The sequence below is a fragment of the Pseudomonas sp. GW821-FHT01E10 genome (genome assembly GCF_059422365.1).
Genome location: NZ_JBWKWT010000026.1, coordinates 1 through 56968, shown reverse-complemented (window position 1 = coordinate 56968; position 56968 = coordinate 1). Strand labels below are relative to the sequence as shown.

The 56968-nt window shown below is 58.4% G+C and carries 50 protein-coding genes, 3 tRNA genes and 1 riboswitch; of the genes, 21 read left to right on the top strand and 32 right to left on the bottom strand.

Annotated elements, in window-relative coordinates; all coding sequences use genetic code 11:
• From AC07V0_RS27445 to ltaE, 7 genes are all read right to left on the bottom strand, one after another.
• A tRNA-Arg gene (locus tag AC07V0_RS27445) sits at positions 1 to 72 on the bottom strand.
• Between the two features lie 71 nt (positions 73 to 143).
• A tRNA-Arg gene (locus AC07V0_RS27440) sits at positions 144 to 220 on the bottom strand.
• A gap of 107 nt (positions 221 to 327) precedes the next feature.
• Positions 328 to 418: transfer RNA gene (locus tag AC07V0_RS27435), tRNA-Ser, on the bottom strand.
• Positions 419 to 480: 62 nt separating this feature from the next.
• Entirely contained in the window at positions 481 to 669 is a 189-nt protein-coding gene (csrA, locus tag AC07V0_RS27430) for a carbon storage regulator CsrA (RefSeq protein WP_002554426.1), read from the bottom strand.
• Between the two features lie 188 nt (positions 670 to 857).
• Entirely contained in the window at positions 858 to 2099 is a 1242-nt protein-coding gene (locus AC07V0_RS27425) for an aspartate kinase (RefSeq protein ID WP_007934911.1), read from the bottom strand.
• A 91-nt stretch (positions 2100 to 2190) separates the two neighbouring features.
• Positions 2191 to 4812 (bottom strand): alanine--tRNA ligase, encoded by a 2622-nt coding sequence (alaS, locus tag AC07V0_RS27420; protein ID WP_192350829.1) that lies wholly within the window; start codon positions 4810 to 4812, stop codon positions 2191 to 2193.
• A gap of 146 nt (positions 4813 to 4958) precedes the next feature.
• The gene (ltaE, locus tag AC07V0_RS27415) at positions 4959 to 5963 is read right to left on the bottom strand and encodes a low-specificity L-threonine aldolase (protein ID WP_138866954.1); all 1005 of its coding nucleotides are present in this window, start codon (positions 5961 to 5963) and stop codon (positions 4959 to 4961) included.
• Positions 5964 to 6161: 198 nt separating this feature from the next.
• Positions 6162 to 6332, top strand: a riboswitch (FMN riboswitch).
• 115 nt (positions 6333 to 6447) lie between these two features.
• Here ltaE and AC07V0_RS27410 point away from each other — a divergent pair.
• Entirely contained in the window at positions 6448 to 6957 is a 510-nt protein-coding gene (locus AC07V0_RS27410; protein ID WP_019582888.1) for a 6,7-dimethyl-8-ribityllumazine synthase, read from the top strand.
• A gap of 49 nt (positions 6958 to 7006) precedes the next feature.
• On the opposite strand, the gene astE is transcribed toward AC07V0_RS27410, so the two are convergent.
• The 7 genes from astE to AC07V0_RS27375 form a co-directional block, all read right to left on the bottom strand.
• A complete protein-coding gene (gene astE, locus AC07V0_RS27405; RefSeq protein WP_192350827.1) occupies positions 7007 to 8017 on the bottom strand; it encodes a succinylglutamate desuccinylase in 1011 nt (336 codons plus the stop codon).
• A 12-nt stretch (positions 8018 to 8029) separates the two neighbouring features.
• Positions 8030 to 8320: a hypothetical protein gene (locus AC07V0_RS27400; RefSeq protein WP_018926388.1), complete on the bottom strand. Its 291-nt coding sequence runs from the start codon at positions 8318 to 8320 to the stop codon at positions 8030 to 8032.
• A 72-nt stretch (positions 8321 to 8392) separates the two neighbouring features.
• Positions 8393 to 9739, bottom strand: a complete 1347-nt coding sequence (gene astB / locus AC07V0_RS27395; protein ID WP_064616458.1) for an N-succinylarginine dihydrolase — start codon at positions 9737 to 9739, stop codon at positions 8393 to 8395.
• A gap of 51 nt (positions 9740 to 9790) precedes the next feature.
• Positions 9791 to 11260 carry a succinylglutamate-semialdehyde dehydrogenase gene (astD, locus tag AC07V0_RS27390; protein ID WP_167331184.1) on the bottom strand — a complete coding sequence of 490 codons (1470 nt, stop codon included), beginning with the start codon at positions 11258 to 11260 and terminating at the stop codon, positions 9791 to 9793.
• A complete protein-coding gene (gene astA, locus AC07V0_RS27385; protein WP_018926391.1) occupies positions 11257 to 12282 on the bottom strand; it encodes an arginine N-succinyltransferase in 1026 nt (341 codons plus the stop codon). The genes astD and astA overlap by 4 nt, the downstream gene beginning before the upstream one ends.
• Positions 12283 to 12361: 79 nt before the next feature.
• Complete coding sequence (aruF, locus tag AC07V0_RS27380) at positions 12362 to 13381, bottom strand: arginine/ornithine succinyltransferase subunit alpha (protein ID WP_007934901.1); 1020 nt, start codon at positions 13379 to 13381, stop codon at positions 12362 to 12364.
• A gap of 132 nt (positions 13382 to 13513) precedes the next feature.
• Positions 13514 to 14734: an aspartate aminotransferase family protein gene (locus AC07V0_RS27375; RefSeq protein ID WP_064616456.1), complete on the bottom strand. Its 1221-nt coding sequence runs from the start codon at positions 14732 to 14734 to the stop codon at positions 13514 to 13516.
• A gap of 286 nt (positions 14735 to 15020) precedes the next feature.
• Between AC07V0_RS27375 and AC07V0_RS27370 the strand changes: the two genes are divergently transcribed.
• On the top strand, positions 15021 to 19877 hold the full coding sequence (locus tag AC07V0_RS27370; protein WP_192350825.1) for a leucine-rich repeat domain-containing protein: 4857 nt from the start codon (positions 15021 to 15023) through the stop codon (positions 19875 to 19877).
• A gap of 31 nt (positions 19878 to 19908) precedes the next feature.
• On the opposite strand, the gene AC07V0_RS27365 is transcribed toward AC07V0_RS27370, so the two are convergent.
• The 7 genes from AC07V0_RS27365 to acs form a co-directional block, all read right to left on the bottom strand.
• Positions 19909 to 20889, bottom strand: coding sequence for a GlxA family transcriptional regulator (locus tag AC07V0_RS27365; protein ID WP_007934898.1), 981 nt, complete (start codon positions 20887 to 20889; stop codon positions 19909 to 19911).
• Between the two features lie 112 nt (positions 20890 to 21001).
• Positions 21002 to 21766 (bottom strand): ABC transporter ATP-binding protein, encoded by a 765-nt coding sequence (locus AC07V0_RS27360; RefSeq protein WP_007971015.1) that lies wholly within the window; start codon positions 21764 to 21766, stop codon positions 21002 to 21004.
• Between the two features lie 27 nt (positions 21767 to 21793).
• Positions 21794 to 22906 carry a succinylglutamate desuccinylase/aspartoacylase family protein gene (locus AC07V0_RS27355; protein ID WP_192350823.1) on the bottom strand — a complete coding sequence of 371 codons (1113 nt, stop codon included), beginning with the start codon at positions 22904 to 22906 and terminating at the stop codon, positions 21794 to 21796.
• 1 nt (position 22907) lies between these two features.
• On the bottom strand, positions 22908 to 23606 hold the full coding sequence (locus AC07V0_RS27350) for an ABC transporter permease (RefSeq protein WP_018926395.1): 699 nt from the start codon (positions 23604 to 23606) through the stop codon (positions 22908 to 22910).
• Positions 23603 to 24292, bottom strand: a complete 690-nt coding sequence (locus AC07V0_RS27345; RefSeq protein ID WP_007934894.1) for an ABC transporter permease — start codon at positions 24290 to 24292, stop codon at positions 23603 to 23605. The genes AC07V0_RS27350 and AC07V0_RS27345 overlap by 4 nt, the downstream gene beginning before the upstream one ends.
• Before the next feature lie 90 nt (positions 24293 to 24382).
• Positions 24383 to 25156 (bottom strand): ABC transporter substrate-binding protein, encoded by a 774-nt coding sequence (locus tag AC07V0_RS27340; RefSeq protein ID WP_096480937.1) that lies wholly within the window; start codon positions 25154 to 25156, stop codon positions 24383 to 24385.
• A 552-nt stretch (positions 25157 to 25708) separates the two neighbouring features.
• On the bottom strand, positions 25709 to 27664 hold the full coding sequence (acs, locus tag AC07V0_RS27335; RefSeq protein ID WP_111454806.1) for an acetate--CoA ligase: 1956 nt from the start codon (positions 27662 to 27664) through the stop codon (positions 25709 to 25711).
• 396 nt (positions 27665 to 28060) lie between these two features.
• Between acs and AC07V0_RS27330 the strand changes: the two genes are divergently transcribed.
• The 5 genes from AC07V0_RS27330 to AC07V0_RS27310 all read left to right on the top strand — a co-directional run bounded on the left by AC07V0_RS27330 (position 28061) and on the right by AC07V0_RS27310 (position 32308).
• A complete protein-coding gene (locus AC07V0_RS27330) occupies positions 28061 to 28324 on the top strand; it encodes a DUF2790 domain-containing protein (protein ID WP_018926398.1) in 264 nt (87 codons plus the stop codon).
• A gap of 180 nt (positions 28325 to 28504) precedes the next feature.
• On the top strand, positions 28505 to 28777 hold the full coding sequence (locus AC07V0_RS27325) for a hypothetical protein (RefSeq protein WP_064616452.1): 273 nt from the start codon (positions 28505 to 28507) through the stop codon (positions 28775 to 28777).
• Between the two features lie 656 nt (positions 28778 to 29433).
• Positions 29434 to 30684, top strand: a complete 1251-nt coding sequence (locus AC07V0_RS27320; protein WP_007934889.1) for a ribonucleotide-diphosphate reductase subunit beta — start codon at positions 29434 to 29436, stop codon at positions 30682 to 30684.
• 751 nt (positions 30685 to 31435) lie between these two features.
• Entirely contained in the window at positions 31436 to 31897 is a 462-nt protein-coding gene (locus AC07V0_RS27315) for a hypothetical protein (RefSeq protein ID WP_192350821.1), read from the top strand.
• A 129-nt stretch (positions 31898 to 32026) separates the two neighbouring features.
• Positions 32027 to 32308: a helix-turn-helix domain-containing protein gene (locus AC07V0_RS27310; protein ID WP_192350819.1), complete on the top strand. Its 282-nt coding sequence runs from the start codon at positions 32027 to 32029 to the stop codon at positions 32306 to 32308.
• 148 nt (positions 32309 to 32456) lie between these two features.
• Here the strand turns inward: AC07V0_RS27310 and AC07V0_RS27305 are convergent, their stop codons facing one another.
• From AC07V0_RS27305 to istA, 3 genes are all read right to left on the bottom strand, one after another.
• Positions 32457 to 32636 (bottom strand): hypothetical protein, encoded by a 180-nt coding sequence (locus AC07V0_RS27305; protein WP_192350817.1) that lies wholly within the window; start codon positions 32634 to 32636, stop codon positions 32457 to 32459.
• 445 nt (positions 32637 to 33081) lie between these two features.
• Positions 33082 to 33885 (bottom strand): IS21-like element helper ATPase IstB, encoded by an 804-nt coding sequence (gene istB / locus AC07V0_RS27300; protein WP_086944292.1) that lies wholly within the window; start codon positions 33883 to 33885, stop codon positions 33082 to 33084.
• Positions 33878 to 35377: an IS21 family transposase gene (gene istA / locus AC07V0_RS27295; protein WP_102667158.1), complete on the bottom strand. Its 1500-nt coding sequence runs from the start codon at positions 35375 to 35377 to the stop codon at positions 33878 to 33880. The genes istB and istA overlap by 8 nt, the downstream gene beginning before the upstream one ends.
• A gap of 45 nt (positions 35378 to 35422) precedes the next feature.
• Here istA and AC07V0_RS27290 point away from each other — a divergent pair, with 45 nt between their 5' ends.
• Entirely contained in the window at positions 35423 to 35842 is a 420-nt protein-coding gene (locus AC07V0_RS27290; protein ID WP_495020077.1) for an HNH endonuclease, read from the top strand.
• A 199-nt stretch (positions 35843 to 36041) separates the two neighbouring features.
• Positions 36042 to 37031 (top strand): hypothetical protein, encoded by a 990-nt coding sequence (locus tag AC07V0_RS27285; protein ID WP_192351753.1) that lies wholly within the window; start codon positions 36042 to 36044, stop codon positions 37029 to 37031.
• A gap of 3 nt (positions 37032 to 37034) precedes the next feature.
• On the opposite strand, the gene AC07V0_RS27280 is transcribed toward AC07V0_RS27285, so the two are convergent.
• Positions 37035 to 38225 carry a hypothetical protein gene (locus AC07V0_RS27280; protein ID WP_192351752.1) on the bottom strand — a complete coding sequence of 397 codons (1191 nt, stop codon included), beginning with the start codon at positions 38223 to 38225 and terminating at the stop codon, positions 37035 to 37037.
• Between the two features lie 103 nt (positions 38226 to 38328).
• A complete protein-coding gene (locus tag AC07V0_RS27275; protein ID WP_192351750.1) occupies positions 38329 to 39156 on the bottom strand; it encodes a sulfite exporter TauE/SafE family protein in 828 nt (275 codons plus the stop codon).
• A 112-nt stretch (positions 39157 to 39268) separates the two neighbouring features.
• On the opposite strand from AC07V0_RS27275, the gene AC07V0_RS27270 reads away from it, so the two are divergent.
• Positions 39269 to 40036 (top strand): AraC family transcriptional regulator, encoded by a 768-nt coding sequence (locus AC07V0_RS27270; protein ID WP_192351748.1) that lies wholly within the window; start codon positions 39269 to 39271, stop codon positions 40034 to 40036.
• 51 nt (positions 40037 to 40087) lie between these two features.
• Here the strand turns inward: AC07V0_RS27270 and bglX are convergent, their stop codons facing one another.
• Positions 40088 to 42451 (bottom strand): beta-glucosidase BglX, encoded by a 2364-nt coding sequence (bglX, locus tag AC07V0_RS27265; RefSeq protein WP_192351746.1) that lies wholly within the window; start codon positions 42449 to 42451, stop codon positions 40088 to 40090.
• Between the two features lie 254 nt (positions 42452 to 42705).
• Here bglX and AC07V0_RS27260 point away from each other — a divergent pair, with 254 nt between their 5' ends.
• Both AC07V0_RS27260 and AC07V0_RS27255 read left to right on the top strand, forming a co-directional pair.
• Complete coding sequence (locus AC07V0_RS27260) at positions 42706 to 43023, top strand: helix-turn-helix domain-containing protein (protein ID WP_018926408.1); 318 nt, start codon at positions 42706 to 42708, stop codon at positions 43021 to 43023.
• Positions 43024 to 43034: 11 nt separating this feature from the next.
• Positions 43035 to 43229: an XRE family transcriptional regulator gene (locus tag AC07V0_RS27255; RefSeq protein WP_064621204.1), complete on the top strand. Its 195-nt coding sequence runs from the start codon at positions 43035 to 43037 to the stop codon at positions 43227 to 43229.
• Positions 43230 to 43273: 44 nt separating this feature from the next.
• On the opposite strand, the gene AC07V0_RS27250 is transcribed toward AC07V0_RS27255, so the two are convergent.
• Positions 43274 to 44332 carry an MBL fold metallo-hydrolase gene (locus tag AC07V0_RS27250; protein WP_086944535.1) on the bottom strand — a complete coding sequence of 353 codons (1059 nt, stop codon included), beginning with the start codon at positions 44330 to 44332 and terminating at the stop codon, positions 43274 to 43276.
• A gap of 215 nt (positions 44333 to 44547) precedes the next feature.
• Here AC07V0_RS27250 and AC07V0_RS27245 point away from each other — a divergent pair, with 215 nt between their 5' ends.
• Both AC07V0_RS27245 and AC07V0_RS27240 read left to right on the top strand, forming a co-directional pair.
• Positions 44548 to 45156 (top strand): TetR/AcrR family transcriptional regulator, encoded by a 609-nt coding sequence (locus AC07V0_RS27245; RefSeq protein ID WP_192351744.1) that lies wholly within the window; start codon positions 44548 to 44550, stop codon positions 45154 to 45156.
• 141 nt (positions 45157 to 45297) lie between these two features.
• Positions 45298 to 45843: a DUF1003 domain-containing protein gene (locus AC07V0_RS27240; protein WP_018926412.1), complete on the top strand. Its 546-nt coding sequence runs from the start codon at positions 45298 to 45300 to the stop codon at positions 45841 to 45843.
• On the opposite strand, the gene AC07V0_RS27235 is transcribed toward AC07V0_RS27240, so the two are convergent.
• Positions 45818 to 46777, bottom strand: coding sequence for a LysR family transcriptional regulator (locus AC07V0_RS27235; RefSeq protein ID WP_192351743.1), 960 nt, complete (start codon positions 46775 to 46777; stop codon positions 45818 to 45820). The two genes, AC07V0_RS27240 and AC07V0_RS27235, sit on opposite strands and share 26 nt — an antisense overlap.
• A gap of 15 nt (positions 46778 to 46792) precedes the next feature.
• Here AC07V0_RS27235 and AC07V0_RS27230 point away from each other — a divergent pair, with 15 nt between their 5' ends.
• A complete protein-coding gene (locus AC07V0_RS27230; RefSeq protein WP_192351741.1) occupies positions 46793 to 47500 on the top strand; it encodes a CTP synthase C-terminal region-related (seleno)protein in 708 nt (235 codons plus the stop codon).
• On the top strand, positions 47497 to 47820 hold the full coding sequence (locus tag AC07V0_RS27225) for an antibiotic biosynthesis monooxygenase family protein (RefSeq protein ID WP_019651741.1): 324 nt from the start codon (positions 47497 to 47499) through the stop codon (positions 47818 to 47820). The genes AC07V0_RS27230 and AC07V0_RS27225 overlap by 4 nt, the downstream gene beginning before the upstream one ends.
• Positions 47821 to 47888: 68 nt before the next feature.
• Here the strand turns inward: AC07V0_RS27225 and AC07V0_RS27220 are convergent, their stop codons facing one another.
• Positions 47889 to 48215, bottom strand: a complete 327-nt coding sequence (locus AC07V0_RS27220) for a DUF2025 family protein (protein WP_019581430.1) — start codon at positions 48213 to 48215, stop codon at positions 47889 to 47891.
• 236 nt (positions 48216 to 48451) lie between these two features.
• On the opposite strand from AC07V0_RS27220, the gene AC07V0_RS27215 reads away from it, so the two are divergent.
• The 3 genes from AC07V0_RS27215 to AC07V0_RS27205 all read left to right on the top strand — a co-directional run bounded on the left by AC07V0_RS27215 (position 48452) and on the right by AC07V0_RS27205 (position 51394).
• Complete coding sequence (locus AC07V0_RS27215) at positions 48452 to 49579, top strand: glycerophosphodiester phosphodiesterase (protein ID WP_192351739.1); 1128 nt, start codon at positions 48452 to 48454, stop codon at positions 49577 to 49579.
• Positions 49580 to 49751: 172 nt separating this feature from the next.
• Complete coding sequence (locus tag AC07V0_RS27210; protein WP_018926418.1) at positions 49752 to 50057, top strand: PepSY domain-containing protein; 306 nt, start codon at positions 49752 to 49754, stop codon at positions 50055 to 50057.
• Positions 50058 to 50215: 158 nt separating this feature from the next.
• Entirely contained in the window at positions 50216 to 51394 is a 1179-nt protein-coding gene (locus AC07V0_RS27205; RefSeq protein WP_192351737.1) for a GAF domain-containing sensor histidine kinase, read from the top strand.
• A 16-nt stretch (positions 51395 to 51410) separates the two neighbouring features.
• On the opposite strand, the gene AC07V0_RS27200 is transcribed toward AC07V0_RS27205, so the two are convergent.
• Together AC07V0_RS27200 and AC07V0_RS27195 are read right to left on the bottom strand one after the other, a co-directional pair.
• Positions 51411 to 51773 (bottom strand): hypothetical protein, encoded by a 363-nt coding sequence (locus tag AC07V0_RS27200; RefSeq protein WP_111454785.1) that lies wholly within the window; start codon positions 51771 to 51773, stop codon positions 51411 to 51413.
• Between the two features lie 294 nt (positions 51774 to 52067).
• Complete coding sequence (locus AC07V0_RS27195) at positions 52068 to 53693, bottom strand: methyl-accepting chemotaxis protein (protein WP_018926422.1); 1626 nt, start codon at positions 53691 to 53693, stop codon at positions 52068 to 52070.
• A gap of 275 nt (positions 53694 to 53968) precedes the next feature.
• Here AC07V0_RS27195 and AC07V0_RS27190 point away from each other — a divergent pair, with 275 nt between their 5' ends.
• Positions 53969 to 54991 carry a transporter gene (locus AC07V0_RS27190; protein WP_018926423.1) on the top strand — a complete coding sequence of 341 codons (1023 nt, stop codon included), beginning with the start codon at positions 53969 to 53971 and terminating at the stop codon, positions 54989 to 54991.
• A gap of 269 nt (positions 54992 to 55260) precedes the next feature.
• Entirely contained in the window at positions 55261 to 56877 is a 1617-nt protein-coding gene (locus AC07V0_RS27185; protein ID WP_192351735.1) for an inorganic phosphate transporter, read from the top strand.
• The last annotated feature ends 91 nt before the right edge of the window (positions 56878 to 56968 follow it).

Genomic DNA, 56968 nt, shown 5'->3' with positions numbered 1-56968 from the left:
CACTCGACAGGATTCGAACCTGTGACCGCTCGGTTCGTAGCCGAGTACTCTATCCAGCTGAGCTACGAGTGCATTTGTGTTTTTATACCAGATCACAACTGGTTGAAGCCAAGTTACTCACATTGCTGCAAACAACTCTTAAATGGTGCACTCGACAGGATTCGAACCTGTGACCGCTCGGTTCGTAGCCGAGTACTCTATCCAGCTGAGCTACGAGTGCATTTGTTGCCGCGCATTATAGGCCGTTAAATCTTTTTGTAAAGCACTTTTTCTAGTAATTTCAACAACTTACCGAAGAAGCCAGATTACAACGTACTAAACAAATAATGGCGGAGAACGGGGGATTCGAACCCCCGACACCCTTTTGAGGTGTACTCCCTTAGCAGGGGAGCGCCTTCGGCCACTCGGCCAGCTCTCCGCAACACGGGGCGTATATTAACCAGCTTTATCCCCGTTTGCAAACATAAAAAACGATAAAAATTAATGGCTTGGTTCTTCGTCCTTCTCTTTCTTGATACGCAGGTAAATTTCCTCACGGTGCACAGCCACCTCTTTCGGGGCGTTGACACCAATACGCACTTGATTTCCTTTAACGCCGAGCACGGTCACGGTGATTTCGCCATCACCAATAATCAGGCTTTCTGCGCACCGACGAGTCAGAATCAGCATACCTTTCTCCTCACGCATTTCATTTCAGGGACAACAGTCTGCAAAAAAAAGGCATTCGACCTACAACCGAAAAGGTCGCAGCCCTACATGCCTGAGTATTGACTAGCGCGAGCAAAAGAACAGTTTTGGTACGCACCATTCAAAAAAACGAAGGGCGCGGTCAGACCGCGCCCTTCGGGGGGAACGCATTACTCGCCCTGTCGGGCCGGCGCGTCCAGTTCGAAAGCTGTGTGCAGGGCGCGCACAGCCAGTTCCAGGTACTTCTCTTCGATCACCACGGACACCTTGATTTCCGAAGTCGAGATCATCTGGATGTTGATGCTTTCTTTGGCCAGGGATTCGAACATGCGGCTGGCCACGCCTGCGTGGGAGCGCATGCCGACACCAACGATCGAGACCTTGGCAATCTTGGTGTCGCCAACGACTTCACGGGCACCGATCTCGCGAGCGGTGTTTTCCAGCACGGATTGCGCCGCCTGGTAGTCGTTACGGTGTACGGTGAAGGTGAAGTCGGTGGTGTTATCGTGCGCAACGTTCTGCACGATCATGTCGACTTCGATGTTCGCGGCGCTGATCGGGCCGAGAATCTTGAACGCCACGCCCGGGGTGTCTGGCACGCCACGGATGGTCAGCTTGGCTTCATCGCGGTTGAAAGCGATGCCGGAAATGATCGGCTGTTCCATGGTTTCCTCTTCATCAATAGTAATGAGGGTGCCCGGACCCTCCTTGAAGCTGTGCAGTACGCGCAGCGGAACGTTGTACTTGCCGGCGAACTCGACCGCACGGATCTGCAACACCTTGGAACCGAGGCTGGCCATTTCCAGCATCTCTTCGAAGGTGATCTTGTCCAGACGCTGAGCCACGGACACCACACGCGGGTCGGTGGTGTAGACGCCGTCGACGTCGGTGTAGATCTGGCATTCGTCAGCCTTCAGGGCTGCCGCCAGCGCCACGCCAGTGGTGTCGGAACCGCCACGACCGAGCGTGGTGATATTGCCGTGCTCGTCGACGCCCTGGAAACCGGCGACAACCACCACACGACCGGCCTTCAGGTCACCGCGAATCTTCTGGTCATCAATCTGCAAGATACGCGCTTTATTGTGCGCGCTATCCGTCAGAATCCGTACCTGGTTGCCGGTGTACGACACCGCTGGCACGCCACGCTTGATCAGCGCCATGGCCAACAGTGCAATCGTCACCTGCTCACCGGTGGAAACGATCACATCCAGTTCGCGTGGAACCGGTTGGCCGTCGCCACTGATTTGCTTGGCCAGATCGATCAGACGGTTGGTTTCGCCGCTCATTGCAGACAGCACAACCACCAGGTCATCGCCCGCATCGCGGAATTTCTTAACCTTGTCGGCGACCTGCTCGATTCTCTCGACAGTGCCGACTGAGGTGCCTCCAAATTTCTGTACGATCAAAGCCATTTCAAAGCCGCCTCTGCCCATGAAGGGCGCCCAATAAATCACTCAAACAGCGTTCTGGCCCGCTACTAGACCGCGGGCCAGGCACACTGCCTTATAAACCCTGCTCTACAAATGGAACAGTCAGGGCCAATGCGGCATCCAGTGCGCCAGCGTCAGTACCACCGCCCTGCGCCATGTCTGGACGACCACCGCCCTTCCCGCCCACTGCCGCAGCAGCCTGCTTCATCAAATCACCGGCTTTGAGTTGGCCAGTCAGGTCTTTGGTCACGCCTGCAACCAGAACGACCTTTTCCTCATGGACACTGCCGAGCAGGATCACTGCGCGGCCGAGTTTGTTTTTCAGTTGATCGACCAGCGCCAGCAGCGCCTTGCCGTCCTGACCGTCCAGACGCACGGCCAGCACTTTCACGCCTTTGACGTCCAGGGCAGAAGCCGACAGATCGTCGCCCGCCGCGCTGGCCGCCTTGGCCTGCAACTGCTCGAGTTGCTTCTCCAGCAGACGGTTGCGCTCCAGCACAGCCGACAGCTTGTCGATCAGGTTATCGCGGCTGCCCTTGACCAGGTTGGCCGCTTCCTTGAGTTGTTCTTCTGCGGCATTCAAGTAGGCCAGTGCCGCGGCACCGGTGACTGCCTCGATACGACGCACACCCGAAGCCACACCGCCTTCGCTGATGATTTTCAGCAGACCGATGTCGCCGGTACGGGTGGCGTGAATACCGCCGCACAGCTCGACGGAGAAATCGCCCATGCTCAGCACACGAACGCTGTCGCCGTACTTCTCGCCGAACAGCGCCATGGCGCCTTTCTGCTTGGCGGTTTCGATGTCGGTTTCTTCGGTTTCAACTTCGGAGTTCTTGCGAATCTCGGCGTTGACGACGTCTTCCAGCGCCTTCAACTGCTCAGGCTTGATCGCTTCGAAGTGGCTGAAGTCAAAGCGTAGACGCTGACTGTCGACCAACGAGCCTTTCTGCTGAACGTGCTCGCCCAGCACCTGACGCAATGCAGCGTGCAACAAGTGAGTTGCCGAGTGGTTCAGCGACGTCGCATGGCGCACTTCGGCATCGACGTGAGTCTCCACCGGAGCACCTACGATCAGGCTGCCCGAATCCAGCACACCGTGGTGCAGGAACGCACCGCCGGTCTTGGTGGTGTCGCGCACGTCGAAACGCGCAGCGCCAGCCTGGAGGAAGCCGCAATCACCAATCTGACCACCGGATTCGGCATAGAACGGCGTCTGATCGAGAACGACGACGCCCTCTTCGCCTTCGCTCAGTACGTCAACCGATTGCCCTTCTTTATAGAGAGCAACGATTTTGGCGGAACCGCTGTGAGCGGTGTAACCGGTGAACTCGGTGGCCACATCAACCTTGACCAGGCTGTTGTAGTCCATGCCGAAGGAGCTGGCGGAGCGGGCACGCACGCGCTGGGCTTCCATCTCGCGCTCGAAGCCTGCTTCGTCGATGGTCAGGCTGCGCTCACGGGCGATGTCGCCGGTCAGGTCCATCGGGAAACCGTAGGTGTCGTAAAGCTTGAACACCACGTCGCCCGGCACCACGTCGCCTTTGAGTTCGGCCAGATCCTGCTCGAGGATCTTCAGGCCCTGCTCCAGAGTCTTGGCGAATTGCTCTTCTTCGGCCTTCAGCACGCGCTCGATGTGCGCCTGCTGGGATTTCAGTTCAGGGAACGCTTCGCCCATCTCGGCGACCAGGGCTGCAACGATCTGGTAGAAGAAGCTGCCCTTGGCGCCCAGTTTGTTGCCGTGACGGCAAGCGCGACGAATGATCCGGCGCAGTACATAACCGCGACCTTCGTTGGACGGCAGCACGCCGTCGGCAATCAGGAAGCCGCAGGAACGGATGTGGTCAGCCACGACTTTCAGGGAAGCCTGATTGTCGTTGGTGCAACCGATGGCCTTGGCCGATGCGCTCAGCAGGCTCTGGAACAGGTCGATTTCATAGTTCGAGTGAACGTGCTGCAGCACGGCACTGATCCGCTCAAGACCCATGCCGGTGTCCACCGACGGGGCTGGCAACGGGTGCAACACGCCATCGGCGGTGCGGTTGAACTGCATGAACACGTTGTTCCAGATTTCGATGTAACGGTCGCCGTCTTCTTCCGGCGAGCCCGGTGGGCCACCCCAGATGTCGGCGCCGTGATCGTAGAAGATCTCGGTGCAAGGACCGCACGGGCCGGTATCGCCCATGGTCCAGAAGTTGTCGGAAGCGTACGGCGCGCCCTTGTTGTCGCCGATGCGAACCATGCGCTCGGCCGGTACACCGACTTCTTTGGTCCAGATGTCGTAGGCCTCGTCATCGCTGGCGTAGACGGTCACCCAGAGCTTTTCTTTCGGCAGGTTCAGCCATTTGTCGGAGGTCAGGAACGTCCAGGCAAAGGTAATGGCGTCACGCTTGAAATAATCACCGAAGCTGAAGTTACCCAGCATTTCGAAGAAGGTGTGGTGACGGGCGGTATAACCGACGTTTTCCAGGTCGTTGTGCTTGCCGCCGGCACGCACGCATTTCTGGCTGCTGACGGCGCGGGTGTACGCGCGCTTTTCCTGGCCCAGGAAGCAGTCCTTGAACTGGTTCATCCCCGCGTTAGTGAACAGCAGGGTTGGGTCGTTGCCCGGAATCAAAGAGCTGGAGGCTACACGGGTGTGGCCTTGCTCTTCGAAGAAGCGAAGGAAGGCTTCACGGATTTCTGCGCTTTTCATTAGGTTCTTCCACGGAGGCTGCGGCCAAAGGCCTGTGCGAAACGTCAACAGACGAAGCGACGGCAAAGGGCCGCATTATATCGGCCCTGCGCGCGGGGTACAGCGTGTTTATACGATAGAAACGGTCAATTGGACCGCTAACGCGATCAGATGCGGGAAAACTCGACGAATGTAGCGACGACCTGCTCGATTTGCGTACGGTTGACGTCCATGTGCGTGACCATTCGCAGACGAGCGGCAGCGCTGAGCTTGACCCCACGTGTCGCGGCGAAGGCCTTGATCGCTTCGGCCTTGTCGCCCATTTTCACGTAAACCATGTTGGTCTGCACTGGCTCGACCTCATACCCCGCCGCTCGCAGGCCTTCGGCCAGCCATTGTGCGTTGGCATGGTCGTCGGCCAGGCGCTGAACATTATTATCCAGCGCATACAGCCCCGCCGCCGCGAGAATCCCGGCCTGGCGCATGCCGCCACCGACCATCTTGCGCAAACGCCGAGCCTTGGCGATCAACTCGACCGAGCCGCACAGCACCGAACCGACTGGCGCACCCAGGCCTTTGGAGAGACAGACCGACACCGAATCGAAATGCTGAGTGATCTCCCGGGCATCGACACCCAGCTTGACCGCCGCGTTGTAGAGCCGCGCGCCATCCAGATGCAGCGCCAGGCCATGCTCACGAGTGAAGCGGCGAGCCTGGGCCAGGTACTCCAGCGGCAGCACCTTGCCCTGCATGGTGTTTTCCAGTGCCAGCAAACGGGTGCGCGCGAAGTGGAAGTCGTCCGGTTTGATCGCGGCGGCGACTTGCGCCAGGTCCAGCGAACCATCGGCTTGCACTTCCAGCGGCTGCGGCTGGATCGAACCGAGCACCGCCGCGCCACCACCTTCGTACTTATAGGTGTGGGCCTGCTGACCGACAATGTATTCGTCACCGCGCTCGCAGTGGGCCATCAAGCCCAGCAGGTTGCTCATGGTGCCCGTTGGAACAAACAGCGCCGCGGCAAAACCCAGTCGTGTTGCCAGCTCGGCTTCCAGACGATTGACCGTCGGATCTTCGCCATAAACGTCGTCACCGGTGGCGGCATTGGCCATCGCGTCGAGCATCCCTGCGGTCGGTTGGGTGACGGTGTCGCTGCGAAGATCGATAACACTCATGAATCTGGCCTCGGTAAACAGGGGAAAAATCCGTTTCGGAAAGGAATTACTGCGGTCATGCCGACAATTAATCAAGCCTTGAACGAGGAAAAGAGGCTGTATGCCTTCGGAAAAGCCGATAGCAATCATCAGAAAGCAGCCGTGCACGCCCCATAAATATGTGTTAAAAACGCTTCGCCGCCAAACAATCTGGCGGCAAAACGTTCTCAGGGCGGGGTGTAATTCCCCACCGGCGGTAATTGCGCGCAATGCGCATAGCCCGCGAGCGCTTGGCGACAGGCACGGCAATGGCTGTGATGGCGGCAAGGTCAGCAGACCCGGTGTGATCCCGGGGCCGACGGTCATAGTCCGGATGAAGAGAGAACGGGATTGACGCCGCCCAGGTTCCGTACCAAAGCGCCGTCCGCAGACACGTGTGCCTGCGTACCCTTAAATCCCATTCGATTCATAACGCCCTGTTTTTCACACAAACAGGAGTCAGAACATGCAACCCACCGCAATCGATAGCAAAAGCAAAAACCATCAGGGCGAGCGCGTCGCGTTCATCCAGGCCTGCTGGCACAAGGAAATCGTCGATCAGAGCCGTAAAGGCTTCGTCGCTGAAATGATTGCCCAGGGTTATCAGGAGTCGGACATCGATTTCTTCGAAGTCGGTGGCGCCTTTGAAATTCCGCTGCACGCCAAGTTGCTGGCCAAGTCCGGTCGTTATGCCGGCATCGTCGCCGCGGGCCTGGTGGTCGATGGCGGCATCTATCGCCACGAATTCGTCGCCCAGTCGGTGATCAGCGGCCTGATGCAGGTTCAGCTGGAAACCGAAGTGCCAGTGTTCTCGGTGGTTTTGACCCCGCACCACTTCCACGCCGGTGAAGAACACCAGAAGTTCTTCTTCGAGCATTTCGTGCATAAAGGTCAGGAAGCGGCGAAGACGTGTGCAGATACGCTGCACAAGACTCGCGCATTGCGCCGCAGCGAGCCTCGCGCGGTAGCCGTCTAGTTAGACGATCGTTCCCGCGCTCTGCGTGGGAACGATCACTCCACGACAGTCAGACCAGGTTTTCGTCGGTGGTCGGTACGATCAGGATGCCGGCGCGCAGGCCGTTCTTGACCCTGGGGTTCGGGAAGATGATCCGGGCGCCCTGCTCTTCGATGATCCAGCGGGTATTGGCGATATCCTCGGCCAGCACATAACCCACTTTCAATTCCGAAAAGTTTTCGATGTCCGCCGGCAGGTTCAGGCGGAAGTTATCGCTGTGCTTGATCACTTCCCGGGCCACGCTGAACAACTGCAACCCTTCCAGCCCTTCATCGGTCATTGGCGGCTCGGTGCCTTCGATGATCTGCTTCAGGCGGGTTTCCAGCAGGCTGACGTTGACCCCTTCGTTCTGCCCGAAGGGCCGGGCCTTGCCCAGCTCCAGGGTGAAGGACTCGGCATCGAGCTTGTCGTAGGTGTAGGAGCTGAAGACGATGGAGGGTTTGTTCTGCAACAGCACCGCTTCCATGCCGGCGGCGCGCAAGCGAGCCAGCTCCTGGCGTGAATGCTGACGGCCTTCTTTCCAGGGGTACAGGGCGAACTGCTCGATTTTCGAGCCACGGATCGCCGTGTGCAGGTCGTAGTGCAGACGGTCGCGGTCCGGCAGGCTGAAGAACGTCGCCGCCAGCCGCTCCAGCTCACAAGCGCGCAAGGCCTCGGAACCGCTGCTTTGTTCGTGACGGCCGTTGAACAGCCGATTGACGTCCTGCTCGATGAAACGCTCACCGCGACGGATGGCCTCGGGATTGCCGAACAGGAACAGAATACGGGCGCGCGGCTTCAAGTCACCGCGGGCGATGTCATGCAATAGGCGATCGAGCAGCTCGATCGGCGCTGTTTCGTTGCCATGGATACCGGCCGACAGCAGCAGGTCCAGGCCATTGTCGCGAGCTTCAGGTGGCCGGACTTCCAGCGCACCTTCGCTCAACCAGCGCATCCGTACGCCTTCGACAGTCAGTTGAGTCTTCTCCGCCGGTTCGCGGCCGGCGAGGGTCAGTTCAAGCAGTTTGCCGAGGGCGAGCATAGAGCGGTTTCCTTAGTGGTCGTGATTGCAATCCGGGCCGTGCACGTGGTCCTCATCATCACCGAGATCGGCCGGTTCCATCTCCAGTTGCAGACTTACCAGATTAGTCGCCAATGGGCGCAGCAGCAGGTTGGCGTATTCAGCGTCACCCTCTTCGACGTCCACGCCGATCAGCAGCTGGCCACGGCCGTCCTGCTGGATCCACAGCTCTTTGCCTTGCCACATGACCGCGACGCGGGTGCAGGAAGTTTCCAGTTGCGTGCCGTCGGTGTCTTCAAGGATCAGCTGCAGGGTATCGCTCATGTATTTACGCTCTCATCTGGAGATTAAGCGGCGCGCTTGCCATTCATATAAAAAGCCAAAGCGCGCCGACTATCAATTGATCTGGAATGGATAAACCGCGCCCAGTTTAAGGATTTGCGTCAGTTCATCCAGTGCCGTCCGGCACTCAAGCAACAATTGCGGGTCCGCCAGATCGTTTTCGGTCATGCGGTCGCGGTAGTGCTTTTCGACCCACTCGGTCAATGTGCCGTACAACGGAGCCGTCATGATAACCCCTTGGTTGACGGCCGCCAGTTCGGTTTCGTTGAGGGCGACGCGCAACCGCAGGCAAGCCGGGCCACCGCCGTTCTGCATGCTCTGCTTGAGATCGAAGACTTTCACTTCGCGGATCAGGCCGCCAGAGCTGGTCAGGCCTTGCAGGTACTGCCAGACGCGTTCGTTGCCATGGCATTCTTCCGGCACGATCAACAACATGGAGCCGTCAGGACGCGACAGCAGTTGGCTATTGAACAGGTAGGAACGAACGGCGTCTTCCACAGTGACCGCGGAACGCGGTACGCAGATCGACTGAAATTTCCCACCGACTTTTGCCAGTTTACCTTGCAGCTCAGCGAGCATCTGGTCGGTGTCGAGGAAGGCGTCCTCGTGATAGAACAGCACCTCGCCGTTGCCCACGGCGATCACGTCGTTATGGAACACGCCCTGATCGATCACCGAAGGGTTCTGCTGGGCGTAGACCACGCCGTCATCGCTCAAGCCATGCAGGCGAGCGACGGCCTGGGAGGCTTCGAGGGTCTGGCGCGCCGGGTACTTCTGCGGGGACGGATAACGGGTGTCGAACGCGCTACGACCGAACACGAAAAACTCGACGCCGGCTTCACCGTAGTCACGGCAGAAACGGGTGTGGTTGGCCGCGCCTTCGTCACCGAACTGCGCCACGGCCGGCAACGCGGCGTGGTGAGCAAAGTGTTTCTGGTCAGCGAACATCGCGCCCAGCACGCGACTGGTGGTCGGGTGCTCGATGCTGCGGTGGTATTTGCAGTTCAGGTTAGCGGCGGTGAAATGCACACGACCGTCGGCGGTGTCGGCACTCGGGCTGACCGTGGCGGCGTTGGCCACCCACATGCTCGACGCCGAGCAACTGGCAACCAGCAGCGGCATCGCGTCTTTGGCGGCTTGCTCGATCACTTGCGCGTCGGTGCCACTGAAACCCAAGCGACGCAGGGCGGCTACGTCAGGGCGTTCCTGTGGTGCGAGCACGCCTTGCTGAAAGCCCATATCCATCAGCGCTTTCATTTTCGCCAGACCTTGCAGCGCCGCTTCCTTCGGGTTCGAGGATTGCTGGCTGTTGCTCTGGGAGGCGACGTTGCCGTAGGACAGGCCACCGTAGTTATGGGTCGGCCCCACTAGACCGTCAAAATTGACTTCAAAGGATTTCATCAGCGAGGCTCCACAAGAATCTGTTGTTATAGGCTGCTACAAGGGTCTGTCTTACGACATGCGCACGCCGGGCGTAAGGGCCGCTGGCAAGGTCAGGCTCGGGGTTTCCAGCGAGGCCACCGGGTACGCGCAGTAATCCGCCGCGTAGTAGGCGCTGGCGCGATGGTTGCCCGAGGCGCCGACGCCGCCGAATGGCGCGCTGCTCGCCGCACCGGTCAGCTGCTTGTTCCAGTTGACGATACCGGCGCGGCTTTCCAGCCAGAATTGCTGATAACGCGCTTCGGAATCCGACAACAGGCCGGCCGCCAGGCCATATGCGGTGTCGTTGGCTTCAGCGATCGCCGCTTCAAAATCAGCGTAGCGGATCACTTGCAGCAGCGGGCCGAACAGCTCTTCGTCTGGGCGATCGGCAACCGCTGTCACGTCCAGAATGCCCGGGGTCAGCAACGCAGCCTGAGCCTGGGGCTGAGTCATTTCCAGCAGCGCCACGGCGCCGTTGGCCAGCAGATGCTCTTGCGCTTCCATCAGGGCTTTCGCAGCACCGAGGGAAATCACCGAGCCCATGAACGGTGCTGGTTGCTGATCGAACGCACCGACTGAAAGGGTCGAGCTGACCGCCACCAGACGCGCCAACAGCGTATCGCCCCAGGCGCCTTGCGGCACCAGCAAGCGACGGGCGCAGGTGCAACGCTGGCCGGCAGAAATGAACGCCGACTGAATGATGGTGTAAACGGCCGCATCGAGATCAGCGACCTGATCCACCACCAGCGGGTTATTACCGCCCATTTCCAGCGCGAGAATTTTGTCTGGACGACCGGAAAACTGCTTGTGCAGATGATTGCCGGTACGGCTGGAACCGGTGAAGAACAGACCGTCGATGCCTGGGTTCGCCGCCAGGGCGATACCGGTTTCGCGAGCACCTTGCAGCAGGTTCAGCACGCCGGCCGGCAGACCGGCTTCGATCCAGCACTTGACCGTCAGTTCGGCGACTTTCGGTGTCAGTTCGCTGGGCTTGAACAGCACACTGTTACCGGCCAGCAGCGCCGGCACGATGTGACCGTTCGGCAAGTGACCAGGGAAGTTGTAAGGACCGAACACCGCCACTACACCGTGCGGCTTGTGACGCAATACAGCGGTGGCGTCGCCCAACGGGCTGCTCTTCTCGCCGGTGCGTTCGCGGTAGCTCTGTACCGAGATGGCAATCTTGTTGACCATGCTGGTGACTTCAGTCGCCGCTTCCCACAAGGGTTTGCCGGTTTCTTCACCGATGGTGCGAGCCAGTTCGTCGGCGTGATTCTTCAGCGCGGCGGCAAAGGCTTCCAGCACACTGATGCGCTCTTCCAGGGTACGACGGGCCCAGCCCGGGAATGCCTGACGCGCGGCTTGCACGGCCGACTCGACCTGAGCAGCAGTGGCGCCTTCGCCGGCCCACAGCACTTGCTGGGTCACCGGGTTGACCGATTGAAAGCTTTCACCCTGGCCGGCCAGCCATTCACCAGCGATGTATAGCGAATTCATTATTTCGACTCCCGAGCTGCAGACAACGGAACGGCGCGTACTTGATCGCCAGCGTTGAGTTGAAGACGTTTGGCGGTCAGCGGATCAACCACCAACGTGCCAGCGGCGAAGCGTGCTGGCGCGGCAGTGATCCGGCAGTCTTCGCGCTTGCGGTTATGGATCAGGAACGGCGTGGCGTCATCACCCGGGGTGCCGATGGCCAGCACCAGCGCCTGGCTGTCGCGCACTGCGCGGATCTTGGCGGTTTCGCACTCCACCGCAGGGCCTGCGTCGAAAATGTCGACGTAGCCTTGGTAACTGAAACCTTCACTTTTGAGCATCGCCAGGGCCGGCTCGGTGTCCGGGTGAACCTGGCCAATCACGTTGCGCGCGTCTGGCGACAGGAAGCAGGTGTACAGCGGGAATTTCGGCATCAGTTCGGCGATGAACGCCTTGTTGCCCACGCCAGTGAGGTAGTCGGCCTGGCTGAATTCCATCTTGAAGAAATGCCGGCCCAGGCTTTCCCAGAACGGTGAACGCCCGGCTTCGTCGGACATGCCGCGCATCTCGGCGATGATCTTGTTGCCGAACAGTTGCGGGAACTCGGCGATGAACAGCAGCCGCGCCTTGGCCAGCATGCGGCCGTTGAGGCCACTGCGGTAATCGGCGTGCAGGAACAGCGAGCACAGTTCAGAGTTGCCGGTCAGGTCGTTGGCCAGGAACAGCGTCGGAATTTCGCGGTAGATATTCAGCTCTTGCGAGGCACTGACCGTCAGGCCCACCCGGAAGTTGTACCAAGGCTCACGCAGGCCGACGGCGCCGGCAATCGCGGAAATACCCACCACGCGGCCATTGTCGTCTTCGAGTACGAACAGGTAGTCCGCATCGCCCCGCCCGGCTTCGCCGCGGAAGGTTTTCTCGGCCCAGCCAACCCGATGGGCCAGACGCTCTTCGTTGGCCGGCAAAGTGGTCAGGCCGGTGCCGGTGCTGCGGGCCAGGTCGATCAGAGCGGGTAAATCGCTGCTGCGTACGGGACGAACGATCATGCTATCTCCTCAAACGGGCCGCTTGCGCCACCCGCGAAATTTCGCTGCTTTCCAGACATTTCTCTCCAGGAAGCAGGCGTCAAACCGCCACCAGGCGCACGCTGGCACCTTCACCGACGCCCAAGGCTTCGGCCGCTTCAAGATCCAGGGTCACCGGTTTGCCCGGCGCGTAATCGAGCTCGAGCAACACGGCGCGGTAATCCTGCAACTGGGCATTGGCCACCAGATACTGACGACCGGCGCCTTTGACCGGCTCACCGATTTTCACCGGGACCACACGGCTCTGGGCGATCGAACGGATCCCCGAGACGCGGGCATGCAGAGTCGGGCCACCATCGAAAATATCGATGTAGTGATCGGTCTCGAAGCCTTCGCGCATCAGGATGTCGAAGGTGATTTGCGCCCGCGGGTGCACCTGGCCCATCGCCTCTTGAGCGGAGTCCGGCAGCAACGGCACGTAGATCGGGTAATGCGGCATCAGCTCGGCGAGGAACGTGCGGCTCTTCAAACCGCACAGACGCTCGGCTTCGGCGTAGTTGAGGTCGAAGAAGTTGCGACCGATGGCATCCCAGAACGGCGAGTCGCCATTTTCATCGCTGTAACCGACGATCTCGGTCACCACGGAATCAGCAAAGCGCTCCGGATGGCTGGCCACGAACAACAGACGGCCTCGGGAGTTGAGCTCCGCCCAAGGCGTGCCCACCAACTCCCTCTGCACGTAGAAACTGGTCAGCAAGCTGTTGCCGGTCAGGTCGTGGCACTGGGAGAGCACGTGGATCTTGTTGTGAATCTTCAGCTCGCGGGAGGCGTGCACGAACGTTTCGTTTCGAAAGCTGTAGAACGGCTCGGAATAACCGGCCGAGGCAACGATGGCCGAACAACCGACCAACTTGCCAGTGGCGGTGTCTTCGAGCACGAAGAAATAGCTCTCTTCACCGTTGAAGCTCACTTCGGCGGCGAACGAGGCTTCGCTTGCGGCGATCTTGTCGCTCAGGCGTTCAACGTCATCCGGCAAGGAAGTGACACCAATCGGGCTGTCCGCAGCCAGACGCTGTACCTCGCCCAGATCAGCCATTTGCGCGGGGCGCATCACCAGCATGGTGTCACTCCTTTCTTAACATCAGGTTGGCGAATTGCGCCAACTCAGGGAAAAAAATGCCGGGCAGGCCCGGCACAGGAAATAATCTCAACGCCTATCTATTACGATAGGCGCTGAGGAGCACTGTATGAATCAGGCTTGCGTCAGCTTGGCCACGGCGCGTTCGAAGCGGTCCAGACCGGCATCGATATCGGCGTCTTCAACCACCAGGCTTGGCGCGAAACGAATCACGTCCGGGCCGGCTTGCAGAATCATCAAGCCTTCACGCTCGGCGGCGTTGAAGATGTCCTTGGCCTTGCCTTTCCAGGCATCGGCCAGCACGCAACCGAGCAGCAGGCCCAGGCCACGGACCTGAGTGAAGAGGCCGTATTTCTCGCCGATCTGCTCAAGACGGGTCTTGAACTTGTCGTGCTTGGTTTTGACACCGTTCAGCACTTCGGGCGTGTTGATCACGTCGATCACTGCTTCAGCGACCGCGCATGCCAGCGGGTTACCGCCGTAGGTGGTGCCATGGGTGCCGACGACCAGGTGTTTGGCCAGGTCTTCGGTGGTCAGCATCGCTGCGATCGGGAAACCACCGCCCAGGCTCTTGGCGCTGGTCAGGATGTCCGGGGTCACGCCGTAATGCATGTAGGCGAACAGCTCACCGCTGCGGCCCATGCCAGTCTGGACTTCGTCGAAGACCAGCAGCGCGTTGTGCGCATCGCACAGTTCACGGGCGCCTTGCAGGTAAGACAGCTCGGCCGGCAGTACGCCGCCTTCGCCCTGGATCGGCTCCAGCACCACCGCGCAGGTCTTGTCGGAAACAGCGGCTTTCAGCGCGGCCAGATCGTTGTAAGGCACGTGGGTGATGCCGGTGATCTTCGGACCGAAGCCGTCGGAATACTTCGACTGGCCACCGACGTTCACGGTGAACAGGGTACGGCCGTGGAAGCTGTTGAGCGCGGCAACGATTTCGTACTTCTCGGTACCGAAACGGTCATGGGCCACGCGACGGGCCAGCTTGAAAGCGGCCTCGTTGGCTTCGGCGCCGGAGTTGCAGAAGAACACACGATCGGCAAACGTAGCGTCGACCAGCTTATGGGCCAGGCGCAAGGCCGGCTCATTGGTGAACACGTTGGACACGTGCCACAGCTTGTTCGCCTGTTCGGTCAAGGCAGCGACCAGCGCCGGGTGCGCATGGCCCAGTACGTTAACGGCAATCCCGCCGGCGAAGTCGATCAGCTCGCGGCCAGTCTGGTCCCAGACACGGGAACCGGCGCCACGCACAGGAATGAAAGCGGCAGGCGCATAGTTGGGAACCATTACCTGGTCAAAATCGGCGCGTTCTACCGCAGCGTGCTCAACGGACATCGGAGTCTCCTGATGAGGAACACTCGCCTGAAACTGGCGAGCGATGAGGGGATTGTAAGGACAGTTTTCAGCCCGGCCTTGCCGCCAAGCGACAACTTCTTATAGCGCAAACACCGGTTTTGCCCGGGTTTACGGCAATGCGACATATAGGGTCGCAAAGGCGCAGTTTAAACCGCCGGCACAGGTTATAGGCAGGCTTGTCGACCGATGCGGTAAATATGTACCGCACGCAGTGCTTCATCGTCTGTTTTGCTGGCGACTCATCCAAACGCTAAGGGAATAGCGCATGAGCCAACTCGAAAACGATCACCCTTCTGCCGCAGGCGACGATCACTTCGTCACGCAGCCGGATGATCATTACCATCACCTGTTCAACAATCTGCCCGCCTGGGCACTAGAGACATCGCTTGAAACCCGCAGCGCTCTCAAGAACACCACGCTTGCGACTCCCCAATGGCATAGCACCGCGACACCTTCACAGCATGCCTCGCTGAAAAAGCTCAGCCAGGAACACTGGCACCATCGAAATCGTCTGGATTCAAAGCTGTCCACGCTGAAAAACCCACGGGCATTTGCCGAACCCCTTCTCATCGCGGCCCTGAAAACCCGGTTTGGTCTGGAACTGGACGTCAAGACCACCTTCCTGCGCCTGTACATCCCACAAACCGTGACCCTGTTCAAAATCAACACCGGGGCCGCCCGCACCTGGACGGTATCGCTGCTCGATGCCGCGCTGCATAACTTCCAGGAATCGGAAACAGCCGCAGATGCCTTCGAATCCGCTTCGACCTTCATTACCGAGCCGTCGTCCACAGGGCAGTTCGAAACGTTGCCGGCGATCAAGCACAAAATCACGGTCCAGGCCTTCGCCCGGCTATGCCGTGAACTCGATATCGGTGGCCAGTACACCGCGTATCTCAAGGAATTTGTGGGGCTGACCAACCCGTTGGCCGGTGCCGCGTTGAAATCCAGCACGATCAGCCTGAACAAGGCCGCACTCAGGTCGGCGCTGCAGATGGCACACATCCGCAAGGATATTCCAGATGATGCGCACCTCGCGCTCCTGCGCATGGTTGAAGGAGGTTCGAGGGCGCGACTCAATGGCCAGCCGCTCTATGGCCACGACCTGACCCTGATGTCATCCTCGCTGACCGGCATTGTCATTTTCGCGCCGAGCCTTGAGCGGGCACGCAAGAGTACGCGGCTCATTGCCTATATTCCCGATGACCCAGAACATCCGCTCAAGCAATACCCCGACACGCTGGCGTTCATGACCGATCTGACCCGCAAGCTGCGGACAGCCGCTTATCAAGCGTTCTTCAGCCGGTTCGTCGAGCACAAGGAACGCGGACACTTTTTCGCCGATCTCAACAGCCGCCTCCAGACCGTGACCTGGCATCAGCACCAGCCCGGCGATCCATTGCCGAGCTGGCGCGAAACGCCGGTCGAGCGTCCCAATCTGCGTTTCTCCGTGCTCCCGATCAAAGCGGACCTGTGGAACCATGGCTATCAGCGGCAGCTGAACAAAATCCTCAACGACGCCAGCACTGTCGCCGTCTCCACCGCCAGCGCCGATCGAGACGCCCGCTGGGCATTGTGGGATGCCTTCAGCAAAGTGGCCTCCAGGATCCTTGAAGCTGCGTCGTTCGTGGCGGCGCCCTTGGTGCCGTTGCTTGGTGAATTGATGCTGGGATACATGGCCTACCAGTTACTGGACGAGAGCTTCGAAGGCATCGTGGATATGGCTGAAGGGCTGAAAACAGAGGCCTTCGGACACCTGATGACGTTCGTCGAAACCGTCGTTCAAGTCGGGACATTCGCGGTGGGCGGTGCAATCGCCGCCGGCGCCTTCAGCCGGCTTCTGCCCCGTGAAGCCGTCGCGCTCATCGACCCACTCAAACCTGTCGCCGCAGCCGAAGGCAAAACCCGCTACTGGATGCCGGATCTCACACCTTACGAACAAACACTCAGTTTGCCCGAAGGGGTAAAGCCCAATCATCTGGGCTTGTACCAACACGCGGGCAAAACGATGCTGCGCCTTGAGGGAAAACTGTATTCAGTGAAACCCGACTCCATGTCGGACAGGTTCCAGATTGAGCATCCGCGCCGCAACAATGCTTATCAGCCGTCGCTGCGGCATAACCACCACGGCGCCTGGCAAACCGAACTGGAGCAACCGTTGTACTGGGAGCGGGAAAAGGTCATGCGTCGTCTTGGCCATAGTGTCGAGTCGTTCACCAGTGCCGAGCGCGAACAGATCCTGCGGATCAGCGGCTACCACGACAACGTATTGCGCCAGGCGCATGTCGAAAACTATCGCCCGCCGTCGCTGCTGACTGACACGATCAAGCGTTGGCGGATCAACCGTGACATCGAAACGTTTATCGAACAGATCGGCAGCGATCAACCCGAGCACTATCAAAAAGCCGATACCGCCCTGCAGCATGCACTGCTGACACGCCATGACTCATGGCCGGTCGATACGCCACTGCCGACACCGGCAACTCAAACGCCAGCCTTCAGACAGCAAACGGCAACACTGGCCCGCCAATATCGCAAGTCGTTGTTCGAGCAGCTCTACAGCACTCAGGAACACACCGATGATGTGCAGGTTCAGCAACTGCTCGCCGATGTGCAGGGCCTGCCGACCGATGTGGCGCAAGAGCTGGTGAGCAATGCCACCGGCACCGAGTTACGCCAGCTGCACGGTGGGCGCGTGCCTCAGCGGCTAAAGGACGCGGCGAACAAAGCCATGGAGGCAGTCCGCGCAACCCGCGCCTATGAAGGCCTTTATACCGACGCGCTGGAAAACGTCGACACCCACAGAGTGGCCCTGCACAGCCTGAACGCACTGCCCGGCTGGCCGGACGGACTACGCATCGAAGTGCGGGATTACTCCAGCGAGGGCACCGTGCGCGACAGCATTGGCCCGACCGATGCAGCCATCGTGAAAACACTGGTGGCCAACGAGGATGGCTCCTATCACGTTGATCAGGAGACACCCGGTGATTTCTACCAGGCACTCTTTCAAACGTTGCCCCAGGCCCATCGCAATGCGTTCAGCCCCGCCATCGCTGACGCCCAGGCCCTCAGACAGCGCATTACCGAAAACGCGCTGGACCAGCCGACGCTACGCACTCTGTTTGCCAGGCATCCCCATCGAAAACCCTACTACGACCCGACCACCATGCGCCTTCCCGGTGGTGCGGAGGGCTATGATCGCGGCAATCGTATGACACCCACCCTCAACGACAGGGTCCGGGAGGTTTATCCCGATCTGTCCCAGGATCAATTGCAGTCCGTGGTCCAGGCGTTGCAAAGCCACCCTGATGGCGCTCGGGTAGCACTCTCACGCGTACACCACGAGCTGAACCGATTGCATCTGGATCTGGGTCGATGGATCAGCGAAGCCCCGACGGCGCACCCCGACACCGGGGTTGCGCTGAGCGCCCTGGAGCGCCAGGCCGAACAACAGATTCGCAAGTTGCTGGCGCAGGAAATCCAGCGCGCCTGGCGGCGCCAAACCGATCGGGATTTTGACACCGCGGACGACATGGAGCGGTACGTGCTCAGGTTCGACGAACCGATGCTGGGTGATCTGCCATCGTTGACCGCAGATTTCAGTCATGTGTCGCTGCTGTCCCTGGAAGGCAGCCATGCAGCGCAAGGTGTTGCTGGTTTTCTACAGGGCTTCAGCGGACTTCGCCGACTGGAACTGCGCCGTTTCTCCCTGACCACCCTCCCCGATGCCATCACCCGGATGCCGCAGCTTGAAGCGCTGGTGTTAAGCGATTGCGGCATCAGGGTAGACGCCCCCACCTGGTTGAAGCTGACGTCATTAAACAAACTGACCATGCTGGATCTTTACCGCAACCCGTTTGAAACGGTGCCCCGCATCGACTCGATGACTGAACTGACCCATCTGGACCTGAGCAGCACCAACCTGACCGAAATCCCGCCCGGCACTCTGCAACACCCGCGCCTGGACACCCTTCTGCTGATGAACAATGGAATCAGCGAACTGCCGGCAGCCTTGTTCGACAGTCCGCTGTATGAAAAGCGTGGCATACACCTCACGCACAATCCGGTTTCCGACAGCTCGCGACAACTCATCAAAAACCATCACGTCGACAGCGCTTTCGACATGGGCGTTTTCGCACCCGAGGCAGACATTGATCGTGTCAGGGCGCTCTACCCTGGCATGGAAGTCGAGCAAGCCAGCGAGTTCGTCTACGAATTGCCCGGCACGCTGGAGGAAGGTCGGGTAGCGTTGACGCGCCTGGAAGAAGAGCTGAGCCAATTGAGGAACGATCTGTCTGCCTGGACCGCCGCTCTTCCGGACCTGCATCCACTGACAGACGAACCCTTCAGCGCAGCTCAACTGCTTGTCGAGCACGCCAACCGCGACGAATTCAAGCAAGCCCTTGAGAACTGCTGGCAACGGGATGCGGAGCTGGATAACTTCAGCGATACGCTTGAACTCACCTACGATCTGACACTTTCCACGGTCATCAATGGAGAACTGCCTGCCCTGAGCGCTGATTTCAGCCATGTGTCGTCACTGGAGTTTCGCAGTGCGGAGGGGGTGACGCGCATCGGACGTTTCCTGGAGTCCTTTCCCAACCTGAAAAGCCTCAGGCTGCGCAGCTGTGACCTTGGCGACATACCGGAGGCGGTGTTCAAAATGGGTCAACTCAGGGCTATGTCACTCCCCGAGTGTCGCGTCAGTCTGTCATCAGAATCGGTCGCCGCCCTGGCGGGGATGGAACAGCTCGACTATCTCGACCTGGGCTCGAACCCGCTAGGACAGACGCCTGATGTGAGTCAGATGCCGGCACTGGCGACCGTGCTGCTGAACGACACCGGCATCAACCGGATACCGGATGGACTGTTACAGCTGGCCGAGCTGGACTGGGCAGACTTGAGCGGCAACGCCATCACCGAGGTGCCCAGTGACTTGTCGGAACTGCCGGTGGACGTCGCAGATAATATTTCGTTGAGGGGCAATCCATTTTCCGAGGAAAGCCTGTTACGGCTGATCGCTTACTTCGAGCGCACGGGCGCGGATTTTGGGGTGGAAGCCGTGATCAATCGGGGTGAAATAGAAATCTCCGACTCTGAAGGTTCGGAGATCGACGAGTAGTACAGCGCTCGATCATGGCGCGGTTGATCGATCAACCGCGCTCCGACGGCACCGACGACAACTCGAACGGGCTGCTGCTGCGCCGCTGGTTGCGATCCTCCCGCGGCGTAGCACCGAAGAAGTTGCGATAGGCACTGGAGAAATGCGGCCCCGAAGAGAAGCCACACGACAGGCCGATCTGAATGATCGACTTGCTGGTTTGCATCAACATCTGCCGGGCCTTGTTCAGGCGCAGTTCCAGGTAATACTGGCTCGGCACGCGGTTGAGGTATTGCTTGAAGATCCGCTCCAGCTGCCGACGCGATACGCACACATGCTGGGCGATTTCGTCGGTGGTCAGCGGCTCTTCGATGTTGGCTTCCATCAGCAACACCGCCTGGGTGAGCTTCGGATGACTGGAACCCAAGCGGTTCTGCAACGGAATACGCTGGCGCTCGCCGCCCTCGCGAATGCGTTCGACCACCAGTTCTTCCGACACCGCACCGGCCAGTTCGGCACCGTGATCACGGGCCAGCACCGCCAGCAACAGGTCGAGCACCGACATGCCGCCGCACGCGGTCAAGCGATCACGATCCCAGTCGAACAGGTGACTGGTGGCAATCACTTTCGGGAAACGCTCGGCGAAATCGTCCTGCCAGCGCCAATGCACGGCAGCGCGATAACCGTCGAGCAAACCCAATTGCGCCAATGGGTAAACACCGGCGGACAAACCGCCGATCACACAACCGGCGCGCACCAGCTGTTTCAGCGCACTGCTGAGCGGCGGCGCGAGAGAAGTCGGTGGTTCGTCGGCGAGCAGGAACAGTTTCTGAAAGTTTTCGAGCTTGCCGGCCCATGGCTCACCGGGCAATTGCCAGGCGCCGTCGGTCGGCGGTTCGGCCTGCAAAAACGACAATTCGTAAACAACGTCCGGGTGCACACGCTGGGCAACACGCAAGGCCTCCTCAGCCAGCGCAAGCGTCAGAGCTTTAGTGCTGGGCCAAATCAGGAAACCAATTCGATGGGCAGTCATGGCGGGCAATCCGAAACGAAAACAGTGTTAAAGCCAAAGGCGGCTGCAACCAAATTAGACCATCTGGCGCGCGGTGCGCAGCATGACCTAATTTGGTGCGTAACGGGAGCGATTACTTGAGGCTGCCCGAGAGGAATTGTTGCAAGCGTTCCGACTGCGGATTGACCAGCACTTCGCGCGGGTTGCCGCTTTCTTCGACGACGCCTTTGTGCAGGAACACCAGCTGGTTCGACACTTCACGGGCAAAGCCCATTTCGTGCGTCACCACCACCATGGTCCGGCCTTCCTGTGCCAGGGCCTGCATGACTTTCAGCACGTCACCCACCAACTCCGGGTCGAGGGCCGAGGTCGGTTCGTCGAACAACATCACTTCGGGTTCCATCGCCAGCGCACGGGCAATCGCCACACGTTGCTGCTCGCCACCAGACATGTGCCCTGGGTAGGCGTCCTTGCGATGGGCCACGCCGACCTTGTTCAGGTAGTGCTCGGCTTTCTCGCGGGCTTCCGCCTTGGACACACCGAGCACATGCACCGGCGCTTCCATGATGTTTTCCAGCGCGGTCATGTGCGACCACAGATTGAAATGCTGGAACACCATCGACAGGCGCGAACGCATGCGTTGCAGCTGTTTCGGGTCGGCGGCTTTCAGCGCGCCGTCCTTGTTGGCAACCAGTTTCAACTCTTCGTTGTTGAGCAGGATCTTGCCCGCGTGCGGCTGCTCGAGCAGGTTGATGCAACGCAGGAAAGTACTTTTGCCGGAGCCACTGGAGCCGATGATGCTGATCACATCGCCAGCCGCCGCTTTCAGGGACACGCCCTTGAGCACTTCGTGACTGCCATAGCGTTTATGCAGGTCTTGGACTTCAAGTTTGTACATGCGGTCGGTTCTCACAAAAACAGTCAGTCAGTCGTTGAGCAAGCGCCCGTGACGCAGCGCTTCGCGCCCCGCCACCTTGGCCAGCCAGAAACCGGGTTGGGCGTAACGCAGCCGTTCAATGGCAAACAGCACCCCGGACGTACCAGCACACACCGTGCTGACCCGATCCGCCAGCGGATCGATCACTTCAAAAATCGCGTCGCCTGCTTCAACCCATTCACCGGGTTTACGCAGAAAACTCAGCACGCCCGGATGCGGCGCGAACAGCAATTCGGTGCCTTCGAACGGCATGCCTTCGCACGCGTCTTGCGCAGGCTTGGGCCATTCACCGCCGATCAAGCCTTGCTCGGCGAGGAACGCCAGAATGCCTTCGGCGTGAGCTTCTGCCTCAGCGCGACCGGTATCGGCCTGACCACCCAGTTCGATGGTCGTCGCCAGGCAGGCCAGTGGAATCTGCGCATCCGGGAACAGACGCGACAAACGCAGCCACGGCAGCGAGCACGCTTCGTCAAAGGAACTGCCGCCGGAATCTTCCGCCAGCAGGCCGACCTTGACGTTCAAGTGCGCAGCCAGTGAGCGCCAGTGCGACCAGTGTTGCGGCAAGGCGTACATATGCAGCGCCGCTTCGCAATCGCAATGCAGATCCAGCACCACGTCAGCGGTGCAGGCATGGCTGAGCAAGATGCGCTGCATGCCTTGCAACTGGCTGCTCGCCTCTGGCAAAGCTGCCAGGTGATCGCTCATGGCCTGACGGATCAGTCGAATATTGGCATGCAGATCATCACCCAGATGCCCATCGAGTTCGGCGGCCACCGGCGCACTGAGTTCGACGAAATCCCGGTTGAAGTTCTTACCGCTGCCCGCTTCGAAACGCCCCTGATGATTGCCTTGCAGCAATTGCCCCAGGCCCAATGGATTGGCCACCGGCACCAGTTCGATCACACCGTTGAGCAAGCCTTGAGCTTCAAGTTCGGTCAGGCGTTTTTTCAGCTCCCAGGCCGTGCGCATCCCCGGCAGTTCATCGGCGTGCAGGCTGGCCTGGATATAGGCCTTGCGCTCGCCAGCGCCGAAGCGGAACACCGAGATCCGGCGTTCACTGCCCAGGTGGCTCCACGGCAAAGCATGATCGATACGTTCCATATCAATGCTTCCGCGGGGCCAGATAGCCCAGCCAGCGGTGTTCGGCCATTTTGAACAGGCGCACCAGAATGAACGTCAGGCACAGGTAGAACGCGCCGGCGGTGATGTAGGCTTCGAACGGCAAGTAGAACTGAGCGTTGACCGTGCGCGCGGCACCGGTGATGTCGATCAGGGTCACGATCGACGCCAGACTGGTGGTCTGCAGCATCATGATCACTTCGTTGCTGTACTGCGGCAGCGCCCGGCGCAGGGCCGATGGCAGCAGGATCCGCTTGTACATCTTGATGCGTGACATGCCCATGGCCTTGGCCGCTTCGATCTCGCCGTTCGGCGTGGCGCGCAGGCTGCCGGCGATGATTTCGGCGGTGTAGGCACTGGTGTTGATCGCGAAGGCCAGGCACGCACAGAACGAGGCACTGGACAGCCATGGCCAGAGGAAGCTTTCACGCACGGTTTCGAATTGCGCCAGACCGTAGTAGATCAAGAACAGCTGCACCAGCATCGGCGTGCCGCGGATCACGTAGGTGAACAGCCAGGCACTCATGTTGACCAGCGGCTGCTTGGAGACGCGCATCAGCCCCAGCGGCAGCGCCGCCAGCAAACCGAAGAACAGCGACAGCGCGAGCAGTTTGAGGGTGGTCACAAGTCCGCCGAAGTACAGCGGCAAAGCATCCCAAATGACGTTGTAGTCGAAGATCATAGCTCAGCCGCCCTTACGCCTACCGAGTAGCGCTTCTCAAGATGACGCAATGCCAGCAACGAGACGCTGGTAATCACCAGGTACATCGCCGCCACCGCGAGGAAGAAGGTGAAAGGCTCGCGGGTAGCGTCTGCCGCCTGCTTGGCCTTGAACATCATGTCTTGCAGACCCACCACCGAAATCAGCGCGGTGGCCTTGGTCAGTACCAGCCAGTTGTTGGTGAAACCCGGAATCGCCAGGCGAATCATCTGCGGCACCAACACCCGGAAGAACACCTGAAAACTGCTCATGCCGTACGCCATGCCGGCTTCTGCCTGACCTTTGGGGATCGCCATGAACGCACCACGGAAGGTTTCCGACAGGTACGCACCGAAGATGAAACCCAGGGTACCGATACCGGCGGCCAACGGGTTCAGGTCGATGTAGTCGTCATAGCCGAGCATCGGCGCAACGCGGTTGAGCAGGTCCTGGCCGCCGTAGAAAATCAGCAGGATCAGCACCAGATCGGGAATACCGCGGATCACCGTGGAATACAGATCGCCCAGCCAGGCCAGCCAGCGCACCGGCGACAGACGCAGCGCAACGCCGATCAGCCCCAGGACGATGGCCAGGGCCATGGACGACAAGGCGAGCTGAAGCGTCAGCCATGCGCCATCGAGGATGACAGCCCCGTAGCCTTTCAACATGATTCAGGTCCTCGAAAGTTGGGATGAAAAAATGGCGCAAACCTCAGAGATCCTGTTGCTTGCGCCATTTCGGACTTGTTGCGGGGACGATTACTTGCCGTAGATATCGAAGGCGAAGTATTTGTCCTGGATTTGCTTGTACTTGCCGTTCGCGCGAATGGCCGCGATCGCGGTGTTGATCTTGTCTTTCAGCGCGTCGCCCTTGCGAACCGCGATCCCTACGCCGTCGCCGAAGTATTTGACGTCGGTGAAGGCCGGGCCAACGAAGGCGAAGCCCTTGCCGGCGTCGGTTTTCAGGAAGCCGTCATCCAGCAGGGTAGCGTCTGCCACGGTGCCGTCGAGGCGGCCAGCGGCCACGTCGAGGTAGATTTCGTTCTGCGAACCGTAAGGCTTGATCTCGGCACCCAGCGGGGCCAGGACTTCGCGGGCGAAACGCTCGTGGATCGAACCACGTTGCACGCCGATGTTCTTGCCCTTCAGCTCAGCCAGGTTTTCGCTGACTTGAGTGCCGGCCTTCATGACCAGGCGAGCCGGGGTGTTGTAGTACTTGTTGGTGAAGTCCACGGATTTCTTGCGGTCTTCAGTGATCGACATGGACGACAGGATCGCGTCGATCTTGCGCACTTTGAGTGCCGGGATCAGGCCGTCGAACTCTTGCTCGACCCACTGGCACTTGACCTTCATCTCTTCGCACAGGGCGTTGCCGATGTCGTAGTCGAAACCCACGATGCTGCCGTCCGGTGCTTTGGAGGCGAACGGAGGGTAAGCCGCTTCGATACCGATTTTCAGAGGTTTTTCATCGGCGAATGTCGGCAGGGACAGCACGGACAGTGCCAGGGCGCCAAGCAGCACGAGTTTCTTCATCTTGGGACTCCATCGGTAAAGGGCAAAAACGGCAGAGTGAGCGACAGCCCAATATGCGAATGGTTAAACCAAAAAGCGGTGCTGCGTCCTAGGAACCGTGCGCTGATTTCAACGCAGGCAACGACGAGCGAGTGATTGGCATTCTAACGACAGGCCCGAAGCCGATATTTCTTCAATGCGACAACAAATTACAGAAGCACCGAGAATGCCGCTTGGGCACGTTGACAGCTCTGCAATTTCATGCAAGAGCAAAAGACAGTGAACCGATCTATGTTGCAAATTGCGGGCCTATTATTGGCAAACCCTTCTAATCCGGCAAGCGTAGCGTTGTGTCTTATTTTTCATGACGATTGAGAAGCCCTGAAACGGGGCTTTGCGTTTCCCATTGCCTCGTTATCGGGCGGAAGGTTACACATTCAGTTACTTGAAAGGTGATGGGTAACAATGGGAAATGGCCTACAGGGGAAGCCGATAATTATTGGTTGAAGATCAGTACGAAAAAGCCCCACCAGGCTCAACACCTGGCGGGGCTTCGATGACTCCGAATGCTACTTACGCAACATTCATCGTCTTGTGCGTATCAATCAAATGCTGCACCACACCCGGATCGGCCAGGGTGGAGATATCGCCCAACCCGTCGTATTCCGCCGTGGCGATCTTGCGCAGAATCCGGCGCATGATCTTGCCCGAACGGGTTTTCGGCAGGCCCGGCGCCCACTGAATCACATCCGGCGAGGCAATCGGACCGATCTCTTTACGCACCCAGTTCTTCAGCTCCAGGCGCAGTTGCTCGCTCGGCTCTTCGCCCGCATTCAACGTGACGTAGACATAAATGCCCTGCCCCTTGATGTCGTGCGGCACACCCACCACCGCCGCTTCGGCGACTTTCGGGTGAGCGACCATCGCGCTTTCGATCTCGGCGGTGCCCATGCGGTGGCCGGAAACGTTGAGCACGTCATCCACGCGACCAGTGATCCAGTAGTAACCGTCTGCGTCACGACGCGCACCGTCACCGGTGAAGTACATGCCACGGAAAGTCTTGAAGTAGGTGTCGACGAAACGGTCATGGTCGCCATACAGCGTACGCGCCTGGCCTGGCCACGAGTCGAGGATCACCAGGTTGCCCTCGGCAACGCCTTCGATGATGTTGCCCAGGTTGTCCACCAACGCCGGCACCACGCCGAAGAACGGCCGTGCTGCCGAGCCAGGTTTCAGCGCGTGAGCGCCCGGCAGCGGGCTCATCATGTTGCCGCCTGTTTCGGTCTGCCACCAGGTATCCACGATCGGGCAACGGGACTGGCCGACATTCTTGTAGTACCAATCCCACGCTTCCGGGTTAATCGGCTCACCGACCGAACCCAACAGACGCAGGCTGCTGCCATCGGCGCCTTCAACAGCGGCAGTGCCCGACGCCATCATCGCGCGGATCGCGGTCGGCGCGGTGTAGAGGATGTTGACCTTGTGCTTGTCGACAACCTTCGCCACCCGAGTGATATCCGGATAGTTCGGTACGCCTTCGAACAGCACCGTGGTCGCGCCATTGGCCAGCGGGCCGTAGACGATATAAGTGTGGCCGGTGACCCAACCAACGTCGGCGGTGCACCAGTAAATTTCGCCCGGGCGGTAGTCGAACACGCGCTCGTGGGTCATCGCCGCATACAGCAGGTAACCGCCGGTGGTGTGCTGCACGCCCTTCGGCTTGCCGGTGGAGCCAGAGGTATAAAGGATGAACAGCGCTTCTTCGGCACCCATCTCTTTCGGCGCGCAGACACTGCCCGCCACTTTCATCAGGTCTTCGTACCAGATGTCGCGATGCTGGTTCCACTTGATGTTGCCACCGGTGCGCTTGCACACGATGACTTTCTGGATGCTGCTGGTTTCCGGGTTGGTCAGCGCGTCGTCGACGTTAGCCTTGAGCGGGATTTTCTTGCCGGCACGAACGCCTTCGTCGGCAGTGATCACCACTTTCGAGCGGCAATCGATGATGCGACCGGCCAGGGCTTCCGGCGAGAAACCACCGAACACCACCGAGTGAATCGCGCCGATCCGGGTGCAGGCCAGCATGGCGACCACGGCTTCGGGGATCATCGGCATATAGATGGTCACCACATCGCCGCGGTGCACATCCTGGCCGCGCAAGGCGTTGGCGAACTTGCAGACTTGTTCGTGCAGTTCGCGGTAGGTGATGTTGCGGCTTTCGGCAGGGTCATCCCCTTCCCAAATAATCGCGACTTGATCGCCACGCTCGGCCAGATGACGGTCGAGGCAGTTGTAGGAAACGTTCAGCGTGCCGTCGGCGAACCATTTGATGTCGACATGGTGATCGTCGAAGGACGTCTGCTTCACCGTGGTGAAAGGCTTTATCCAGTCGAGGCGCTTGGCTTGTTCGCGCCAGAAGCCGTCCGGGTTGACGACCGATTGCTGGTACATGGCCTTGTAAGTGGCCTCGTCAGTCAGCGTATTGGCTGCTACCTCGGGACGAACGGGATACAAAGAAGCCGCACTCATCTTTCTTACCTCGGTGGAATAGTTGTTTTTGTATGGCCCCAGTTGTAGCCGGGGCGGGCCTATAGAACCATTCGACGATGGTAGTAACAAGCCCCTACAAAATGTGGCTATACCGCGACGAAGCGCTCAAACCCGGCTATTGCGGGGCCTCGCAGGAGCTTGCGATCTTTTGATCTTCGCGGAGATTGTTACCAAATCTGCCAAAAGTGTTTATCAAAAGCACAGCTATATGCCCGCCATCCCCAAGCCTAAAATCAGCCTCGCCAACACGGCAATGTGATTAACCCAGTTGCAGCCCCCACGAAGGCAGTTAATCCAAGACTCTTTACTAAAGCTCCACACGCAATCCTAAAAAGATTGCGTGACCCCATTCGACCTCAGAAAGGTAACTTTTAAATGAAAGCTTTATTGGTTCTGGCCCTCAGCAGTCTGTGCGCAACCGCCATGGCAGACGAGGCTCCGACTGATGCCGCAAAACAACAACCCGTCGTCGAGGAATACACCTACTCCACCCATCTGGACATCGCCAAAGTTGTCTCGATGAGCGAAATCCCGAATGTCTGCGAAGTGGTCCCGGCCAAAATGGTCTACGACGACTCCAAAGGCCAGCGACACATTCTGCGTTATAGCGTCATGGGTAACGGCTGCTCCAACGGCTGATCCGCCCCACTTTTATCTCCCGAGGCTCGACCCATCCTTTTAGAGACCAGATGAAGCGCCGAGCCATGCATCGATAAATACGATTGTTTTAAGCATTTATTTGCACTTTTTAATCAAATTATCTGGCGTAGTATGAATTCCACACCAAGGCAAAACGCCAACGAACCTGGAGCCACTACCATGAAAACCAAACTGATCCTCGCCCTGACCCTTTCCGTCCTGGCCGCCAACACCTTCGCCGCCGATGGCTACGACCGCACTGGCTCGGCTGCTTTCAACGATGCGGCTGTCGCTTCTGACGGTTACGACCACACCGGTTCTGCCTCCTTCGCGGCTGACGGTTTTGATCGTACGGGGGCTGCCAAAGTCGCTGCCGATGGCGCCGATCACATCGGTGCCGCCAAGGTTGCCGCTGATGGTACTGACCGCGTGGGTGCCGCTCGTTTCAGCTGAAACCCGGCGCGACATCACAGCCCGACTTCGGTCGGGCTTAGTTGTGTCTGGAGTGGTTGAAAATCGACCAAAACCACAACATGTAGTGAAAAACAGGGTATTTTGGTTGTTTTTTGAACAACGCTTTTCAAGACTCTTTGCGGCTCAGAATTGCACACAATCTCGTCCACAAGACCCCGTCTATTGCTCTGTAAGCCCCGTCCCATCTGGCTTGCGCTGCCACAGCTGCCCGTAACGACGCAAACACCCTGGCCTTGCCGTCAAAAACCAGCCGAAACAGGCGAAAAAAAAACTTCCTCCGCCAAAGCCCTGTAAACCCTCGCTCCAACCTGAAAACGCCCCTCGCCGAGCCCTCCAGGTGCCATTTCGCCGCACCACGGGGCCGAAAATTTCCTTATAATGCGGACTTAAACGGGCCTGCAATATTCCCTTACAGGGGTGAAAAGCCAGTCTGAAGCCCACGCAGAGCGGTTCGCGTTCTCTGCGCCCATCAGCGGCTTCGGAACACCCGTACAAAATTCTGTTTATTGCCTGCGTTGTACTGCTGCAACAAACGATTTCCTTTAGATCCAACGCGGCCAGAACCGGCCGTGTGAAAAACCAACCTATCAGTTTTCACACGGGCAATCTGGCCCTCACGCAGGAGACGACACGTCATGCTGAGCTGGGACGAATTCGACAAAGAAGATGACGGCGAAGTCGCTGTAAAAGGCGCCAATGCCGGCCACGCTTCTGAAGCCAACATGGACCGCCTCGACAGCGCCGGTGGTGCCGCCGCTCAAGAGGCCCGCGCCGTGACCGCGACGGACTCCGCCGCGATCGCCCGCGCCAAGGCTGCCCTGGATTCCCTCGACGTCGCCGAAGGCCTCGCCGAACTGGAAGGCGCCTCTGCCCGTGTAGCTGTCGATGAAAAGCGCATGATCAACTGCCGCGCCGACCTCAACCAGCTCGTGCCATTCAAATACGACTGGGCATGGCAGAAGTACCTGGACGGCTGCGCAAACCACTGGATGCCGCAAGAAGTCAACATGACCGCCGACATCGCCCTCTGGAAAAACCCGGAAGGCCTGACCGACGACGAGCGCCGCATCGTGATGCGCAACCTCGGCTTCTTCTCCACCGCCGACTCCCTGGTTGCCAACAACCTGGTCCTGGCCGTGTACCGCCTGATCACCAACCCGGAATGCCGCCAGTACATCCTGCGCCAGGCCTTCGAAGAGGCGATCCACACCCACGCCTACCAGTACTGCATCGAATCGTTGGCCATGGATGAAGGCGAGATCTTCAACATGTACCACGAGATCCCATCGGTCGCGAAAAAAGCCACCTGGGGCTTGAAATACACCCGTTCGATCTCCGATCCGAAGTTCGAAACCGGCACCGTCGAAACCGACAAAGAACTGCTGCGCAACCTGATCGCCTACTACTGCGTTCTGGAAGGCATCTTCTTCTACTGCGGCTTCACCCAAATCCTCTCCATGGGCCGCCGCAACAAAATGACCGGCGTCGCCGAGCAGTTCCAATACATCCTGCGCGACGAATCCATGCACCTGAACTTCGGCATCGACGTGATCAACCAGATCAAAATCGAAAACCCGCACTTGTGGGATGCCGAGATGAAGGAAGAAGCTTCGCAAATGATTCTGCAGGGCACTCAGCTGGAGATCGAATACGCGCGGGACACCATGCCACGCGGCGTACTCGGCATGAATGCGGCGATGATGGAGGACTACCTGAAGTTCATCGCTAACCGTCGTCTGTCGCAGATTGGTTTGAAGGAAGAGTACCCAGGGACGACTAACCCGTTCCCTTGGATGAGCGAGATTATGGACTTGAAGAAAGAGAAGAATTTCTTTGAGACTCGGGTTATTGAGTATCAGACTGGCGGTGCTTTGAGCTGGGATTGATTCGATGCTCCCCTTATTTTTCAGCTAGGTCTGGACTTTTTTCACTAAAGCCGGAGTGAGCGCACCAAGTCAGTGCCAAAAATGTGAAAAGCCACCTAAGGCAAAGTGCCTAGGTGGCTTTTTTGCATAAGCAGGTTGAACGCGGCTGTTGAATAAAAATACAGCTGCTGGATGGTCGCTCTTCTATGTGCCCCCTATTACAACGGGTACCTCATTGAAGGTCCAACGATCAGCGAAACGAGCAGTGGATCGTCAATTGTCACATCAATACCGACGGGAGCGGGCACGTTATCGTTGTTCTCCCACTGGACCCACCTGCAAAATTCGGTTTACAACTTGACGGGTGAGCGAACCATCGGGGCCATAGATGGCGCGATAATTCTGATCTACAAGCCCAATACGACCAACTCTGCCTGAAACCTGTGCTACTCCACAAAAACGCGATGGCTGATTCGGTCGCCTGTTTTAAGAGAACGGCGTGAACTATTCAATATTACTCAGAAAAATTATTAACATTCGCAGAAAGCCCGAACCAGTCCTTCTACTATTTAATATCACACACCACCCACTGTTTAACGCATATCGATAAACGGTGCGCAATAAATCGACAATCACCCAAGATAGATGCGCAGTTCAATCGTCAATACTGGCGACGAACGGTCAAACCAACAAAATTATCTCTATAGCATATATTGTAGAATGAGCACTCAGATTGGTTATCAGCAAGTTATGATTCCTGGAGCTATGAGTGATGCTCGTTTACGACCCTATAGAGAAAAAAGTAAGGACTTGGTCCCATGCTGAAATCGACGGCCCCTGCTTCGTTGTCACTATAACCTCGCTACAGACCGGAGAGACCAACCGGGCGGCGTTACTGAGGTGTATCTATACCTTGAATCACTACCTACTTACGGTTAAGGGAGTTGAAATTGAAAATATCCATATGATGTGTCCTCCGTCAATCAGCGGGAAAAGCCACTGGATCATGGAAGAACTTCTTAGCGTGACCAGTTACAACGGGCTGGAGACACCCGAAAGCACTATCGTCTATCGCACCAAGGGGTCGGTCTACAAAATTGGCGAATTTGATCGAAGGAAGAAAAAAAAGTCACGAGTTATCTACTCGTCGCATCACCTTCAGGAACACAAGTCCGAGCCATTTTCACATCCTACAGATCAGGTGACTACAGAACTCTTCGGCCAGACTGGTTAAGCGTTCGATCGGAAAGTCTTGCGGTGTAAGCCCCATCCCCACTCTGCCAATTCCGCACGCAAATATCTCTATAGCGTATAGAGATTTTTTCTCAAGCAAGGCCTTATAGTTCCTTTTGCGGACAAGCAAATGGAACTCAGAGAATCATTTGGCGAAACGGTCAGATCCATTCGGCGGAGCAAAGGCCTTGCTCAAGGAGAAATCGGAACGAATCAAGGCTTTATTAGTGAGCTTGAGAGCGGACTAAAGGCGCCTACGTTACCAAAAATTGCTGAAATTGCTAAAAAACTTGGACTTCACCCAATCACACTTCTTACTGCTACATACGAAACTATGGGGCCAGAGAATGCCGAGGAATTATTGGCAAAAGTAACCTCGGAGCTTGAGCATTTAAAACAGCTAAAAACATAAACATAGCCAGGAAAACAACCAACAACAATTCGACCAAAACACGATTAGAATAATTTTACCTCTCGAATATAATTGAGGCATCCGAGTCAATGACATCAGCGCTCACGATATTTCGAAATTCAATAAATAGCGATTCGGCCCACACGACTCACCTGTTCATGTCGCCCGCCAACCTACCAATCGGCTCAAGAGCGGCTCCTAACTGCAGAGCAGCATCCAAAAATCGGTGGGCCTTTTGAGATCTGTTATTCATCAACAGCTCTGCTTCATATATATAGCGGCCTTTCAATAACCACTTTGTAGTTTTAACTTTACGTTTACCTTTCATAACAGTCTCTTGGCTTGAAGGGATACTGTAGGCGAAAATTTTGGCCTGTTTTGAGGATTGATGTACTCATTACCCACCAGCGTGATGGTCACCGCTCTTCGAAAAGTGATCATTTCTTCAATTCCGGGGATTTTAGCTGGATGGACGGTGACGCCCTGGACGATGACGACGACGAATTTGATCCGGATGACTGATGAACGTCGGACGTACCAGGAATCCACTTCGCAGTGACGGACTGGATCGAGCCCGACGGTAACCTGGTCATGCGCCCTATGATTGTTGGCGCTGATTGAAAACTGACCCACCCTGCCGATTGAAAATTGACCCAGGGCGGATTGCTGATTTTGTCCCAGCAATTGTGGATAAGCTTAGCAGTAGTGTCCTGGTTGAAGACGCATCGGGCCCCACCGCATGCAGGTATGCGGCAGGGAGTTTACGATGTAGATCAAAACGGTTCATCGTCCTCTATACCATCTTCGTCCTTGCGCTTTCGTTCACGCGATTTGATCTTTGTCTGGGCGGCCAAGGTGCTGTGTTGCAGGCGGTAGGACTCGTTGCCCGTTTCGACGATGTGGCAGTGGTGTGTCAGCCGATCCAGCAACGCTGTGGTCATCTTGGCGTCGCCAAACACACTCGACCATTCCGAGAAGCTGAGGTTGGTGGTGATGACCACGCTGGTGTGCTCGTACAGTTTTGAAAGCAGGTGAAATAACAGCGCGCCACCACTCTGACTGAAGGGCAAATACCCAAGTTCATCGAGTATCACCAGGTCTGTCCGAAGCAGTCCCTGGGCGATTCGGCCTGCCTTGCCATCGTACTTTTCACGCTCCAGCAGGTTGACCAGATCGACCGTGGAGAAGAACCGTACTCGTTTGTTATGAGTGGTGATTCCGGACACGGCCAAGGCACTGGCCAGGTGTGTTTTTCCGGTTCCAGGCCCACCGATCAACACGACATTTTGCGCAGTCTCCGTAAACTCAAGGCTGGATAATTCCTTGACCAGACGGGCATCAGCGCTGGAAGCGCTGAAGTCAAAGCCAGCTAAATCACGGTGCATGGGGAGCTTTGCCATGTTCATCTGATGATTCACAGAGCGCACGGCGCGATCTGCCTGCTCCTGTTGGAGCAGATGCTCAAGCAGCCATTTCGAGGATGCCGTCGAAGCTTCTCCCTGGGCCGCCAGTTCTTCCCAAGCCTGCGCCATGCCATGCAGACGCAGTTCTTTAAGTTCTGCCATCAAGTCACGCATTGCGGCTCTCCTCATCTGTTGTACGGAGTTGGTCATATCGGGCCGTGTTGGCAACGGGAGCCACCTTGAGTTGCAGGCTGGTTTCTACGGAAGGCGGTGGTGCTGTAGCGGTGAGTCGGGCGAGAACATTTAAGATGTGATCGGCGCTCAGACTTCCCGACTCAAGCACCAGTTCTACCGCTACTAGCACCGGGTCGAGACCGGCGATGGGCACGGCAGCGAGCACCTGCGTCATGATTCGATCACCGTTGCTGTGACGTCTCAGGCTCCGTTTGAGAAGCCGCAACGGATTGGGCAGATCGGCAAACGGTGCGCCATTGCGCAGTGCACCCGGCTTGCGTTCGATGAGTGGGATGTAATGCTGCCAGTCAAAACTGACCTGATCTCGATCAAAGAGGCGCTCGTGGCTGGCAATCATTGCGTCATCGGCGATGACCACGATCCGGGATGGGTAAAGACGGCTGCTGACCCACTGGCCGACTCGTTCACAAGGCACCGAATAGCGATTTCGCGCCACGCTGATCAGGCAGGTGCTGGAGACACGTACGGTGCGCTCGACGTAGCCATCAAAGGCCGTCGGCATCGGCATCATTTCGACCCGCTCCAGCTCCAAAACTTCCGCCACCGTAAGTCCGTTGTACTGCGGATGCAGCAGCTCGCTCCAGAGCGCACGACAGCGTTGACCGAGCCAGGCATTCAGTTCCTCGAAGGTGTGGAACATGCAGTTTTGAGCGTCAAGCCAAATGCGTCGTCGACTGTCTTGAACGTTCTTCTCGACAATGCCCTTTTCCCAGCCAGAGGCTACGTTGCAGAAATCCGGATCGAACAGGTAGTGCGCACACATCACGGAAAACCGGGCATTGACCGTGCGGCCCTTGCCTTTATTGACCTTGTCGACAGCCGTTTTCATGTTGTCGTAGATGCCGCGACGCGGCACGCCACCTAACGCTGCGAACGAGCGTGTATGTGCATCGAATAGCATCTCGTGACCTTGGCTAGGGTACGCAACCAACCAGAATGCGCGACTGGCGCACAGCTTCATGTGGGAGACCTGGATGCGTCGAAACAGGCCTCCGATCAGCAGCCCTTCTTCGCTCCAGTCAAATTGAAAAGCTTCACCGAGCGCAAACGTCAGCGGTACAAAAGCGCGTAAAGACTTGCCTTGTTCACCTCGCCACGAGCGTACAAACGCCGTGAGCTGGCTGTAGCCGCCGTCATAACCCTCGGCCTTGATCTGCTCGAAAAGTGCTTTGGCGCTTCTGCGATTGTGCTTTGCCCGGAACGAATCGGCTTTCAGCGCCTGTTCCAGCGTGTCGTGGAAAGGGCTGAGTTTGTTGAAGGTCGCGCACCGCTGGTACGCCGGCTGAGTAGCTTCGGGCGCTCTGACCCATTTTCGGATGGTGTTTCTCGACAGCCCGGTACGCTTGGCTATCTGGTGCAGCGAGAGCTTGTCGCGGAAGTACATCCGCCGGATTTTTCCCAACATTTCCATGCTGATCACCCTGTGTTCTCCTGCTCGGAAAGTGAGCAGAAGCAGTTGAACACCTGGGTCAGTTTTCAGTCGGCAGAACAGCCTTTACTGGGTCAGTTTTCGGTCAGCGGCAACACGCCAGCTAAAGCACAGAATTTCGTAGACGTCCCAGAAGATGATTCAGCACCTCAACAAGGGGTCACAGTTACCCGGTATTTTGTCCGAAATTCAAAAATAAAAGGTTGGATTCTAGAAAATGCTAAAGGAATTTGTGAGGCCTGTGATCAACCAGGACCATTCGAAATGGATGGAAAACCATACCTTGAGGTTCATCACGTTAGACACCTGGCACAGCAGGGTAAGGATCGCAAAAATAATACTGTTGCGCTCTGTCCGAATTGCCATCGGCGCTGCCACCACTCGAGCGACCGAGAGGAATTCACTGATTCGCTTTATAAAAAAGTGAAGCGGTTAAAGCGACAGTAAGACCTATGCCCAGCAGAACCTGTGGTGAGGGATATAGCCCTGCGAGATGCGTTTCTGCAGTGTTAGCGCCAGATCAGAGGTTTGGTTGATTCCACCAATCGCCAGTAAGCTGGACCCGCATCATCCTAGAAACAATCAGTGCAACCCGCCCCGCCTCCCGCTATTAATACCCTTCCCCACTCAAGGACCCGAGCCTGCCATGAAATTCGACCTCGCCTACTGCCTCAGCCTCGACGACAAGCTGTCGATCTATGACGTGCGCGATTTGAATTTCGACGAAACCATGGAGTTCGATTCCGCCAAAGAGCACTTCCAGTGCCCCAACGATGCCTGTCGTTTGTCCTTCGATGCCGCCAACGTGTTGGGAACGTTCAACGCCAAGAATGTGAATTACGTGCGCACGCCGCACTTCAAGAACATGCCGAGCACGCGGCATGTCGAGGGTTGTCCTTATGTCAGTCTGAAGACGTCGGCGTCGGGTCTGGAGGTGGACGGGGCAGAGTCGGATGACGGTCGGGAGGAGCATTTTCCGTCGGAGTTGTTGCTGACTCGGCGTGAGTATGTGCGTAAGCCGTCGAGCTCGGCGGTGGCGGCGGATGTTATGCGGGATGACCCGACACCCAGCTCAGCGGCCAATAACGTCGAGCAGCCTAGCCGGGAGTCGGCGCCGGACAAGACCAGTGTCTTCGCCCATCCGGTGGAGTGTTTTGTGTCGAACTTCGCGGACAAGGAGCTGCTCAAGCGCATGCCGCTGAAGATTGGCGAGCACACGGCGCCTTATGGGTCGTTCTTCAAGAAGATCGAGTACCTGCAGGACAACAAGGGGCTGATTTACTGGGGCAAGATCAAGGAGATCAAGGATTACACGCAGAGCTTTCGCATCGATTTCGAACAGAAGGTCTGGTTCAAGCAAGCGGACGAGGCGAAGAAGAAGCCTTATTCGGTGAACGTTTATCTGAGTAAGAAGCTGATCGATAACTACCGCAAGCGCAAGGCGTTTCTGGAGGAGATCAAGCACGCCGTCGACAGTGATGCCGAGTTGTATTGCTTCTTTTATGGCGTGACGCCGGAGTTGAAGCAGGTGCCGAGCAAGAAAAACCCCGAACAGACGTTCGGGGTGTTCAGTGCCAACATCGAGAATCTGGATCACTTCATCATTCGTGAAGCGCCGGGGTTGGCAGCAGGCTAAGGATTAGTTGTGAGGCAGTTCGAGTTTGACCGCGCCGGGATGTTGCTTGACCACGGCGTATGGCAGCACTGACCAGCCCGGGTCATCGCAATTGCGTTGTACGCGGGCGAAGTACGGTCCCAGGTACAGGCCTTTTGCGGTGAAGTGCCAGTTGGAATAACCCCAAACGCTTTCGTCGGTGTAGTCGCAGCTGTCCTCGTCCGCCGGCTTCTGCATTTCCTCGGGGTACAGCGCGGTGAATTGCTTGATCAGCCATGGTACGAACACTTCGCGCTGATAGGTGAATCGTGCCTTGCTCTCTTCCTCGGTCAAGGATGTATCGCTCGCGCCGTCGCGGTCGGCGTGCAGCAGTGGCTTGCCGTTACCCACCCACAGCACGTCTTCCAGCGACAGGCTATGGCCGGTATGAACGTCGAGGTTGATCGGCGAATTGCCAAAATCCGGGTGAGCGCCGCCGCAGCTGTAGCTGGTGGAGATGTTCAGGCTGACCACATCGGGCGACAGGAATTGGGGGGCGACGCCTTGGTCGAATTCGGCATATTCCCCACCTCCCAGCAAGCAGCCGTGGTAGTTGATGACTTCGCTCCAGAGCCGCTCCAACAATTGCTGATTGATCCGCTGCTGGTCAGCTTTCGGGTAGCCGGACTCGATGCTGAACATGGAGAGACCGGACGCGGGCTCCGTCCACCATTGCAGGTCGTAGTCCATGAAGGACTCTTTCTTGCCCGGTTTGAGTTTCAAGCCTTGCAGACGCAGATATTCGTAGGGGTCGCTTTTCGGCAGCGCGGCGATGAAGGGCAAGGCGTCTGCTGCCGGTGCCGGGAGCTTGGCCTCGGTCAACAGCACTTTCAGGACTTTACCCTTGGGGCTTTTCCATTCGCCTTGCCAGCCGTTGGCCGTTTCTTGCAACTTCAGGGTTGCCAGGGGTTTGTCTTCGCTGTAGCGGCTGTCGCCTTCGGTTAGCGTCAGGGTCTCTTCTTGCAGCGAGCCGCTCAGCCCCAGGTCGCGATGGTATTTCTCATAGAAGTAGCGGCCGGTGACTTCGTCCGGCTGGTTGGTGTTGAGCTCCAGCACGATCGGCATCTTGCCCAAGGTGCCGGTGAACACTCGTCTCCCGTCCTCGGCATGAGCAGTGGAACACAGCATGAGTAACAGCGTGGCGACTGGCGCCAGGCGTAACAATCCTTTGAACATTGATCGATCCCTGAATGAGTCGGAAGCCGCGCCGGGTAGGTTGCATGCGGCGCAGGTTGAACGGGGGACGGATTATGGCGAGGTTGCAGGGGAGAATCGAGCCTCATACGCCCCACTTCTTCGCCATGCTGAGCATCACCACCACCAGCAAACCAATATAAACCCGCGCATGCACCCGGTCCGGTATCCGCCCGATCCACGGCGTGGCCAGCCGAATCCCCACCAGCGACCCAAACGTCAATACCGTAAACGCCAGCACATCCACATAACCGACAAACCACGGTCCCAGATCAAACTCGGTAAACCCCGCCATCGCCATATAGGTCAGCGTTCCGGCCACCGCAACCGGAAGACTCAATGGATTAGCCATGGATGTGGCTTGCGACATGCTGAGGCCACAGCGTCTTAGCAACGGCACGGTCATGACGCTGCCGCCCACCCCAAGAAACGTGGCGATAGCGCCAATTCCCACACCGCCGCCAGACACTTCTGCCCCGCCCAATCGCCGTGGGATTTCGATGTAGGACTGTGTAAGAAAACCGCGTCTGAACAAGCAGTCCAGAATGGTCACGCCCAGGTAAACGATGAAGGCAGAACGGATCAGCTCACCACTCGCCCACATCGCGGCCGCAGCTCCGACGATCGCGCCCAAGCCGATGAACCCGCCCAACGGCCACAGGTAATGGCGAATGAGATTGCCCGCGTGGTGATGTTTTCTGGTGGCGATTAGCGCATTGACGATCATCACGCAGGTCGAAGTCGCCACGGCAATGTGCATCGCCGATTGGCCGATGGGGTCGTCGATGCCGTGGCTGGCCGTGAGCATGCGGTACAGCAAGGGCACGACGACAAATCCGCCGCCGAAGCCGAACAGCACGGCGGTGACGCCGGTCATGCAGCCGAAGAGTGCCAGCAAGAGGTAGAAGAACATCGCGCATCGTCCGTGGGTTGAGAGTGGCCGACGATAGAGCGACGGGGCTTGGCCTGCTTCAGCAAGTCAGCCAATAATGTTTGCGTTTACGCCAACCACTGGGTGCCGCTCGATGCGCAATGTTTCGATTGATCTGCTGGACGACACGCCACGGCCGGTGGTGGCCATCGGTACGGATTATCCCGACGGTCATCGGTTGCCGCGCCATACCCATCGACGGGCGCAGTTGTTGTATGGCGCCACCGGGGTGATGCAGGTGAGCACGCTCGACGGCAATTGGGTGGTGCCGCCGCAGCGGGCGGTGTGGATTCCGCCAGGGGTGGCGCATGAGGTGTTGATGCTGGGGGTGAGCACTCGCAGTGTGTATATCGAACCGGGGGCGGTTGATCTGGGCAGCCGCTGCCAGGTGATCAGTGTTTCGCCGTTGCTGCGGCATTTATTGATGGAGGCGGTGGAGGTTGCGCAGGAGTACGACGAGGCCGGGCGCGATGGGGCGTTGATCGACTTGTTGCTGCACGAACTGGCGCGCAGTGCTCACCTGCCGTTGCATATTCCGCTGCCTGTGGATTCGCGGTTGCTCGGGTTGTGTCAGAGGTTTCTCCGGCAACCGAACGCTCACCAATCGCCGCAGCAATGGGCCGAACAGTTGCATATCAGCCTGCGTACGTTCAATCGTCTGTTCCGCCAACAAACCGGGCTGAGTTTCAGCCAATGGCGGCAGCGGGCCTGCGTGGTGCTGGCCTTGGCGCGGCTGGCGGTGGACACGCCGGTGACGCGCATTGCCCTGGATTTTGGTTATGAAAGCCCGGCGGCGTTCTCGACCATGTTCCGTCGGGTGCTGGGACAGGCCCCGTCCGTTTGGTTGGAGGGGACGAAATGACCACTAAAGCCATCCGCGAAGAATGCACCGCGGTTTCTCAGGGATTACGCATCATCGTTCTTCGTGGGCAAGTCGGATCGCCGCACCGCTCGCGTCTACAGGTTCTGCACTGGGCGGATGATTGTCTTGAGTGGCTTGTTCTGACAGCAATTCAAAGCTCTGCTCCTTCACATCCTGGGAATCCAGGCCGATTTGCACCCGGAACTCACCCGGCTCGGCGACGTATTCCAGTTGGGCATTGAAGAACTTCAAGTCGTTCTCGTTAATGCTGAAGTGGACTGCTCTCTCCTCGCCGGCCTTGAGCATGATTTTTTGAAAATTTTTCAGTTCTTTGACCGGCCGGGCGACGGAGGCAACGACATCGCGGATATACAGCTGAACCACCGTTTCGCCGTCACGCTGGCCGGTATTTTTCACCATGATGCTGGCGACGAGGTTGTCGGTCTTGTTCAGTGTGGTCGAAGACAGGGCCATGTCGGTCAGGCTGAAATCGGTATAGCTCAGCCCATAGCCGAAGGGGTAAAGCGGCCCATAGGATTGATCGAAATATTGCGACGTGTAGTTGCGAAGCGCACCCGGCAGATACGGACGGCCGGTGTTCAGGTGGCTGTAGTAATTGGGGATCTGCCCCACGGAACGTGGAAAGGTGATGGGTAATTTGCCGGACGGGTTGTAGTCACCGAACAATACATCCGCAACGGCGTTGCCTCCCTCGGTACCGCTGTACCAGGTTTCCAGAATCGCATCGGCCTGTTTCTGCTCCTTGCCGATCGACAACGGCCGACCGTTCATCAATACCAGTACCAGCGGCTTGCCGGTGGCTTTCAGGGCGGTGATCAATTCACTCTGGCGCCCCGGCAGATCGAGGCTGGTTCGACTGGCCGCTTCATGGGACATGCTGCGGGGCTCGCCCACCACGGCGATGACAACATCGGCTTGCTGTGCAACCTTGACTGCTTCGTCAATCATTTCTTCTGCCGGGCGAGGGTCGTTGGCGATTTCAGACACGCCCTGGTATTCCAGGTATTTAACAACCTCCTGATCCTCCTCGAGATTGGCGCCTCGGGCATAGATCAGCGAGCCCTGGCTCATCGCGCTTTTCAGCCCGTCGTAGATCGTCACCGATTGCGCGGGCACACCACTTGCAGACCAACTGCCCATGATGTCGACGGTACTTTTTGCCAACGGGCCGATGAGCGCGATCGTGCTCTCTTTTTTCAGCGGCAAGAGCCCGTTTTCATTCTTCAACAGCACCAGTGTCTTGCGTGCCACTTCACGGGCCTGCGCTCTGTGCAGATGGTTTTCGGCGTTGTTATCAGCAGCGCTTTCACTGGCAGCGCCGAGGCGCCGGTAAGGGTCTTCGAATAGCCCCATGTCGTACTTGGCACCCAGTACTTCCCGCACCGCGTCATCAATATCGCTCTGGGAAATGGCGCCAGACTCAAGCAGCCCTGGTAACTCCGGCCCATAGGAGGAGTCGTTCATGCTCATATCAATGCCGGCCCTGATGGCGAGCCTGGCCGCGTCGCGAGGATTCCTCGCAACACCGTGCTGAACCAGATCGGTGACCCCGTTATGGTCGCTGATGACCAGTCCCTTGAAGCCCCACGCTTTGCGGAGCAGGTCCTGCATCAACCATTTATTGGCCGCCGCCGGCACACCATTTATCGAGTTAAGCGCCGCCATGACGGCTCCCGCGCCACCCTCGATCGCCGAACGATAAGGTGGCAGGTAGTCCTGGTACATTCGGGTCAGGCCCATGTCGACGCTGTTGTAGTCGCGCCCTCCTTCGACAGCCCCATACAACGCAAAGTGCTTGGCGCTGGACATGATGCTGTCGGGCGCGTTCAGGCTTTGTCCCTGGTAGGCCTGGACCATCACTCTGGCAATGCGCGAAACCAGATAGGTGTCTTCACCGAAGCCTTCGGATGTGCGCCCCCAGCGAGGATCACGGGCGACATCGATCATCGGTGCGAAGGTCATATCGATACCGTCCTCACTGGCTTCTTTCGCCGCCGTTCGACCGCTCAACTCGATGGCGTCCATATCCCAACTGGAGGCCAGGGCCAGGCCGATGGGAAAAATGGTTCGATGACCGTGTATCACGTCCCAACCGAAAAACATCGGTATCTTCAGGCGGCTTTGTTGAGCCGCGTCCTGCATGGGGCGGTTTACATAACGGCTCACAGAGCCATACGTCCCCCCGATTCGCCCGGCAGTGATCTCCTGGCAGATTTTTTCGGGCGTCATCTTGTCATCGATAGCGATCAGCCGCAGTTGGCCGACTTTTTCGTCGAGGGTCATCTGATTGATGAGGTTGGTGACAAAGGCATCTTTGTCTGGCGATACCGTATCGGCCAGGACCGGCAGAGTTGTAAAGCTGATCAGGGCACATAGCAGACGTAGTCTTTTCATGATTCCCTTCCCCGCGTAACGCTGTGGCGCACTGCCTTTGAAACGCCACCTTTCCGGCATTGAAGATCAGAAGGCTGACGTTCAATCATTTGGAGCTTTCAGGAAACCGCCTAGAGACAGCGTAGTCGGTCCAACGCCCCTGCCTGAGCGAAAAAAGACAATCGATCAAAAAATGAGTTTGATCCGGGCGCAAAACAACTGTACAAAAACACAGTACATTTTCGAATCGCCACGCTCGATCCCCGGAGAAAACCATGGCCTCTCTTGCAATGAAAATCACCCTGGAACGCATCGCCCTCTTCCAGTTCACCCCCGCCCACTGCGCCCAGGCCCGAGCGATGCTGGGTTGGAGTGTGGAAGAGTTGTCCGAGGAATCCGGGGTTTCCGTTGACGCCATCCAGCGATTCGAAGCGCAGCGTAATGTGCTGGATGTCACGCGGCTGGCGTTGGCGTATCGGTTTGAATCGCAAGGCCTGGTGTTCTTCCCGGGGTTTGCACCGGGCCGAGGGATGAATGTGAAAGGGTCCACACCGAATCCGGTGGGGCGGGCGGATTATGCGATGGTTGAGTGAGGTTGCAGCAGATGCGGGCCAAAGCCGAACACGTTATGAAAATAGGCATGCTCCTCGAAACCGGTCAGCTGAGTCAGGCTGAGGCGGCCCATAGGCTTGGATTGTCTGAGGAGGAACTGAACGAAATACTCCGTGGAGAATTTTGCGATCTGACCGTGGCAAAAATCTCGGAATATACAAAGCCGTTACTGGACGAACGCAGCTGAAAAGTCCGGGGCGCTTGCACCGCAAGCGCCCCGGCAGCACAACATCAAGCGTTCTGCACGGTCGCCTGATCGCTTACATCTTCCACACCCAACCACCACGCGCCACCACGCTGCGGATACATCACGTTGAACGCCTCGCCCATTTGCGGCGTGGTGATCGACACGTTCCGTTCCCAGGCCAGCGCCAGAATACGGTCGAAAGGTTCGTACCAGGCGTGCATCGACAGGTCGAAGGTGCCGTTGTGGATCGGCAGCAACCAGCGCCCTTTAAGGTCGATGTGCGCTTGCAGGGTTTGCTCGGGCTGCATGTGCACGTGAGGCCACTCGACGTTGTAGGCGCCGGTTTCCATAAGGGTCAGGTCGAATGGGCCGTACTGCTCGCCGATGCGTTTGAAGCCGTCGAAGTAGCCGCTGTCGCCACTGAAGAAGATCCGCGTGTCACCGTCGATCATCACCCACGATGCCCACAGGGTGCTGTTACCGTCGAACAGCCCGCGACCGGAAAAGTGTTGCGAAGGTGTGGCTATGAATTGAAGGCCATCGACCTCGGTGCCCTGCCACCAATCCAGTTGGCGCACTTTGCTGGCGTCGATGCCCCACTTGATCAGGGTGTCCCCCACGCCCAGGGGCGTGAGGAAGTAGCGGGTCTTGTCCGCCAGTTTGAGTACGGCCTGATAATCGAGGTGGTCGTAGTGATCGTGGGACAGGATCACCGCTTCAATCGGCGGCAGGTCTTCGAGGCTGATCGGCGGCTGGTGGAAACGCTTGGGGCCGGCCCATTGCACGGGCGAGGCGCGTTCGGCGAAGACCGGGTCGGTGATCCAGAACTTGTCCTGCAGCTTGAGCAGAAGCGTGGAATGGCCCAGGCGATAGACGCTGTGGTTAGGCGCGGCAATCAACGCCGCCTGGGTCAGGGTTTGCACCGGAACGGGGGCCGACGGCCGGGTGTCGTGCGGTTTGTTGAAGATGAAGTTCCACAGGATGCGCAAGGTTTTGCGAAAGCCTTCGCGCTGCACCGGCACATGGTTTCGGTACTGCCCTTGAGCCTGTCGGGACGCTTCAGGCGTTGAAGCGTTGTTCGCTGGGGAAGTTGAAGTGTCCATGACTGAATGACTCCAGAAAAACCGCACAATCGACGATTTTCCGCTTGGGACGATAAATGGCCAAGGCATGCACGCATCAGCCGAAGATTCAATTTCTCACAGTGCAGGATTAACACAACATTACACTGCACAGTGTAGTTTCTAGGTTGCATCAAAGCCGATCACAAGTAAACTACTAAGTGTAGTTCTCCACTTCTCCCTGCCGAAGCGTACTTATGACAGCTCCACAGCGCCTCACCGACCGAAAACGCGAAGCCATCATTCAGGCGGCGATTGCCGAATTCCGTGCCAACGGTTTCGACATCACCAGCATGGACAAGATTGCCGCCACCGCCGGTGTGTCGAAGCGCACGGTGTACAACCACTTCCCGAGCAAGGAAGAGTTGTTTGCCGAAATCCTCAATCAGTTATGGACCCGAGTAACGGCCGAACAGGAAACGGCCTACCGCCACGACCTGCCCCTGCGCGATCAGCTGCGCCTGATGTTGCAGGCGAAATTGCAGATGCTGGCCGATGACAATTTTCTCGACCTGGCGCGTGTGGCGATTGCCGCCACCATCCACTCTCCCGAGCGTGCGCAGAACATGGTTGCCCGAATGGGTGAGCGCGAAGAAAGTTTGACCGTGTGGATTCGTGCCGCCCAGGCCGATGGCCGCTTGAAACAGGTCGCGCCTGAGTTCGCTGCGCAACAGATCCACGGGTTGCTCAAGTCCTTTGCCTTCTGGCCGCAGATTTCCATGGGCCAAACGGGCCTGTCGCCCGAGATGCAGCACACCGTGGTGGAATCTGCGCTGGACATGTTCCTGGCGTGCTATGAGTGCTGAACCGAGCTGCAAAAAATGACAACGTCCGCCACTTTATCGCTGTTCGATCGCTCTGAATAAAAACACCGAAATGTGTTTCTGAATGAGACTGGCGCTGGAGCTATAGTGAGCCTCAGTCCCATCCCCTCTTCAGAGAGCATCATGAGCACTCCGACCCACGAAACCGAAACCGAAATCACCGGCCCCGTCGATCACCTGCGCTTCCATCGCCCTCACGCGCACCTGGCACCTACTTTCGGTACCGACCGTTTTGCCCTGCGCGCCGAGGCTTTTGCGCGGTTCTTTGGCACGCCGACCTTCCTTGGCGCCCAGACCTTGGTGGTGGTGATCTGGATTTGCCTGAACCTGTCCGGCGTAACCCAATTCGATGTGTACCCCTTCATCCTGCTCAACCTGGCGTTCAGCCTGCAAGCGGCCTACGCCGCGCCGCTAATTCTGCTGGCCCAGACGCGTCAGGCGGCGCGGGACAAAGCCCAGTCCGAAGCCGATGCGCGACATCGTGAAGCCTTGGCCATCGCCAACAGTGAACGTCAGGCCCAAGCCGCGCGGAACACTGCGCAACTGAAGGAGTTGCTGGAGCAAAACACCCGGCTCACCGAAATCACCAAGACCCTGACTGAGCGCATCGAAAGCCTGACCTCGGAAATGCATCAACACTTCATCAGCAAGGAGCCACCGAAGGTTTGATCCGGAGCGCCCGCCCCAACTCGTCGAACAACGTCACCACCGAGCGCAATGCGCGGCAGTCCGGGCGGGTCAGCAGCCACAGCGCGGTGTCGTAACCGTGCAGGGGCTCGGTCAACGGTTGCAGTCCGTCACCGATCAAAAAGTCCGGCAACGCCGCGACGCCCAGCCCGGCCCGCACCAACTCGGTCACCGACAACATGCTGTTGCAGCGATAACCGGGTGTAACGCCAGGCAACTGCTGGCGCCGCCAGGCGACGGTGGGGTGATCGGGAAGAAAGTCGTCCGGGGCGATCCAGGTTAATGAGGCCAGGTCGTGGGATTCGACCGATTGCAGATAGGCCGCGCTGGCACAGACCCGGTAGGAAATGTCTGCCAATCGCCGGCCAACCAGATGCTCGGGCGGGGTACGGGTCAACCGCAAGGCGATGTCGGCGTCGCGGCGGCTGAGGTTGGCGAAGTCGTTGGAGGTGCAGAGTTCAATAGTCAGTGCCGGGTAAGACGGCATGAACCGCGCCAGTGCCGGTAACAGCAGACTTTGCAGGACCGAATCGGTGCAGGTCAGGCGCACGGTGCCGCTGATGATTTCTCCGCCCTGCTCCACGCCAAGGCGCGCCGCCTCCAGTGCTTGTTCGGCGCGTTCAGCCTGCTCGGCCAGGGTCTGAGCCAACGTGGTAGGCAGGTAACCGGTGCGGCTCTTTTCGAACAGTTGCTGGCCCAGCGCGGCTTCGAGTCGACGGACCGCGCGAAACACCGTCGAGACGTCGACCTTCAACAACGCCGAAGCCCGGGCCAGAGAGCCGCCGCGCACTAAAGCGAGGATCAGCGACAGGTCGGGATAGTCCAGCCGATAGTGCGTCGATGCATTGATCACTTGGGATAACGCCAATATTGATTGCGTGAACGCCAATCTATAGTCGGTGCCAGAAATCAACAAGCGTCGAGATCACTCATGGAAACCAACGCCATCCGCATTGCCCTGATCGGTGACTACGATCCACACGTCACCGCCCATCAAGCCATCCCCGTTGCCCTCGGCATGGCCGCCGAACACACCGGCCAGAACGTTCAGTTTCAATGGCTGGCCACCGACCACATCACCGCCGATACACCACTGGATGACTTCGACGGTTTCTGGTGTGTGCCCGCCAGCCCTTATCGCGACATGGATGGCGCGTTACGGGCGATCCGCTTTGCCCGGGAACTACAACGGCCGTTCCTCGGCACGTGCGGCGGTTTTCAGCACGCGGTGCTGGAATTCGCCCGCAACGTATTGGGCTGGGAAGATGCCGAACACGGCGAGACTTCGCCCGACGCGACGCGGGCGTTACTCACGCCGCTGACCTGTGCGCTGGTGGAAGCCGTCGACAGCATTCATTTGGTTGAAGGCTCGTTGATCGCCAAGGCGTACGAAAATGCGGAGATTCGTGAAGGCTATCACTGCCGTTACGGTGTGAATCCCGAGTTTGAACGGCAGCTACTGACGCGACAGTTGCACGCGGTTGGCCACGATTCGGCGGGGGATCTGCGGGCAGTGGAGCTAAAGGATCATCCATTCTTTGTCGCAACGCTGTTCCAACCGGAACGCGCCGCGCTCAAGGGCCTGCTGCCGCCATTGGTCAAGGCGTTGGTCGAGGCCTGTGTGAGGCAAAAATCATGATCGCCCAGACACCTGCAGCACCTTACTACGCAGTGATTTTCACTTCGCTGCGCACCGAAGGCGATCACGGTTACGAACAGGCCGCCGAACGCATGGTGGAACTGGCCCGTGAGCAACCTGGCTTCCTGGGCGTGGAATCGGCCCGGGGCGCGGATGGACTCGGGATTACGGTGTCCTACTGGGCCAGCGAAGCGGCGATCCTGGCCTGGAAGCATCATCCCGAACACAGCGCGATTCGTGAGCGCGGGCGATCGACCTGGTATTCGGCGTGTCATACGCGGGTGTGCAAGGTTGAGCGGGCCTATGCGTTCAAACAGTAAATGATGCAGTGTTCTGGCGTCTTCGCGGGCTTGTCCGCGAAGACGCCAGAACAGCCACCGCAAAACCCTCACCCCCGCACCAAACTCCTCACCGCCGTAATCTGCGGCACGTCCTGTCGATTCATGTACACCCGCAACGGTTCGGTGATGTTGATCCGGTCGTCGATGTTCTGGTCCAGCAGCAACTGAATCAGTTCGCGCTTGAGCGTCATGGTCTGCTCGGGGCCGGGTGCCCAGACGAACTCACTGGTAGGGATGATGCCGTCGTCGGCCACGTCCATGCCGAAAGCGTCTTCACTGAAGCGCACGATGTACTGGCCGGTTTTGCGATTGAGGCCGACGAAGCCTTTGAGTTGGTCGGCGGCCTGGCAAATGAGCTGGGAAGTGATGCGCATGGTAAACCTCACAAAAGGTCGCTAAGGACCGGTGATCGATGGTTTACACGCAGGGCAAGTGAACGGGTTTCCCTCTGCCGGGGAAACTGCAGGTGTGAAGATTACTGCAAAGAGCCGCACAAAAGCGTCGAAGAAATCTTCTTTAAACACGTTTATGTCGGTCTGGTGATAGCACAAGCGGCGCTCAGTTGTTAAAAGATACGTCTTTGAAAATTCATCGCAAAAGGACTTCGACCATGCCTGTCTCCTTCACTAAAAGCGCCCTGCTGCTGAGCCTGATGCTCGGCCTCGGTCAGGCACAGGCCACCAGCGAGCCAAGCCCCAGCGCACTGGCAACCCGCCTGGGCATTCCGCACCCGGCGGTGATCGCCCACCGTGGCGCCTCTTTTGATGCACCGGAATCCACCGCCGCAGCCTACAAACTGGCTCGCGACCTGGGTGCCGACTACCTGGAAATGGACCTGCAACGCAGCAAGGATGGTGTGCTGTTCGCCCTGCACGACAACAACCTGCAACGCACCACCGACGTCGCTACCAAATTCCCTGAGCGCAAGGACAGCCCGGCCAACGAATTCACCATCGCCGAACTGAAAACCCTGGATGCCGGCAGCTGGTTCAACACGGTGTACCCGGATCGCGCGCGTCCTGGCTACGTGGGTCTGAAGATCCTGACCCTGGACGAAATCATCGACATCGCCCAAGGCAATCCACTGCACAAGCCTGGCCTGTACATCGAAACCAAGGAGCCAAAGCAGTTTCCCGGCATCGAACGCGATCTCAAGGATAAATTGCAGGACCGTGGCTGGCTGAGCCCGACGGGTTCCAAACTGGCAAAAAGTAATCTGGCGGTCGGCCAAGGGAAAGGCAAAGTCGTGCTGCAAACCTTCGAGAAGAGCAGCCTCGAACTGCTCGAGAAGGAGATGCCGCAAGTGCCGAAAATCCTGCTGTTGTGGGTCGGCGAAGGCAGCATCGAGCCGAAATCCAAAGTGACGTTCGCTGAGTCCGGAGACAAGGACAAGGCGACTTACTACGCCAAACAGGAACCGAAGGACAAAGCCGAATTCCAGCAATGGGTCGAGTACGCCAAGGCCCAGGGCGCTATCGGCACCGGGCCTTCTGCCGCGCTGACCAAGGGCGGCGATCAGAGCTATTCGGACCTGGTGAAACCGTGGATGAACCAGTTCACCCACGATCAGGGCATGCTGGTGCACGTCTACACCATCGACGATGCCGTGGATTATCAGAAAGTGATGGATGCCGGTGTCGATGGCATCTTCACCAATCGCGCCAGCGAACTGCTGAAGTTCTATAAGCGCCCGGCGGCGGCGAGCGTTGCGCAGTTGTTGCAGAACAACGGGTACTGATTGGCGCCAGGCGCTGCACCGCATCGTCCCCATCGCGGGCAAGCCACGCTCCCACAAGGTCTGCGCAAAACCTGTGAGAGCGTGGTTGCCCGCGATTGTTTTTTTAAGGGTGAATTAAGTTGCGCTGTTTAACCTGATCCCACTTAAACAGCTCCTCCAAGGAAAGAACTTGATGAAAACCTTAACTGCCCTGTTCACCGCTGCTGCCCTGACCCTCACCGCCGGCCTGGCCCAGGCTGATGTTCGCGTCGACCAGATCCCCGAGTTGGTCAAAAGCGGCAAGATCAAACCCCTGGAAGAAATGAACCAGGCCGCGCTGAAGTTGCATCCGGGCGCCACGATTACCGATACCGACCTGGATAACCACTTCAACGGTTACGAATATGAAGTGGAACTGCGTCTGGCTGACAACACCGAATGGGACGTGGACTTCGATGCCGCCACTGGCAAGGTCCTGAGCAACAAACGAGACAAGTGATTCAACTGCAAAAAGCCGCACGATCTTCGGGTCGTGCGGCTTTTTTTCGTTCGGCGTAAGGCAAATCGCTGAAGTAATGAACGAAGTCGCGCCCTTTTGCGCAGGCCCGCTAGAATCCCTCAACACCACTCAGCATGTTGAAGCAGAGAACCACGGATATGGGGCAAACAGCGGCAGCAGACATCGCCACGATCGGCCGGATCAGCGCGGTGCCGGCGGTTCTTCAGGTGATCAGTGAGCTGACCGGGTTGCGGTTCGCCGCGGTGGCCCGCGTCATCGACAACACCTGGATCGCCTGCGCGGTGCTCGATCGACTGGATTTCGGCGTGCAAGTGGGCGATGAACTGCAGCTGGTCTCCACGCTGAGCGACGAAATTCGCCAGGGCCAGCACTCGGTGGTCATCGACAAGGTCAGTGAAGACCCGCTCAGCCGCGATCAGCACACGCCTCGCACCTGTCCATTCGAAAGCTACATTGCGGTGCCGATACTTCGCACCGACGGGCGCTTCTTTGGCACCCTCTGCGCCCTCGATCCTGATCCCGCGCCGCTCAGGTCCAGCACGATCCAGAGCACCATGGAATCCTTCGCCCGGATGCTCGCGCTGCAGATCGAGGCCGAAGAAAACCTGCAACGGACCGAAGCGGCGCCGATCAAGGAACATAAAACCACCGAACTGCGCGAACAGTTCATCGCCGTGCTCGGCCATGACCTGCGCAACCCCTTGTTCGCCATCAGCGCTGGCGCCGAAATGCTCCTGCGCAAACTCAAAGACCCGCCAAATGAGCAACGGGTTCGGCATATCCTCACCAGCGCCCGGCGTGCAACCAAACTGGTCGACGATGTGCTGGACTTCGCGCGCGGGTCATTGGGTCGCGGCATCCCGGTGAATATCGAGCCGTGCCCGGATTTGGGGGATGTGCTGCGGCATGTGATCGCCGAGATCCAGAGCATTCACCCCAAGCGTATTATTCAGTCGTCGATTGGCGACCTGAGCGACATTCATTGCGATCGCGAACGGGTCGCGCAGTTGCTGTCCAACCTGCTGGCGAATGCCGTTGTCCACGGCGATCCCGACGGCCCGGTCGAGGTCAGTGCGCAGGTCAACGAAGGGCACTTCATATTGAGCGTGAAAAACCACGGGCTGATTGCCGAGGATGCGCTGCAGCATCTGTTCCAGCCCTACTCGCGACCGACCGGCGGAACACCGCAGGCCGGCCTCGGGTTGGGGTTGTACATTGCCAATCAGATTGCGCTGGCCCATGGGGGGCAGCTTGAAGTGAAATCGACGCAGTCCCATGGAACGGCGTTCATATTCACGCTGCCTTTGACGCGGTGACGACAGCCTCAATGTCTTAGACCGCGTTAGCGTGACTCACGGACGATTGGCTGTTAAACATCTCGACCTTGGCACGGAAAGAACTTGAGGTGGAGGTCGATCCATCCAGATGCTTGATCGTGTAGTAAGCCTCCGCAGCGACAGCCACCTGACTCAGCGCTCCTTTGTCCAAAGGAATGTGTATGGGAAAGAAATCACCTTGTCGATATTTGTGATAAGCAACCTCCACGTTGCCAAACTTCACGAAGATTTCTTCGCCCTCTACAAATTCTTCCCGTGCCGGGATGATTACTTTCGGAATCACTGGGTCTGCTTCATCAACGAAAAAAATGATCGACTGTCCACCGACAACAGTCATAGGGTTCAATGTTTCGGTCATCGCAATGCTCCTTGTGAAAGTACTGGCACAGGTTCAGTTTGAGTAGGCGCGCCAAGGGATATCTAGCGCCGCGAGAAAAAAACTGTCTACTGTCAGAAATAACAGGTACCGCTGAAATCGGGCGTCTTGGTTGCAAGTACCCGATCAACGGCACACCGACCTTAACAAGGTGTACAGCTGTAATGCTTAAGGATCAGGCCGAGGTGCTGACCACCGAATCCGCCGTACTGCCACCTTCATCCTGCAACGCCTGTGTACCGACTCGGTAACCGATTCGATACACAATCCATTTCACTAGGCGCTCAACCGCGCCGTTACCTCATTCAATTGCCCTGACAGCCCATGCAGGTTGTGGCTGGCCGCTTCGGTGCGCTGCACGTTGTCCAGGTTGGTGCTGGCGATGCTGGTGATTTCGGTGAGGTTGCGCGAGATGTCTTCGGCCACTGAAGTCTGTTCTTCTGCGGCGGTGGCGATCTGGCGGTTCATGTCGCGAATGGCTTCCACGGCATGGGTGATCCGCTCGAGCATGGCGCCGGCCTGGGTCACTTGCTCGACGCTTTGCTCGCTGCGCGACTGGCCGCTTTCGATGGCCTGGGCCGCATCCACCGCACCGGTTTGCACGGTTTGAATGATCTGGTTGATCTCGATGATCGACGCCGCCGTGCGCTGGGCCAGGCTGCGTACTTCATCAGCGACCACCGCAAAACCGCGCCCGGCTTCACCGGCACGGGCCGCTTCGATTGCCGCGTTGAGCGCCAGCAGGTTGGTCTGTTCGGCAATGCCGCGAATCACTTCCAGCACCTTGCCGATGCGCCCGCTGTCTTCTTCCAGGCGACGGATGACCGTGGCGGTGTTGGCGATTTCGCCACGCATTTGGGTGATGGTGTGAATGGTGCCCTGCATGACCTTCTCGCCTTGCTGGGCGGACTGATCGGCATCGTCGGCCGCACGTGCCGCTTCGGCGGCGTGGCGCGCGACTTCTTGCGCGGTGGCGGACATTTCGTTCATCGCCGTGGCCACCTGATCGGTGCGATTGAACTGCTCGTTGGTGCCGCTGGCCATAAGGCCGGCAATCGAGTTCAGCTCACCGCTGGCACTGTCCAGGTCCGACGCGCTGCGCTGCAAACGACTGAAGGTTTCGGCGAGGAAATCGCGCAAGGTGTTGGCGGCCCTGGCCAGGTTGCCCAACTCGTCCTGACGGGTGCTGGCCACGCGCTCGGCGAACCGGCCCTGACTGAGTTGCGCCACGTAGTCGATCAGTTTGCGGATCGGCTCCACCAGGTTGCGATTGACCAGCCACAGACTCAACAAACCAATCAGCAGGCCCGACACCAGCATCACCGCGAGCCCCGACAACACCGTCTGATCGGCACTGGCACTGATCAATTTCGATTGTTCGACACTCTGCTTGCGCAGTTCGCCGACCAGTTCATTCATCTGCTCGCTGGCGGCGCGGTCCACGCCCTTGACCGCATTGTCGCCGGCCGCTGGGTCGGCACCGGCCGCCACGTAGGCATCACGGCCCTTCTGATACGCCGCACCTAATACACGATGCTCCTCACGCAGGCGTTCGATGCGGGTCTTGAGTTGCGGCTCCATACCCTTCTGCCCCGCCAGTTCACCAAGGATACCCTGCACATTGCGCTGACCCTCCTCGAACTGCTTCCAGTATTTGTCCAGGTCCGCGGGTTGCTTGCCGCGCAGCAGGACGTTTTTCCACTCCTGAACCTGCACCTTGAATTGCAGGTTGGCTTCATCGATCAGTTGCGAGGTGTGCAACGGGCCTTCGATCAGGTTCGCGTAGTTCTGAACGCCGTTGGACAAAAAGTGAAAGCAGGCCAAAGCGATCAACAACATCGCCAACAGGCTGCCGCTCAACAGGGCGAGAATTTGTGCTCGAAGGGACTTTTGTAAAGACATCGGGAAGTACTCGAAACAGGAATGAGGCACGCGGATGAAGGCGTGAAAAGTATCCGGACATCCCTGTCTGCCACGTTGGCCCTTGGCCGAAGGCGCGCAAACGTAACCCAAGCGTGATCGGCGTTCCAGAGCGGTTCTTGAGGAAAATCCGACCATCGGTATCGCAATCGTTTGCGTACACCTTGCCGTCACAAAACCGTCATGAGCGCTTGCAATGATGAGGCTCAAGTGAACCTGTGAAACCCGCGACAGGCGCCTCCCCGCAGCGAGACTTCATGAACCACAGCATTGATCAACGCCATCGCGATTCCGACCTGTTCGGCCTGCTTTACGGTTTCAGTTTTCGCCCCGGCGAGCGCGGTCGAGAGATCGATTCGGCCAAGGCACTGCACTGCCTGCAACAACTGGACGACAGTGATGAGTTTCTCTGGCTGCACCTGAACCTGGCCCATGCGGCGTGCGAGCGCTGGATGAAAAGCCATCTGGAATTGCCCGACGAGTTTTTCGAAGCCTTGCACGAGGGGTCGCGTTCGACGCGCATCGAGCATGTCGATTCGGCGTTGCTGGCGGTGGTCAACGATGTGGTGTTCAACCTCAGTAGCATGGTTTCCTCGGATGTCTCGACGCTGTGGGTCTGCGCTCGCAGTCGGCTGATCATCAGCGCGCGCCTGCAACCGCTGCACTCGGTGGACAAGCTGCGCTCTTCGGTGAAGGCCGGTGAATGTTTTCGCTCACCGCTGGAATTGCTGGTGCATTTGCTGCGTGATCAGGGCGAAGTGCTGACGCAGATCGTGCGCAAGACCAGCCTCAGTGTCGATCAGATCGAAGATGAATTGCTGTCGTCGCGCCTGTCCACCAACCGCGCCGAACTGGGCGCCAACCGCCGGGTGCTGGTGCGCCTGCAACGGTTGCTGGCGCTGGAGCCGGGCTCGTTGCTGCGCCTGCTCAATCGCCCGCCGCAATGGTTGCAGAAGGAGGACGTCAAGGAGCTGCGCAAATCCACCGAGGAGTTTGCGCTGATCATCAACGACCTCACAGCCCTCGGTGAGCGGATCAAGCTGTTGCAGGAAGAAATCGCCGCCAACCTCAACGAGCAGAGCAACCGCACACTGTTCACCCTGACCGTGGTCACGGTGTTGGCGCTGCCGATCAACATCATTGCCGGTTTCTTCGGCATGAACGTCGGCGGGGTGCCGCTTGCCGGGGATCCGGAGGGGTTCTGGATTCTGGTGGCACTGGTGGCGACGTTTACCCTGATTGCCGGGCGCTGGGCGTTTCGTAAGCGGCGCGATTATTAAACCGCCCATCATCACCGATACCTTGTGGCGAGGGAGCTTGCTCCCGCTGGGCTGCGCAGCGGCCCCTATCCGGTTTATTCATTCAAACAGAATTCTCTGGTTTTACGACTGCTTCGCAGCCGAACGGGAGCAAGCTCCCTCGCCACAGGTATTTGCCTGCCTTAGCATCCGGCATCACAAAAAAACCAAACACTGACCCAGCGCAGTCTCACTGTAATATTTAGCAACGATCATGGCCGATACTCCTTCTCTGCTCAGGATTGTCCGGCATGGCTACGCCTTCCTTCACCGCCGCCTCCCAGGCGCCCGCCAGCGGCGCCAGGCCGCAGTTCGATAAAAAACCCGGCCTGCTCACCTTCGTGATGTTCTTTGCCGTGCTGGGCAGCGGGCTGTTGTTCACCGCCTACAGCCTGATGCACGACATGAGCGAACTCGGCACGGTGGTCACCACCTGGACGCCGTTTCTGCTGTTGGGCGTGGCACTGCTGATTGCCTTGGGCTTTGAGTTCGTCAACGGTTTTCACGACACCGCCAACGCCGTGGCGACGGTGATTTACACCCACTCCTTGCCACCGAATTTCGCCGTGGCCTGGTCCGGGTTCTTCAACTTCCTGGGGGTGTTGCTGTCGAGCGGCGCGGTGGCGTTCGGCATCATCGCCCTGCTGCCGGTGGAGCTGATTCTGCAGGTCGGCTCCTCTGCCGGTTTCGCGATGATCTTCGCCCTGTTGATCGCCGCCATTCTGTGGAACCTCGGCACCTGGTGGCTGGGTTTGCCGGCCTCTTCGTCGCACACCCTGATCGGTTCGATCATCGGTGTCGGTGTAGCCAATGCCTTGATGCACGGCCGCGACGGCACCAGTGGCGTGGACTGGGCCCAGGCGACCAAGGTCGGTTACGCGTTGCTGCTGTCGCCGCTGATCGGCTTCGCATTCGCCGCGTTGTTGCTGCTGGCGTTGCGTGTCTTCGTCAAAAATCGCGCACTGTACAAGGCGCCGAAGGGTAATACCCCGCCACCGTGGTGGATTCGCGGCATGTTGATTCTGACCTGCACCGGCGTGTCCTTCGCCCACGGCTCCAACGACGGCCAGAAAGGCATGGGCCTGATCATGCTGATTCTGGTGGGCACGCTGCCGATGGCGTATGCATTGAACCGCACCATGCCGGCGGATCAGGCCTTGCAATTCGCCGCGGTGGCCGAAGTCACCCAGCAAGCCCTGATGAGAAACACACCGCTGCCGATGCCCACCGATCCACGCCCGGTGCTGACCGACTACATGCGCAACAAGGAAGCCACCCCGCAACTGATCCCCGCCCTCGCCGCGTTGGCGGGCCAGATCGGTAACGAAGTGAAGGGTTACGGCTCGCTGTCGAAAGTCCCGGCCGAAGCGATGGGCAACGTGCGCAACGATATGTACCTGACCAGCGAAACCATTCGCCTGATGGACAAGAACAAGGTCGGAAACTTCGACGCCGACACCACCGGCAAGCTGCAACTGTTCAAGCAACAGATCGACAACGCCACGCGGTTCATTCCACTGTGGGTGAAGATCGCGGTGGCCATCGCCCTGGGACTGGGCACCATGGTCGGCTGGAAACGCATCGTGGTGACGGTCGGCGAGAAAATCGGCAAGACGCACCTGACCTATGCGCAGGGCGCATCGGCAGAAACCGTGGCGATGCTGACCATCGGCGCCGCCGACATGTTCGGCCTGCCGGTATCGACCACTCATGTGTTGTCTTCAGGCGTGGCCGGGACCATGGTCGCCAACGGTGGCGGCTTGCAGATGAAGACCATCCGAAACCTGCTGATGGCCTGGGTGCTGACCTTGCCGGCGGCGATTGTGCTGTCGGGCAGCTTGTACTGGTTGTTCACCAAGCTGTTCTGACCATACACAACCTGTGTAGGAGCGGGGGGGGGGGGGGGGGGGGGGGGGGGGGGGGGGGGGGGGGGGGGGGGGGGGGGGGGGGGGGGGGGGG

Bases quoted from the DNA above. Each gene is read 5' to 3' on its own strand.
- AC07V0_RS27370 (WP_192350825.1), top strand. From the start codon at position 15,021: ATGAGCCAACTCGAAAACGATCACCCTTCTGCCGCAGGCGACGATCAC.
- AC07V0_RS27260 (WP_018926408.1), top strand. From the start codon at position 42,706: ATGGCCTCTCTTGCAATGAAAATCACCCTGGAACGCATCGCCCTCTTC.
- AC07V0_RS27280 (WP_192351752.1), bottom strand. From the start codon at position 38,225: ATGTTCAAAGGATTGTTACGCCTGGCGCCAGTCGCCACGCTGTTACTC.
- AC07V0_RS27305 (WP_192350817.1), bottom strand. From the start codon at position 32,636: ATGAAAGGTAAACGTAAAGTTAAAACTACAAAGTGGTTATTGAAAGGC.
- astB (WP_064616458.1), bottom strand. From the start codon at position 9,739: ATGAAATCCTTTGAAGTCAATTTTGACGGTCTAGTGGGGCCGACCCAT.
- AC07V0_RS27325 (WP_064616452.1), top strand. From the start codon at position 28,505: ATGAAAACCAAACTGATCCTCGCCCTGACCCTTTCCGTCCTGGCCGCC.
- AC07V0_RS27330 (WP_018926398.1), top strand. From the start codon at position 28,061: ATGAAAGCTTTATTGGTTCTGGCCCTCAGCAGTCTGTGCGCAACCGCC.
- AC07V0_RS27200 (WP_111454785.1), bottom strand. From the start codon at position 51,773: ATGACCGAAACATTGAACCCTATGACTGTTGTCGGTGGACAGTCGATC.
- AC07V0_RS27425 (WP_007934911.1), bottom strand. From the start codon at position 2,099: ATGGCTTTGATCGTACAGAAATTTGGAGGCACCTCAGTCGGCACTGTC.
- AC07V0_RS27275 (WP_192351750.1), bottom strand. From the start codon at position 39,156: ATGTTCTTCTACCTCTTGCTGGCACTCTTCGGCTGCATGACCGGCGTC.
- AC07V0_RS27410 (WP_019582888.1), top strand. From the start codon at position 6,448: ATGCAACCCACCGCAATCGATAGCAAAAGCAAAAACCATCAGGGCGAG.
- acs (WP_111454806.1), bottom strand. From the start codon at position 27,664: ATGAGTGCGGCTTCTTTGTATCCCGTTCGTCCCGAGGTAGCAGCCAAT.
- AC07V0_RS27320 (WP_007934889.1), top strand. From the start codon at position 29,434: ATGCTGAGCTGGGACGAATTCGACAAAGAAGATGACGGCGAAGTCGCT.
- astE (WP_192350827.1), bottom strand. From the start codon at position 8,017: ATGCTCGCCCTCGGCAAACTGCTTGAACTGACCCTCGCCGGCCGCGAA.
- AC07V0_RS27190 (WP_018926423.1), top strand. From the start codon at position 53,969: ATGAACCACAGCATTGATCAACGCCATCGCGATTCCGACCTGTTCGGC.
- AC07V0_RS27250 (WP_086944535.1), bottom strand. From the start codon at position 44,332: ATGGACACTTCAACTTCCCCAGCGAACAACGCTTCAACGCCTGAAGCG.
- astA (WP_018926391.1), bottom strand. From the start codon at position 12,282: ATGATCGTTCGTCCCGTACGCAGCAGCGATTTACCCGCTCTGATCGAC.
- AC07V0_RS27375 (WP_064616456.1), bottom strand. From the start codon at position 14,734: ATGTCCGTTGAGCACGCTGCGGTAGAACGCGCCGATTTTGACCAGGTA.
- aruF (WP_007934901.1), bottom strand. From the start codon at position 13,381: ATGCTGGTGATGCGCCCCGCGCAAATGGCTGATCTGGGCGAGGTACAG.
- AC07V0_RS27215 (WP_192351739.1), top strand. From the start codon at position 48,452: ATGCCTGTCTCCTTCACTAAAAGCGCCCTGCTGCTGAGCCTGATGCTC.
- AC07V0_RS27245 (WP_192351744.1), top strand. From the start codon at position 44,548: ATGACAGCTCCACAGCGCCTCACCGACCGAAAACGCGAAGCCATCATT.
- AC07V0_RS27285 (WP_192351753.1), top strand. From the start codon at position 36,042: ATGAAATTCGACCTCGCCTACTGCCTCAGCCTCGACGACAAGCTGTCG.
- AC07V0_RS27230 (WP_192351741.1), top strand. From the start codon at position 46,793: ATGGAAACCAACGCCATCCGCATTGCCCTGATCGGTGACTACGATCCA.
- AC07V0_RS27225 (WP_019651741.1), top strand. From the start codon at position 47,497: ATGATCGCCCAGACACCTGCAGCACCTTACTACGCAGTGATTTTCACT.
- AC07V0_RS27255 (WP_064621204.1), top strand. From the start codon at position 43,035: ATGCGGGCCAAAGCCGAACACGTTATGAAAATAGGCATGCTCCTCGAA.
- AC07V0_RS27315 (WP_192350821.1), top strand. From the start codon at position 31,436: ATGCTCGTTTACGACCCTATAGAGAAAAAAGTAAGGACTTGGTCCCAT.
- AC07V0_RS27210 (WP_018926418.1), top strand. From the start codon at position 49,752: ATGAAAACCTTAACTGCCCTGTTCACCGCTGCTGCCCTGACCCTCACC.
- AC07V0_RS27205 (WP_192351737.1), top strand. From the start codon at position 50,216: ATGGGGCAAACAGCGGCAGCAGACATCGCCACGATCGGCCGGATCAGC.
- AC07V0_RS27220 (WP_019581430.1), bottom strand. From the start codon at position 48,215: ATGCGCATCACTTCCCAGCTCATTTGCCAGGCCGCCGACCAACTCAAA.
- AC07V0_RS27350 (WP_018926395.1), bottom strand. From the start codon at position 23,606: ATGATCTTCGACTACAACGTCATTTGGGATGCTTTGCCGCTGTACTTC.
- AC07V0_RS27345 (WP_007934894.1), bottom strand. From the start codon at position 24,292: ATGTTGAAAGGCTACGGGGCTGTCATCCTCGATGGCGCATGGCTGACG.
- istB (WP_086944292.1), bottom strand. From the start codon at position 33,885: ATGCGTGACTTGATGGCAGAACTTAAAGAACTGCGTCTGCATGGCATG.
- AC07V0_RS27310 (WP_192350819.1), top strand. From the start codon at position 32,027: ATGGAACTCAGAGAATCATTTGGCGAAACGGTCAGATCCATTCGGCGG.
- AC07V0_RS27355 (WP_192350823.1), bottom strand. From the start codon at position 22,906: ATGGAACGTATCGATCATGCTTTGCCGTGGAGCCACCTGGGCAGTGAA.
- AC07V0_RS27270 (WP_192351748.1), top strand. From the start codon at position 39,269: ATGCGCAATGTTTCGATTGATCTGCTGGACGACACGCCACGGCCGGTG.
- csrA (WP_002554426.1), bottom strand. From the start codon at position 669: ATGCTGATTCTGACTCGTCGGTGCGCAGAAAGCCTGATTATTGGTGAT.
- AC07V0_RS27360 (WP_007971015.1), bottom strand. From the start codon at position 21,766: ATGTACAAACTTGAAGTCCAAGACCTGCATAAACGCTATGGCAGTCAC.
- AC07V0_RS27240 (WP_018926412.1), top strand. From the start codon at position 45,298: ATGAGCACTCCGACCCACGAAACCGAAACCGAAATCACCGGCCCCGTC.
- ltaE (WP_138866954.1), bottom strand. From the start codon at position 5,963: ATGAGTGTTATCGATCTTCGCAGCGACACCGTCACCCAACCGACCGCA.
- istA (WP_102667158.1), bottom strand. From the start codon at position 35,377: ATGGAAATGTTGGGAAAAATCCGGCGGATGTACTTCCGCGACAAGCTC.
- AC07V0_RS27185 (WP_192351735.1), top strand. From the start codon at position 55,261: ATGGCTACGCCTTCCTTCACCGCCGCCTCCCAGGCGCCCGCCAGCGGC.
- AC07V0_RS27365 (WP_007934898.1), bottom strand. From the start codon at position 20,889: ATGACTGCCCATCGAATTGGTTTCCTGATTTGGCCCAGCACTAAAGCT.
- AC07V0_RS27340 (WP_096480937.1), bottom strand. From the start codon at position 25,156: ATGAAGAAACTCGTGCTGCTTGGCGCCCTGGCACTGTCCGTGCTGTCC.
- alaS (WP_192350829.1), bottom strand. From the start codon at position 4,812: ATGAAAAGCGCAGAAATCCGTGAAGCCTTCCTTCGCTTCTTCGAAGAG.
- AC07V0_RS27400 (WP_018926388.1), bottom strand. From the start codon at position 8,320: ATGAGCGATACCCTGCAGCTGATCCTTGAAGACACCGACGGCACGCAA.
- bglX (WP_192351746.1), bottom strand. From the start codon at position 42,451: ATGAAAAGACTACGTCTGCTATGTGCCCTGATCAGCTTTACAACTCTG.
- AC07V0_RS27195 (WP_018926422.1), bottom strand. From the start codon at position 53,693: ATGTCTTTACAAAAGTCCCTTCGAGCACAAATTCTCGCCCTGTTGAGC.